We start from the raw sequence: 52,255 nt of genomic DNA, 5'->3' as shown, positions 1-52,255 counted from the left end.
CCGTCCACTGGCCGGAGCGCGTCTGATGATCCTTGCCCCCCGTGAGTATCCGCTCAGCCTGGACGCCGCGCTGCTTGACCTGCGCGACGCGCTGGGTGACAACTACGGGGCGGCCACCGACGACGCCACGCTGACGCGGGCGCTGTCGCGGGACGCCGTGCAGGTGGCGGGGCAGGTCCATCCGCGTCCGTGGGCCACCGCAGCCCGGCTCATCCGCATGAACACTGAGTACGAGGTGACGGACGGCTTGCAAGCCAAGATTGACCGCAAGCTGGCCGCCCTCGACGCCGAGCAATGCCAGGCAGACGCGGCGGCAGGTATTGCCGCTGCCGTGGCGGCGCTGGAAGGTGAAGACGATGCCGAGCGCTGGCTACAGGAACGGGTCAGCTATAGCGTGCGCAGTGAGGCGACCTACTGATGGACACCCGGCCTTTTTTGACCCTCACCACGCCGAGCGGCGCGCGGCTGAAATGCAAGCAGCCCCGCGTGCTGCCGCTCAGCATGGGCGTCAGCGACGGCGCCGGCACAGTCGCCGCCGACAACGCCACTCACACCATCGGCGTCTACATGCTGGGCAAAGCCGACACCTCAGAACTGGTGGACGGCGGCCTGATTTGGGTGGACGTGGAGAAGAGGCAGCGGCCACAGCCCTTCCGCATCATGCGTAACGGCATCAGCCGCGGCGCGGGCCTGTGGAAGCTGTACGTGCGGGCGGACGACGGCGCGGGGCTTCAGCCACCGGCCGCGCCAGGCGCCCCAGTCGTCCCTATGCCAGATGACGGGTACGAGCCATGACGCGGCCCCGCGCCGAACTCCGCCTGCCGCGCTGGGTGCAACGCCTGGACACCCTGCCGGAAGAAATCGTGCGGGAAGCGCTGGAGGAAAGCCGCGACTTCCTGCGCGACAAGGCCCGCGAGAACGCCAGTAAGGGCGGCAACCGTGGGCTGCACGTCCGAAGTGGCCGCCTGATCGCCTCGCTGCGGACCTACCTGCGGCCCACGTCCAATGGCGGCGAGTTGGGCCTTGGGGTGGTGTCTTACGGCTGGGTGAACGACCGGGGGGCCGTCATCCGCGCCAAAAATGCCCCTTACCTGCGCTTCCGAGGTGCGGACGGGCGCTGGTACAGCAGGAAGCAGGTGACCATCCCTGAGCGGCCCTGGGCACGCGACGCCTTGGAGGCGACCCGCAAAGAGTTCCCCCGCTATGTCTACCGCGCTCTAGAAAGGGCCACTCGACCATGAGCAATGCACCACAGCAATTCATCGACAATCTGAAGGCCCGCCTGACGGAGCGACTGGGCGGCAACGGCTACCGCGTCGAGGCCCGCGAACCTCTGGATGGTGAGCTGAAAGCTACCAAAGAGGCCAAGCAAATCTTTATCACCACCGAAGGGATGCGGGTACCCGACGCCCTTGCGGATGGCGGCAGCGCTACGCAAATCATCATGCCGGTTGCCACTGCCTGCGTCATGCGGCGCCCCGGCGAGGAAGTGCTGTCCGCGAAGGTGCTGCGTCGCCGGCAGACCGTCATGCAGGCCATTCAATCGGTGGTGGAGGAATTTTCTGACCAGCGCCCCGACGTACTGGCGAATATCCAAAACGAAGACCTGCTGCTGATTGAAGGCCACCACGTTTCCATCATCACCGTAGACCTGAGCTACGACCTGGACAGTGAGGAAGACTTATGACCAAGTATATGCTTAAAGACGACGCCCTAGACGGCATTTACGACCAGATTGGCGAAGTGCGCCATGGGCAGGTCATTACCCCCGCCTACCCAGAGCAGGAGGAAGTCCTCAAGGCTGACTCTCGCTTCAAACAGTACCGGGGACCGGCACCTGAAGCGGCGAACCCCGGCGAACCTGTCACCACGTCGGCCACAGTGGAAGATGCTGAGGCAGACGCCCCGGCCAAGCCTGCCAAGAAGGCGAAGGAGTAAACCATGCAGGGAAAAGGAAAAATTGGGCTGGCGCTCCAGCAGACGCCGAACCAGGCTGCGGCCGCCCCCACCGTGACGCTGCGGGTCCGGCAGTTTGCCGACCCCATGCCGAAGTACATCGAGAAGGAAGACGACATCGCGCTGGGCAACCGCTTCGGCTCCCAGTCGTTCGTTCAGGGCATCGAAACCGGCCAGCAGCAGCTGCGGGCCACGGCCACTGAGCGGGAACTGCTGCCGCTGCTGACCGCTATCCTGGCCGCACCGAACGAAGCCGGCCTGATTGTGCCGCGCCCTGACGCGTTCGGTGCTGGAATGCCCGGCCAGCCGCTGACGGTCTGGCAGCAGCACCCGCTGATGAACTCGCTGTTCGTGGGTGCACAGCTGACCGGCATCACCCTGAACATGCCCACCCGCGACAATGTGGAAATCACCGTCAGCATCATGACGGCGGGCGGCGTAGACTTCGAGCCTACGGAAGTGGTGTTCCCGCCCGTACCCGCCGACGTGATTCAGTTCCTGCACTGGTATCTGAAGATTGGTGACCAGCTGGTGGCCCCAGAGTCGGGCAGCATCGAAATCAACCAGAAGATGAGCGTCAGCGACGGCGCCCAGGGCCTGCACCCGGACGAAGCCATGAACCCGCTGGGTATGGATCTCGACGGCCAGCTGGATGCCCGCTGCAAGTTCAAGCTGCACGAGGCCGGCGCCGTGAAGTACGGCGGCGACCTCAAGGCCATTGTGGCGCTGTCCAAGCCGGGCGCGGGCGGGCGCCGCAAGCAAATGCCGGTAGAAACCGGCTTCGAGATTGCCGGCAAGAAGTACGTCTTCACGCTTCCGAACGCCGAACTTCGCACCACCGACATCCCCAACGGCACCGGCAAGATCGTGGTGGGCCTGGAAGCTGTGGGCGTGGGCCTGGGCGTACCGCCCGTAACGGTCCAGTTGCCAAGCGGTGGCTGATTCTCACCGCACACTGCAGGCCGCTCCATGTTGAGCGGCCTGTTTTTATTGCCCTGGAAGCGGGTTCCCGGCTCAAGGCAGCCCATAACCTCTGCACAATATGAGGCGAAATCAGAAAAAATGAGTGATACCTTGCAAATATGAGTAGCCTCTTCAGCCTTCTGAGCGCCGTTGCCTTCATCGCCCTGCTCTATTTCTTTTTTACACGGAAGAAAAACTCTATGCACAAAAAGCGGGCGTGGCAGGCGCTGGCCGCCTGGCTCGGCTTGAGCATCCTAGCCGGTGCCACCATGAGTCCTGAGGAGCGAGCAGCCAGCCAGCAGGCCCAAAGCACTCAGCAGACAACAGAGAGGCAGCCGGCCGCAGATTCCACTCAGGCCGCAGCTGATACAGCTGCCCAAAAGGCTGAGGCGGAAAAAGAGAAGGCCGCGAAGGAAGCCGAAAAAAACAAGCTGCCCAACATGAACAAGTTCGAGGTCATAGTGGATTGCGAAGAGAGCCTGAAAAACAAGCTGAAGGCCCCCAGTACGGCGAAGTTCCAGACGGGCGACGACCCCGTATGGCTGGATGGCGAAAGTGCCTGGACCTATATGGCAACCGTGGATTCACAAAATTCGTTTGGGGCCATGCTGCGGTCCAAGTGGGGCTGCGTCATCAAGGGCACCACGAAGGACGATGCCACCATCAAGACGACAGTGATCGAGTAATAACCGGCTCGGCGTGCTGCACTGTCACCACGTGCCGCACCATAGGGGCATGACTGAGATTCAGAAGACTCCGCTCCAGCCCATTGAGAAGTTCCCTGGCATGAGCAAGCGCGTGACGCTGCCGGGCAGCAAGATTGAGGTGGTCATTCGTCAGGTAGACACCGAGGTCATTACATTGGATGGCGTAAGTGAAAGTGCCAACTCCGGTGAGCTGCTACAAGTGGCCGCCGCCTACGCGGAGTCGTCCGGAAAAACCATGAGCGACGGTTCGGTGGCCGACATGATGAAGCTGCCCACCATGACGCTCAGCGTGATGGAGATGATTCGGCGCAGCCGCAATGCCATGTTGCGGGAGGCGGTGGTCGCGCCGTCGCTGGACGACCTGCGGGAACTCTATGGGGGGCGCCGTGATTCCTCTGACCTGGGCATGGGGCGGGATTTTGGCTTTCTCTCCAAAGCCGTTGAGCACTTCAACAGCAAGAAGGGAGGGGATGCGGCGAAGGAAAAGGCGCAGGACTTTCCTGGTGCGCTGGGCAGCTCCGCTACACCAGATGGGGAAGGCGTACAGCAAGCAGCCGAGTGACCTGGTCATTCTGCGCCACGCACAGCCGATAGATGCGCTGCGGTTTGACATGGCAGTGATGCTCTGGGCTACGACCGAAGAGGCGCTGTGGCAATGGCAACAGCGGCAGGAACAGCAGCAGAAGTGAACTACCGCTGGCCCGACACCATCAGCTTGTCGCTGTCCCGCAGCATCACAAACACGTCTTCGGGCGTACCAAAATTGTAGAAGGCGATTTGATCGGTGCCGGCCATCGTTTCCCAGGGCGCACTCATCTTGTCGGCGTATTTCTTGTCAAGGGAGGCGCGGGCTTTGGCTGCACTGCCCTTCAGCGGGGCGCAGCTGAGGCTCCGATACCCCACCTGCTCAAAGGTGGCGACAGCCTGGGCGCTCAGCAGGCCCGCGCAGTCTTGCGTCTCACTGCCAAGTGTCCGCGCCAGCTCCTGAGCGGCCGCGGCGGGGTCGGACATATCCACGGCGACCGGGGCGCTACAGGCGGTGAGGGCGAGACAAAGCCAAGCATGTTTTTGCATGGGCGCACCATAGCAAAAGCCCCCTGGCAGGCCGGCCATCCTGTCACCCCCCCTGAAACCATAGAGTGGTGAATGACCGCACTTTGCTGACAATCCAAGCGGTAATTAAGGGAGAGGCGGAGGTACGCGGGCTAGCCGCTGGCGTGCGCGATCTGAACACTCGAACTGACCGTCTGGACAAGACTCTCCGGGGCGCAGATGGGCGTCTGCGGGACGTACGAGGCCGCTTTGTGGCAGCCGGCCAGGGAGCAGAGCAGTTGGGCCGAGGCGCACTGGCCGCCAACTCTAACCTGACCCGCCTTACCGCTGGGTTAGGCGGCGCACAGCGCAGCCTCATGGGCCTGGGGAGTGGACTGGTCAACGTTCAGGGCGGCCTGCGAGGATTCCAGGGCGGCCTGCTAGGTCTGAGCGCGGGGCTGGACATCGTAGATCGTCTGTCTGATGGTATGCGCGAACTCACCGGGCAAGCCGGAGAGTGGGCGGACGCGACCAACAAATCGGCCACGGCCGGTAAAGTGTTCGACCTGACTCTGGCGCGCTTCGGCGTTCGCATGGATGAGGCAAATGGGGCTGCGGAGCGGCTTGCCAGCAAGTTTGGCATGTCGGTAGACGAGGTCAAAGACTCCATGACCACCCTGATCCGGGCGGGCTTTACCGACATGGGCAAGCTGGAAGAGGTCATGACCGGGGCGGCAGCGTCAGCCATTGCCTTTGGCCGCGACGCTTCTGACGGCTTTGAGCGCGTGGGTGACGCGGCTGTCACAGGGCTATCGGCTGCGCTGAACTCCATTGGCATCTCGGAAAACCTCGGCCCCGCCTTTGACCAGTACGCCAAGAGCGTCAACAAGACGGCCGACGCCCTGACACAGCAGGAAAAGGCGCAGGTGTTGGCGAATCTGGTGATGACCGCCACTGGCACCGAAGTAGAAGCGCTGAGCAGCATTCAGAACGACTACGTCCGCAGCAAACAGGAAATGGCACTGGCAGAGAAGGATTTTAGCAAGGCCATGGGCGAGCTGACCATGCCTGCCGTACAGCAGTTTAACCAGCTGGCCGCCAGCGCCATTGGCACCGCCGCGCAGATGGCCCGCGCCTTCGCGGAGGGCAAAGACCCCCTGCAGGTGCTGGCACAGGCTTTCCCACAGCTGTCCGGGGTTGTGGAAAACCTCCGCAGCGTCTGGGGTGCCCTGGATCCGGTCATGCAGCAGGCAAAAAACACCTTCGGGCTAGTCGCTGGCGCCTTTGGCCGTTTCATGCAGGCACTGAAGGCAGGGGAGAACCCGGTTGAGGCTTTAGCGCAGGCGTTCCCGAACCTGGGCGGGGTTATTCGAACTGTTGCGCCGGTGCTGTCTACCGTAGGCCGGGTGCTGGAGACGGTACGCGAAGCCGTGCTGGGCACGCAGCGTCCATTGGATGTGCTGACTGAGAAGTTTCCGGCGCTGGCCGGCCCCATCCGCACAGTGGGGCGCATCTTCGAGCAGGTCACGGATGCCTTCAATCAGTTCAAGTCGTCGGTATCAAACGGCGGGGGGCCTTTGCAGGCGCTGATGCAGCGCTTCCCGCAGCTTGGTGCCTTCATCGAAAGAGTGAAGCCGCAGTTGGCAGAGCTGGGGCGCAACTTCCTGACCACCTTTGGGCAAGCCAGGGCCGCCTTTCAAGAGGTGGTGGTACCCGTATTTCAGCGCATGGCTCCTATTGTGCGGACAGCAATGGAGCAGGTCGTGCCCATTGTCAGCAGCGCCGTGGGCCTGATTGGAAACGCCTTCGAACTCATCACGGTGGCCTGGAAGCGGTACGGCCAGCCCATGTGGGACAACTGGGGGCCGGTGGTCCAGCAGGCTGTGGAAGTCGTGGGCAAGTACATGCGCTTTGCGCTGGACACCATTCGCGGCATCATCGGGGCAGTCAGCCGCGTCATGAAGGGCGACTGGAAGGGGGCCTGGGACTTTTTCTCGAAGACCTCCAAAGACAGCGGTGTGGCCGCCACGCAGTCCATGATCGACATGGCGAAGGCCATGGGCGAGCGCCTAGGCACCCTGGCAGAAAGTGTCAAGGAAAAGGCCGCGCTAATCGGCAGCAACCTGAAGAACAGCCTTATCGGTGCCCTGGCTGGGCTGGGAGAGGCGCTGGTCATCAAAATTCAGGCCGCTCTGGAAGCCATGCTGGGAAGCATCCCCGACTGGGCCAAAGACCTGCTGGGCATCACCCGGAACGCCATGAATAATGCGCAGACCAACGCCTACACCAATGGCGGCAACGACGTGGCGGGCCAGTACACCTGGCAAGGCTTCCTCAACGCCCTGGGCCTGGGCCGTGCCACCCCTTCGCAGGGGTTTGGCTCCAATCCCGGCCGGTATGGCTATGACAGCCGAGGGCACCTGGGCCGAGATTACTCCACGCGGGTCGGTACCGGCCTGGTCTCCCCGCTGCAGGGCAAAATCCAGTACGGCTATGAAGCTGGCGGCTGGGGCAACTTTGCCCGGATTGTGGACGCTCAGGGCCGGACTATCATCTTGGCGCACCTGTCGGAGATCAACAAAGACCTGCAAGCAGAAGCAAAGCGCAACGGCGGCTGGGCGCGTCTGGCGGCTGGAACCCTGATCGGCCGCTCTGGGAACACCGGCAACAGCACTGGCCCGCACGTCCACCTGGAAGTGCAGGTCAACGGCGAGCCTGTGGACCCCAAGACGCTGAACTGGCTGAGCGGCGCCAGCGAGTCTCGCTCGGGTGGCAGCGTAAGCGGTCAAACTATCGGCTTCAACGCCGACAAGGGCGCAGTAATTCAAGCTGTGGCCCAGCGCCTCGGTATCAGCCCGAACGACCTGGCAGCCGTTATCTCCTTTGAAACCGGGGGCAAATTCACCACCAACGCCCGCAACCACAACAGCTCTGGCACCGGCCTGATTCAGTTCATGCAGTACACTGACGGCACCGACCACGGAGGCAACCGTAGCCGCTGGGACTACTACGGCATGAGCCGCGACCAATTCGGCGCCCTGAGCTTTGACCAGCAGATGCAATACGTGGAACGCTACCTCCGTGAGCGCGGCATCGGCCAGCCGGGCAAGACCTCTCTGGGTGCCGTCTACGATGCCATCAGTGGCACAGGCTACCGTGCCGGCTCGCCTGCATATGACGCAAACCGCAACAGCCGGGGCATTAACCCCTGGGATACCAATCAAGACGGCTATATCGCGCCCGGCGAAGCAGTGCAGTCCAACTATTTCCGGGGCCACATCCGTGATTATTTCGGCACGGGTGGCGTCCCACGCCCCGCATTCCAGTCTCCCAGTGGAATGGGGCGCCCCCCCGCTCAGCCAAAGCCCCCCACCCGTCCTGCGCCTACGCCACCTCGGCCCACGGTGACCAGCACCGGCACGGCCGCGAATCAAGCCGCCGGGAAGGCGGTGAGTAACAAAGACCTGGAATCGGCCTATCGGCTGATTGCCGCGTTGGACAAGCTGGACAAGGCATACGCCACGCTGGACAAGAACTCTGCGGGCTACGCAGGCGCCACCAAGAAATACATCGGCCAGCTGAGTGGCGTGGAAAAGCAGGTTCAGACCCTCCTAAAAGATCCCAAGCTGAAGCCCCAGGTAAAGGCGTACTACGAGGGCATCCTGAAGCGTATCGGCACCTCCAAAGAAACCGCCCAGGCCGGTGTGCCAAAGGAAACCACGGCCGAGCAGGTCAGTCAGGCCCAGAAGCTGCTGAACGCGGTAGAGAAGGCGCAGGCAGCCGTCGATAAAAACAAGTCGCCCGTGAACCTGCAGGCCCTACAGCGAGCCAAGAACGCACTCGAAGCCTTCCGGAAGGAATCGGAAGAGAACGGCTTCGTGCTGGACCAGCTCAGCAAAAAGGGCGAGAAGACCAGTGGCACGTACATCGCCACGGCCGCCGACATCCGTAAATATGGCAACGACGCACTGAAGCAGTACAAGGCGCTGGAAGCCGCCCAGAATAGCGGCGACTCCGTAAAACTGGCGCAGGCGCAGCGGGCGGTCCAGACCTGGATTAACGGCGATAAGGCCAAGCAGGCCGTCTACGACGCCGAAGGAGCCGCCTACGAGGTCCGCAAGGCCCAGCGCGAAAAGGCAAAGCAGGAACAGGAGCAAGCTGACAAGGAAGCTGAACGCCGCGATCAGGAACGGGCACAGGCGCGAGCCAGGATTGCTGAAGCCCTGCGCCAGAACAACATCAAGCTGGCCGAGCAGGAAGTGACCCGCCTGGAGCAGCTGCGCGACGAAGAACTTCGCAAAGCTGGGGATAACGTAGCCAAAAAGCTGCAAATTGAGAAAGAGTACGCCAACGACGTATACAACGCACAGGTGGCCGTCATTGAAGCCACCTATGCCGCCGAGAAGCGCGCTGCCGAGAACGGCACGGACCAGGAAAAGGAATCGGCCCTAAGAATTGCCGAAAACAACCGCACCAATGCCCTGGCCGCCGCCGAGGCAGATCGGCAGCGCCGCTTGGATGAAGCGGCCGAAGCCAACGAGGAGCGCACCAGAGAGAGCGAGCAGGCCCGCACCGAAATCGAATCGGCCGCCACGCTGGAGCGAGCTGAAAACGCCCTGCAGGCCGAGCGTGATCTGCAGACCCAGATTGGCCTGGAACGCGAAAAGGCCGTAGCCGCTGCCGGCGATAACCTCGCAGCCCGTCAAGCTGCCATTGACGCCTTCGCTGACCGCGAAATCGACGCCGCACGGCGTGTGGCGCAGGCGGAACTGGTGGTCGGCAAGCGCCGCAACGAGCAGCAACTGGCAGAAGAGAAGGCTGGTATTAACGAAAAGCTACGGAAGGGCCTAATTACCCAGGCAGAGGCCACCCAATACCTCGCCAACGCAGAAACCCGCTTCCTGGAGCGCAACACTGGCCTGTACCGTGCCTATGGCCTGGTCGTAACCCAGACCGCTCAGCAGATCAAGCAGGGGCAGAAAGACGCTGGCAAGGCCACCACAGACGCTTCGGACGCGCTTTCTAAGCGGTTAAATGATCTCAAGGACGACATCACCAAAGCGGCCCAGGCCGGGCAATTCACAGGTGACGCCTTCAATAACGCAGCTGAGGCGCTGGCAGACTTGCGGAAGGAGGCGGAAAAGCAAGGTTTTGCCGACCTGGTCAAGCAGATTGACACGGTGGGGCAGGCTGCTTTGGGAGTGGCCGCCGCTCTTCAAGATCAGGGAGACAATTACAACGCGGTGGCCACCTACGATGTGAGCCGCGCCCAGGAAATGGCGCAGCGTGGCGACGGGGCCGGTGCTCTGGCGTACCTCGAATCGGTTCGGGTCGCGCTGGAGCAGGCTGCTGATCGAGGCGACAATGTAGCGGGTTCACTGGTGATCGTCACGGATGCCATTGATCAAATGAACCGCAGCTGGGAAGAGTTCATGCGCGGTATGGGGGCTGAAGAGGACCTGCGGGCCTTCGCCGAGGGCCTAAAGTTTCTGACCGATGAAGAGCTGCAAGCCGCCGCCCGGCTGGCGGAAGCCAGCAAGAACAGGGACCAGCTCAAGGCCGTGCAGAGCGAGTCTAACCGCCGAGACGAGCTGCGGAAAGACCGCCCCGACAAGCTGGCCGACATTGCGGAGCGGTCAGACATGGACGCCCTGGAAAGCCGCCATGCACGCGGGCTGGTCTCGGAGATGACCTACATCAACGAGCGCGAACGGCTGCAAATCGAGGCCGCCCGGCGTGCCCGCGACCTGGCAATCAAAGAGGGTGGCGACGCGGTAGTGCTGGAAGCCCAGTTCCAGGCAACCAAGACCAAAATTGAAGCGGACGGTATCGCTGCCCGCGAGAAGCTGCTGCGTGACCAGACTCAACGCCGCCGCGTGGCGGGCGAGAAGCTGGCAATAGCTGAGCTGGAAGGGGAGTGGGCCGCCGCGCAGCGCACTGGCAAGGGCATGGACGTGGTCGAATACACCCGGCGCCGGAATGAACTGGACCTGGCCGCCTTTAATGCCCACTGGAGCGACGTACTGGGCAGCCTGGACATGGGCAGCGAGGACTACCTGCTGGCCTACGGCGACTTCCTGGCAGCCCGCGCTGAACTGACCAACAAGCAGAATGCCGACGAAGTGAAGGCCGGGCAAGAGCTGTGGAACAGCAAAATTGAGCTGGTCCAAAAGTGGGGTGGGGCGCTGTCGAACGTCATGAACCTCTTCGGAGCAAACGAGCTGGCCGAGGGAATAGGGCAGGCCGCTACTGGCATTGGCAAAGGCATGGAGGCTTATGCGAAATTCAGCGCAGGCGACATCGCCGGGGGTATTTCGGCTGCCGTGGAAGGTGTGATGAACCTCGGCAACGCCATTGACAACTTTATTCCGGGCATTCAGGCCATGAAAAAGGAGATGGCTGAACTGGCCGCCGAACAGCGCAAGGCGGCGGGCAGCATGAATTATGGGGGCATAAAAAACCCCTTCTATGATGAGCTGCAAAAAGACGCGGAAGCCCGCGAGAAGAGGGCCAAGGGGAACTTCTTCCAGCGGATGATTTGGGACCTCTTTGGAGGAGGGCCACAGGTAATGGAGAAGGAGTCCGCCAAATTCAAATCCCAGGCTGCCACCATCTTTGGCGACCTGGCACAGACTGTCAGCGGCACATTGGAGTCCAGTCTGATGAATGCCTTCGAGTCCGGCGACTGGGCCGGCGCAGAAGAAGCGCTGGACAAGAGCCTGAGCACTTTCATGGCAAAAGCCGCGTTGCAGACCATCATTGAGCAAAGCCGCCTGTCCGAACTGATGAAGGGTTACGCCGACGCCCGCGCTGCCGGCCAGGACGGCCGTGCCGAGCTGGAAGCCATCCGAGCCGAGATGCGCGGCGTGCAGAACGAGTTTCGCGACATCTCTGCCGAGTTCAAAACCGCCCAGCACTGGGATTTCAAGAGCGGCATCGCGGCGGGCATCGGGGCAATCTTTGAAGGTGCCGACCCTCTCCAGGCGCTGAAGGACAATCTGTACGAGCGCATCAAGTCGACCATCGTCGAAGGCGTCATGGTGAAGCGGTACATGGCGCAGATTCAGCCCTACCTCGACCAATTGGGCGACGCGCTGGGCAAGGGGCTGGACCCGGCAGCCATCACTCAGCAGCTGGCCGCGCAGCTGCCCGGCCTCTCGGCCCAGCTCCAGCTGGGACTAGGGCCGATCGTAACCAGCTTACAGGCAGCCCTGGGCCAGAACACGGCGGCCATCATGGGGAACACCGCCGCCCTGAAAGAAGCTCAGTTCCAGCAGACCACCATCGTCAACTACGCCGACACCGGCCGGCGCCCCGATTTCCGCACCCGCCTGGGAGGTATGTAACGTGTCCGTCAGAGCTGCGTTTTATAAGCCCGGTGACGCCCTGCCCTACGCGCAGGTGTACCGCCCGATCACGCCCCCGCCCCCCGGCACGCCGGTCATTCTCGGCGGCACGCTGGACCTCGTGCGCCCTGGCTACAGCGACAGTGGCAGCCTGGAACTGTCTGCGCCACTGGCTTTCACGCCGGGGGACTGGGTACGCGTCTGGCTCTCGCCGGAGCTGGCCGACCCCGATTATCTAGGAGAAATCACCTGTGAGCCGTGGGAAGAAGGCCAGGGCACCGTGCAGCTGCGCGGACTGACCGAGGCGCTGAAGACCTGCCGCTGGGTAGGCCGCGCCGAGGGCGACTTCCCCACGTTCTTCCGTGCCGTGCTGGCGCAGGCCACGCTGCCCCAGGGCCTCAGCATGGGCATCCTGCCGGCCATCAGCGCCCGCTTCAAGGCCGACGTGCCGCACGAGCTGCTGGGCGACACCATCCAGGCCATCAGCCCGGCGCTGGGGGACCACACCATCGGTGTGAACAACCGCGCCGAAATCGTGTGCCTGTCGCCAGTTCCCGACGTGACCCACCGCTTCATTCGGGACCAGAGCGAGACGCCCCCCGGCGACATCACCAACTACGCCAACTGCGTGCGCTTTTCGTTCGAGCTGCCCAGCGGAGATACCGGCTGGTTTGAGGGCCGGGATATGCCGGAAGTGCAGCGCCGCCGCCGCGAAGCCTGGGCCGTCGAGCAGCTGACCGCACGCGAGCTGGGCTTGCCGGCTGAGCCGCTGAAAGGGACTGAGGTGGAGGTGCAGCAGGCGTGGCGGATTGGTGGTCAGCACATTGCCGAGCTGGTCAGCCGGGTGCCGCTGGAGAAGGTCAGCTCGCCCATCCGGGAGACCGGGTTTGACGGCAGCGGCAAATCCTGGTCCATCTATAAGGCCATGCCACAGCTGACGCGCCGGGAATGGCCGGCCAGCCCCTACCAGGACGAAGGCGGGTATCAGGAACCGGAACGGGGGGGCGGCCTGGTCCGGAATGACCCCACCGGGGCCATTTACTACGGCGACGCCACAGACGCTGTGAAACACAACGCCTGGCTGGATATGGACCTGGCGGCCCGCTTCGACGTGAGCAGCGACGTAGCCAACGCTACCCGCAAAATCCGGGAATGGGCGCTGGGCCAGGGTGTTGACCTGCCCGCTTCCGAGGTGCAGCGCAAGCTGGAAGTGCGGCTGTCGGTAAAGTACACCCGCCTGGGTGAAAACGACAGCCCGCTGGATGCGCTGCGGCTGGTGCAGCTGTCGGAAGGCTACAACGACCTGCACGAAGGCCCGGAATACATGGATGTGCTGGAATGGCAACCCAGCAGCCCTGCGGCTGGACTGGCCGTCAAGCTCAATCCGCTGGCCTTATACGCTGCACCAGTCACGCAGGTGGACCTGGGCGGCGGCACCGCACCCCCACCGCGTCCCGATTTTTACCGCCTCGCCATCGTCTATCGGGCCAATTACCGCCGTCGGCTGTTGGCTGCCGGCAAAACCCCAGAGCAGATCAGCCTGCTGAGTGGCGGTGACATCGGCGGCACCGTGGAGCTGAACGGTCAGCGCACCCCGCTGTTTTATCCGCCGGTCCGGCCGGGCCGGCAGTATCTGACCGTCTCGGCGTTGGACATCGGCGTGGAGGAATTGCGGCTGGACGTGCCCTTCCCGCTGCCCTTGCCAGGCAAGACGGCGCGGGAATACGCCCAGCTGCTGACCACGAAGGCCGGAGCCACCCTCATCACCCTGCCGGAGCCGGTCAGCTTGCCCAGCGGCAGCGCGGTGCTGGCGTCCATGCCAGCCGGGGCCACCCTCAGCGCGGTGCAGGTGCTGCCGGAGGCGCTGACCACTGTGCAACCGCAACCGGGGCTGAGTGTGGCCGAGGCAGCCTACATCCAGGCCACGGTTGGCAAGCTGGGTAAGGCGCTGCCAGCCACCGACAACCCGCCGGAGGGCACCGCCCGCTTTGCCGTGCGCGAGGACATCACGGCGCGGGTACTGCTGCTGAACGGAGTGAACAACCTCACCGGCCAGCCAGCAGACGGGGGGCATGAGGGGCTGCAGCTGCTGACGCCTCAGTTGGACGGCATCCAGACCTATGCCGCCGAGCTGCTGCGGTACAAATCGCGCCCGGTGCGTGACTGGCGCGGGGCCTATGGCGAGCTGATCCGGGTACCGGCGAACGGCACGGCCGCCTTTGAGCGCCTGCGCAGAGACGATGAACTGCTAGACGTGCAGCGCGTGAGCTATGACCTGGGCCGCTGGACCGCCGTGGTCCAGGCGGGAAGCCCCCTCCCCGCCACCGACGAAGACGCTGTGGCAGGCGTGATTGAGAGCGTGCGCCGTGTGCAGCGCCGCGCAGGAGAACAAAAATGATTGAACGGACCTTCCTTGACCGCGCTGGGCGTCCCCTGCTGGACCTGTACCGGCTCACCAACCCCCAGGCCCTGTTCGTGACCGGCGAGAGCCTGCCGGACCTGCAACCCATCGGCAGCACCGTGGAGGTGCCGGGCAGTGGCCTGAAAGTCTTCGTCGGCGACAGCCGCCCCCGCGCCGGGCAACTGGAAGTGACCCTGGCAACCTACGGCCAAAGCCACGGAGACAATTTTGCCTTGCAGCGAGAAATTATGTCTCTGGCCCCCCTCATCGGCGGCTACAGCCGCAGCCCCGGAGGCACACTCCACATCGCCGGCTATTCCAGTGTGAAACGGACTTTTCACGGCGGGGCGCAGCTGGGCGGCACCGTCACCCTGACCCTGGAGTGCGCCAGCCCCTATTTCTGGCAAAAAGAAGAAGAGCCGCTGACCATTCAGGCCGGGCCAAACACGGTGGAGGTGGGCGGCGTGGCACGGACTGGCCTCCGTCTGGAGCTGACCGCCGGTGCAGCACCTGTCACCCACCCTGAAATCATCACGGACGCCGGGGTCACACGCTGGCTGGGCGAGGTGCCTACCGGCGGCCGGCTGGTGCTGGACAGCCTGCACGGCTTGACCGCCACGCTGAACGGCCAGCCTGCACACCTACGGGTCAGCGGCCCGGTGCCGTGGCTGGAGCCGGGCCGGCGCACCGTGACCCTCAGTCCTGGCCTGAGTGGCCGCCTGACCTGGCAGGAAGGAGAGTTGTGAACGAAGTCAGATACAGGGAAGCGGGGCCGGATGGCCGGCTGGTGGAGGTCAGCGCCGACGGCCCGCACGGTGCCATTGGCCCGGACGGGGTTAGCCCGGCACAGCTGCCAAAGGCCCAGATGCTGGTCGGAGAGCTAAGGGCACAAAGCGGCGGCCCCTACCGACTGCAACCGCACACCGCACCCACGCCGGCCCCGCTCTACCGCCTGACCATCCGCGACGGCCACCGCACCCACAGCGTGCGCTTCCGGCCGCTACCCAATCACGAGGGCGTCATTGACGTGAACGCGCAGCAGGAGACTCCATGACTGCCACACTGATTTTTCGCCACGCCCGTGAAGGCTACGATGGCCCCCTGACCGCCCAGGTCAGCGCCGACGGCCCACACGGGGCCATCGGCCCGGACGGGGTCAGCCCCAGCACTGGCTTTCCGAAGGGCCTAATTGACGGCCAGGGCTGGCTGAAAGCTGAGGACGGCAGCCCCTACCGCCTCAACCCGGCCAATGTGGACGGGGGGCTAACTTACCGCCTGACGGTCAGCACCGGCCGCGTGGTGGTCAGCGCGATCACCTTCCAGCCGGTTGCCGTGAACGGGGAAATCAATATCAACGGGCAACTGACCGCTGGCAAGGCGGGAGTCAGCACGCCGGAGCAGATCGCACAACTGAACAGTGCCGTGCAGGCCCTGGCCGACTACGCCCTGACCGGCCAGCTGCAGCACGCTGTCGAGGTGCTGCCGGATGTGGCCGAAAAGCAGGCGCGGATTGATACCCTGATTGCGGACCTCAGCGGCAATGTAGACCAGATTCCGGGCATCCTGAGCCGCCAGGACCTCTTCGAGCAGACCTTTGGCACTCTGAAAGGCGCGGAAGATCTCTTCGCCGAGGTGCAGGCCGCCTACCAGGCCGCGCTGGACACCCAAAGCCAGGCCAGCGCGGCCGTGACTGCCGCTGCCCAGGCACGGGACGCCGCGCAGCAAAGCGCCCGCGAAGCGCTGGAGCAGGGCACCCTGGCCCGCGAGCAGGCACAGGCCAGCAGCAGCAGCGCGGCCGGCGCAGTGCAGGCGTCCCATGTCGCCAAAGGCCACGCCGACAGCGCCGGGAGTAGCGCCGCCACGGCCAGCGCCGAACGCCAGCAGGCGCAGACGGCCGCCGGGGAGGCCAGCAGCAGTGCCAATATTTCCCGCGAGCAGGCCACCGCCAGCGCCACCAGCGCTGGCGAGGCCAGCACTGCGGCCCAGGCGGCGGAGTCGGCCCGGCTGGAGGCCACCAGCGCCCGTGATGGGGCGGCCGAGAGCGCCAGCGCTGCCCTGACCAGTCAGCAGCAGGCCCGCAGCAGTGCGGACGCGGCGGGGCAGGCGGCCAGCGCGGCGCGGGGCAGCAGCCTGACGGCTGAAGCGGCGGCCAGCAGCGCCGCTGGCTCGGCGGCGGCGGCCTCCGATCATGCGGTGGTGGCCGATCAGCGTGCCACTGCGGCGCTGCATAGCATGGAAGCCGCGCAGAGCAGCGCCACTGCTGCCGGACAGAGTGCCAGCGCCGCCCAGGCGAGCAGCCTCAGCGCCGAGGCCAGCCGGGGTGCGGCCGTGCGGTTGGTCGGCAACCCCGACTTCGCCCAGGGGCTGGAAGGCTGGACTGCGCAAACGGGAGGGCTGGAAGCGTGGGCCCCTGCGCTCACTGCCGGGAGTGTGGCCCGTCTGATCAGCATCCCAGAGGCCCGTGGTGGACAGGTTCTGCACATCACCCAGGGCTACATCACCGTAGGTCCGCAGCGACCCGTCGCGGTGGACCCTGGCCGGACCTACCGGCTGACGGTGCGGGCACGGCGCACGGTGGACCAGGGGCGCGGCGCAGCGGGTATCGCCTGTCTGGATGCTGAGGGACGCGAGCTAGGCCGCCGTTATGGTTCCTATTTCCAGAATGTCGGGTGGAATACCCCAGCTGGAGAGTGGGCGAGTAAGGACACCCTCTACACTGGCACCGGAGACACGGACAATAGCTTTCTCCCTGGCACCGTCTATGTCCGTCCCTTCTTCTACGCCAACATTGATGGCGGCGAGAACGAGTTGGACTACCTGCTCTGGGAAGATGTGACTTCAGAGGCGGCAGCGGGCGGATACGCAGCGGCCAGCCAGCAGAGTGCCGCGAACGCAAAAGCCTCTTCGGACCTGGCCGGGGAGCGGGCGGAGGCAGCGCGGGGTTGGTCGGTCAAGGCGGAAACGGCGCAGACGGCAGCCAACACGGCCGCCGGGACAGCGGCAGATCAGGCCAAGGTGGCCCAGCAGCAGGCGGCGGCGGCCGTGAACAGCGCTGCGGCGGCCAAATCAAGTTCGGATGCGGCTGGCACCCAGGCCCAGGCCGCGCAGGCCAGCCGGGTGGCGGCCGAGACGGCACAGGGCAATGCTCAGGGCGCCGCCGCGGCGGCCCTAGAGAGCAAGCAGGCAGCGGCAGGAAGTGCAGCGGCAGCAGGGACCAGCGCGAGCAACGCGGCGAGCAGCAGCGAAGCCGCACGCCTCGCCAAAGTGGCGGCTGAAGAAGCCCGCACCCAATCCCAGGGCAGCGCAGCGGCGGCGGCGCAGTCGGCGTCTCAGGCCAGCAGCAGCCAGACGGCGGCGCAGCAGTCTGCTCAGGCCAGCGAGAGCAGCCGGGTGGCGGCGGTGGCTGCCCAGGGAGCCGCTGAACAGGCGAGCGGCCAGGCGGCCGGCAGCGCTGCAGCGGCCAGCACTCAGGCTCAGGCCGCGCAGGCCAGTGCCGGACAGGCAGGGCAGTCGGCTACAGCCGCCGAAACCAGCCGGCAGAGCGCAGCCACAGCACAGGGGGCGGCAGAAGCAGCGCGGAACTCGGCAGCGGCGGCATCGGACAAAGCGGCCACGGCTCAGCAGCAGGCCAGCACGTCAGCCAGTACCGCCAAGGCCCAGGCGGACGCGGCGCAGGGCAGCGCGGCAGCAGCAGCGGGGAGCGCAGCCACGGCCAAAACGTTTATGCAGGCCAGCGTGACGGCACAGGCATTCCAGCCGAAGTACACCGCGACAGCACGCGGCACCGTGAAACCCAGAGGCTATTTCATTGAGCGTTTTTGGGACACGGCATACAAGATTCAACCCGACGCACAGGGCCGAGCCGACCTGCCTTTCCTGGCGCTGGACCTGCCGACACCTGCGGTCTGCAATGCGGTGGCCGCCCGCTTTCGGCTGAACAAGCAGCCTACCAACGCAACGGCACTGGTCTGGGGTGCGAATGGCGGCATGGCCTACCTGAATGCCACCGAGATGGCAAAAAACTTGACGCTGGGCCAATGGCAGACCTTCGTGTGGGATTTGCGCGGCAAGGGGGCCTACTGGTCTGACGGCTTTGACCCCACCGCGCAGCCCATCGTGTCAGCCAACCTCTATCTCTACGGGATTGAGGACGCGGGCCTGCTGTTTGACCTAGACTGGCTGGCTGCTGGCACCATCAGCGCCGAGCCGCAAACCAGCCGTGCGGAGTTCACCCAGTACGTGGACAGCATGAAGGCCGAGACGGTGCTGAAAGTCCAGTCGGGCGGGGTGATTGCGGGTATCGGCCTGCGCTCGGAGGCGGGCAGCGGCAGTGCAGTGAACATCCTGGCCGACAGATTCGTGGTCAGCACGGCGGACGAGGCCAAGCAGCCATTCATGGTCACTAATGGGCAGGTGGCGATTGACGGCAACCTGATTGCCACCGGCACGGTCAGCGCCAGCAAAATCACCACGGGCATTCTGGATGCGTCCGTGGTGAAGGTGACCAACCTGAACGCGGGAGACATCACCACCGGCTATCTCAGCGCCAACCGGGTGCGGGCCGGGCGGTTGGACAGCACGAATAACACCAGTTACTTGGACCTTGATACGGGAGCGGTGCGGTTCGGAAGTGCGGAGGGGCCAAATCTGACCTATAGCCCGGCGGCGGGCTTTTCGCTCAAAGGCGGCGTCATTGGGCGCCTGAACCTGCAAGCATCCGCGCTGAGCCAGCTGGTATTTCCTGAGTCCCTGAACGGAGAGCCGGCCTCTGGAATGAACCGGACCCTCGGCGGGCGAAAAGCCGCAATGGCGCACGACGGCGCGTATTTCACGACCATCTCTACCAACTCGTGGGTTGACATAGGATTTTTCCCATACCTTCCGGGGGAAACGGCACCCTACCTTGACATCGCTGTACTGCTTAATTTCCAGGTGTCTACTGCGACGACGCTGCACTTTATGGACTCCGGGCGGTACAACTATGAGCAGATTATAAATGGCAATATGGCGTACTACGGCCTTACCACGACCCTTGATGCAAAGGTTGCCGGCGGAGGGGGAAGTGTATCCATGCCCGCACGGGCCTACCCCCGGCCGGATGGCAAGGGCTACCAAATCCTCATTGGCGTGCTGTCCGAAGGCGCGACAGACGCGCGCCTGTCACGCCTGACCATGACCATGTTCCCAGGGCGTGTCTAGTTCAGAGATGAGTCACCTGTCACCACGTCTGAAAACATGATCTCGAACTCACTCGCCTCGGCCCTGTGCCGGGGCGGAAAGGACTGATTATGGGACTGAATATTGAAGAAAAGACCGTGCAGGTCAAACGACGCTGGACTCGCCTGAATGTGGACAAACGCGGTGGGCCCGGCGAGGCGGTACTGACCGAGGAAACCGGCACCTGGACCGGCCAGGATGCCTGGGTCACCATGAGCAGCCGCCAGCACCGCATTGGCCGCACCGCGCTGGCGCAGTTGATGACGCTGCCGCTGAGCAAGCTGGGGCTGAGTGCGAAAAGCACCCTGGGCGATGTGATGGACGCCATGACCTACGGGGTGCTGACTGGGCAACTGCCGTATCAGGTCACGCTGCGGCCGGTCGTCACGGATGCTGATGGTCAGCCGGTGGAGGGGGCCGTAGTCCACGTGGAAAACCGCTACATCTTCGGCGAGTATCCGGCCGACGCGGTGCCGGTACTGGACCCGGACGAAAGCTACACGCTGACAGTGCGAGCACCGGGGTACCAGGAGCAGCACCTCGCCTGGCAACCGACACTGGGCGAGTGGAAACCGGAAGTGCAGCTCCAGCGCTTCGAGCCTGTGCCACCGCCAGAGCCGCCCGCCGCTGAAGTTGCTCCAGCAGCGGAAGACTGAAAGCCAAGAAGTAACCCCCACCCCCCTGCCACCTGTCACCACGGGCGGCAGGCTTTTCTTATGGAGGTTCTATGCGAAAAATTCTGATCGCCGGCCTCTTGCTGCTGGGGACCACTCACGCCCAGCAGCAGGGGCCGGCGCTGCCTGCCGAGGTCGCCGGTATCGCCGCGCAGCGGTACTGCGCCGTGCGAATGCTGCCCGACTATCACTTCGGCTTTTCCTACTTCGCCCGCTTGCGTCTCAGCCCAACCTGCCCAGCCGGCGCCGTGGGCCGGGTCCGCAAGACCAGCACGCTCAGCACGAAGGCCAAAGGTGCCCGCTACCAGCCGGTAAAGCCGGACGGCTCAGCCCAGTACGGCGGGTTGTTCAGCTGGACCCTTACCCGCAATGGAGACAACATCCCTAACGGCGAAGAGTGGACCTGGAACCGCTGGCGCTGGGAATACTGGGACGGCTCCAGCTGGAGGCCAGCACAATGATGGCTCAGCTGCTGTGCCACCTGCGGAGCCTGCCAGGCCGCTGCCGTGAGCGGCTGTCCGTCGGCCCCTTCCCCGGTGCCCGCGCCATCGTCTTCGCCGCAGTGCTGCTGGTCTCCATAGTGGCACTGCACCGCCCCTATCTGCCGCAGCTGCTGCCAGGCTACAGCCGTTTCGACGACCTGATGCCATTCGCCTGGTGGGGCTGGGCAGGACTGATTCTGGCGGCCTTCATGCTCGGCACGAAGCCGGGCAGCCCGCTGGGGCTGACAGTCAACTTTTGCCTGAGCGTCTACCTGTTTGCCATCGCCGGGGCCTTCATGGCCGGCGTGGGGCTGACGTTCGCGCCAGTCGCCTTCCTGGTGCTGGGGGTGGCCGCGCTGCTGCTGTTCGGTGCGGACTTCCAGGCGTGGTTCCCAAAAATCGCCTGGGTACAGCGCCTCGCCGAGCATCCGCCCAAGGCTGTCAGGAAGTGGTTTGATGGGCGACCTTAACCCCGCCGAGCTGCTGCCCGCGGTGCAAACGTCTGGCTTTGCCGGCATCCTGATCGCGCTGGGCGTGGCCGCCAGCTACCTCATCACAGCCTGGCGCGGCGGCAAGGTCAGCGTGCAAAAAGAGCATGACATGGAAAAGTGGTTGGCCTCGCTGGAACGGCGGCTGTCAAAGACCGAACGCACCGTGACAGCCCTCAAGGACCTGGTGCACAGCTACCGCTTTCAGCGTGACGACGCCCGCATCTATGCCCGCGAGTTGGAGTTGCGCTACAGCCACGCGCCACAGCGGGCCTGGGAGCCCGATCCCAAGTGGCCCGACGAAGAAGAGGACTCTGCATGACTCCGATATGTAACCCCGTGCTGGAAACAGCCACCATCAAATACAGCGTCCAGCCCGGCTGCCACTGGCTGGACGCCAAATACTACCCAGGCACCAAGCAGGCGCACACCGGCTGTGACCTGAACGCCACCACCGGAGGCGATACCGACTACGGCAACCGGGTGCGCTGCGTGGCGGACGGCATTGTGCAGGCTGCAGGCAATTACCCCACCTGGGGCGGCATCGTATTGATCAGTCACCCGGAGCTGGGCGTCTACACCCAGTACGCGCACCTGATCAACATTGCCGTCAAACCCGGAGACACCGTCAAGATGGGCGACCCGGTCGGGCAGATCGGCAAGGGGGCCAAGAATCAGTTCATGGCGCACCTGCACTTCGAGGTCCGCAAGAGTCGCCTGGCACCCGACTACTGGCCCTCTGCACACGTGGACACCCGCGCCGCTGCAGCCAAGTTCATCCGCGAACACTATCTGGACCCGGAAGCGTGGCTGGAGCAGCACGGGGCCATGCGCGGCTATGACGAGGTGATGCAGGCCAGAGGCGAAGGTAAACCGATCAAGAGCTACCCGGAAGTGCCGGCCCTGCCGCCCAAGCCTGCCCCGGCCACAGCACGGCCAGAACGCAAGCCGATTTATCTCTGGGTGCAGGTCCAGAACCCGGACGGCACCCTGCGGCCAAAGGAAGTGGTCAGCATCCCAGTGAATGAACAAGGGCTGCTGCTGGTGCAAGCCAACGGCAAACCGAAAGTCGTGCGTGTGCCGGAAGCCCGGCTGACGGAAGGAGAGTACTGATGGGCGTGAGCACGTTGATCTGGGCCATTATGGGCTTCGCTGGCCTGGTGTTTTTGATGGTGGAAGCGCTCAAAGAGCAATTGCAGCTGACCGGCAGAACGGTGTTTGTCCTGGGCCTCCTGCTGGGCGGCTTTCTCGGCGCCGCATTGGCCTGGGCCGGACTCGCCGGGATGGGCGTGGAGCTGCTGCCCAATCTGCCGGTGTGGGCCGCCGGCCTGCTGATCGGCCTGCTGAGTGGCATCGCCGCATCCGGCTTCAAGCAGTTCCAGAAATCTGTGCAGGAGCTCGGCGCGTTAGGGCGGATTCAGGCCGCGCAGGCAGCCCCGGTACCGGTGGTGGCCGTGCAGACTCAGGATTGCCCAGCGCCGGACCCGGAGCCGACCCCGGCCGCCGAACCCGGCCCTGAGCCGGAGCTAAGGCCAATCCGTCCGGACGAAGTGCCGATGCAGGACTACTGACCCCCAAACGAAAACGCTCTTGCAAACGTGCTGTACAGTTGGTTTATGCCTTCTAAGAAGCTGCTCCCCCGCCCACCCCAGTGGGTCAAACCACGGCCCCGCGAAACCCTCGGCGTCCGCACGCGGCGCGAATACAAGGAAGGGCTGGGCGGGCTGGTGGAGTGGTTGCAGGCCCGTGGCTGGACCGGCATCACCACTGGGCTGGTGCTGGAGCATCTGATGCAGGACGTGATCACGCAGGAGGGCTGGGAGCGCATAGAGGCCAGTCTCCGAAAAGACCCGCTTGGGTTTCGGCCACCCGTTAAAGATGTAGACCCCAGAGAGGGCTGACCCTACCTCTCCCCCTCAAACAGCAGCGAAGGCGCCTTCTCGTGGATTCTGCGTGGGCGCCCCTGCCCCGGCGATGGCCGCCGCTCATAGCTCGCCTGGATTCGGGCGGGGGTCAATGTTTATAGTCATCTTGCTACTGGATGACTGGTCGGTGGAGTGAGAAGCTCTGTCGACCTGTTTCAAAGGCCCCTCCCCGCCAGCGCCGAAGCGCTGGCGGGGAGGGGCCTTTTTTGTTGTCGCTACACTGCAGGCATGAAACCCCGCGTGACCCGTGTCGTTCGCCGCCGGCTGGCTCCTCCTGAGCATGTGCGCCTCGCCCCCCGGGTGACCATGGGCGTGCGGGTGCGGCGGGAGTACCGGCAGGCGGTACGCGACCTGCACGCCTGGATTTCAGGGCGCGGGATGCCAGAGGTGCAGATGGCGCACGTGGTGGAGGCGCTGCTGCAGGACGCCATGACCCAGGAGGGGTGGAACCGGGTGGAAGCGCAGCTGCGCGGCTACGTGCGGCGCTCTGACCATCTGATCGCGGCGCAGCTGGACGGCGGCCTGCTGGACGAAATCAACCGGCCCGAGGCGGCGAAAGAAGCGGAAGCGGATTCCTTGGCCTAACAGGATTTAGGCCAGTGAGGGCAAAGCAGAACCGTTGGCCCTTATTCTGTTCAGCCCAGGCGGTCCCTGACCCGCTGCTGCAGGTCGTCACTCTCAAGCCATTCCTGCAGCAAGGCAGTGATGATGCCCTCCTGAGTCGGCTCGTAGCCCAACAGGTCGCTTTCTTCCAGCATCTGCGCCCGCACCGCCCGCCGCACGCTGACCGGTACGCGGGCCTGCATGATGACCCGGCTCTCCTGCGGCTGCCGGGTCTGCCCCCGCTCTGCTGGTGCCTCAGCTACGGCGGACGGTTCCTCGATCTCGCCCCGCTGAATCCTGCCCAGGTCGGCAAACGGGCTTTTCTTGCCGGTCACGCCCGCACCGCCTGCAGCACCTCGCGGACATCACCCCAGCAGTTTTTTGCCAGACGGTTGCCGGTCACGTCCCGCACCAACACGCCGCCCGCGCTGGCATCCCGGAACGCCTCAGAGAAACGCACGGTGGGCTGCACCGGCATCAGGCCCAGGCCGCCCAGCGCCTCTCTTGCATCGTTCAGCTTGCGGCCCTTCTTGACCATCGTCATCACCACGCGCAGCTTCTCTAATTCCGGGTCCACTTGCCGCAGGATGTCGGCCGTCTGAATCAGGGTATCCAGCGCCATGTACTCGTTGCTGACCGGTACGACAATCCGGTCGGCACCCTCGTACAGCCCCTGCATGTCATCCGAGTTCATGCCGCCCCGGCTGTCCACCACGATGTGCTCATGCGCCCGCGCAGCCCGCGCCATACCGGCAGGGCCAACCACGGTAAACGGCAGCTCTCCCCTGGCGGCCCAGGTTGTTGCGTTGCGGGTGTCATCCTCATCCACCAGGACGGTGGTGTCCTCCTGCGCCAACAGCCCCGCGAGATGCACCGCCAGCGTGGTCTTGCCCACGCCACCTTTACGACTCAAGATGCCAATGATCATGCAGCCATCTTGCCAGATGCCCGGCTGTGCAGCTGTTCGTCCAGCCATCAAGCCAGCTTGATAGATGTGCAGCTTGATTTGCAGCTTGATGACTTGAGAGATGGATAGCTTTTCAGCTTGATAGCTTGATGGTTTTGCCATCCTGCCCGCGCTGGTGAGGCAATGCTGGCATTAATCAACTGAGCCAAACTGAACCCACGAACACCGGTGCGGCAGCATAAAAAAACCGCCCCGAAGGGCGGTGCGGGTGAGCATGGGCGTCAGGCCTGGGCCGCCCGCTTTCCGGTCAGAGTCTGGACAGGCTGGTTGAGGATAGGGAAGAGAGGGTCAGCGCTCATCAGAACAGTCCTTCCATTCGCGCCGGCTTGGGCGCGGGCAACTTGAAATCGGCGTAAAGGTCGGCAAGGTCGGTACGGCGCAGGGCATACACGGTGCCAGGGAAAAACATGCGAGTGCTGCCGCTGGCAACGTGCCGGGTAAGCAGGAGGTCATCCACCCCCACCACCTCATGGGCATCCGGATACAGCCCCGGCTCGCACACCAGGTCGCCGGGGCGCAGAGGGGCGAGGGGCAGAATGTGGGCGGGGGAGAGGCTGACGGCGTCCACGGCCACCGCCGACCCGTTGGGCACCAGGACACGCGCCTGGGCGGCGCCCAGTTCCAGCAGACCGCCGGTCACGCGCTCGCGGTATTCAGGGCAGTAGGCGCTGACGATGTCGCCGGTAGAGAAGGAGGCCATCAGTCCGCCGCTTCCTGCATCTGCGCACCCAGCTGGGCACGCGTCAACACCTCGGCCATCTGTGGGCAGACGCTGTTGCCGATGCCACGCACCTGTGCCGCCTTGCTGACCGGCTTGCCTTCAGCTGTCCGGTCAAGCACGTAGCTGTCGGGAAAGCCCTGGCAGCGGGCCAGCTCACGGGGCGTCAGCATCCGCAGGCCGATGTCGGCCAGAATGTACGGCTCACCCTGCACGTGCATGATCACCAGCCCGCCGTGGCTGTAGGGGGCCAGCACCTCGGCCCCCAGGTACTCGGCCAGGAAGCCGTGTACTTCCCGGGCGCGGGCCAGCTGCCCTGCAGGAAGTGGCGGGGTTGTCCAGCTCCCTTCAATCAGGCCAGTCTTGCCCTGCCCTTCGGCGGTAATGGTACCCACGGGGGCGTCTGCCGGCGCAGCGGTGCTCGTGCCAAACTGGCGCATCAGGGTGCCGGTGGTCAGAGCGAAGCGGTCACGGGTGGCGATGGTGCGGCAGCCTTCGGTCAGAGCCTGGCCGTCCTGCTCACTGCCGTAGTAGGCCACCAACGCACCGCTCACCAGACCCTGGGGGCCGCCCTGCGCCAGCACGGTGCGGGCAGGTTCATCTGCTGAGTAGCTGGCGTGCTCGGGCTTTAGGCCGCCGCCCATGTGGCGCACCAGATGGGCGGTGGCCAGACGACTCCCGTTCCCACTGGTAACAACTGTAGGGCTGGGCTGACCCACTTTGGTGGCGCGAGGTTTCTGGCCAGGGGCTTCGCTATAGCTGGGCACGAAATATCCCTGAACCAGGCCGTGGGCGTCATGGGCAGCCGTAATGGTCTTCTTCGGCTCGTGTAGGCTCTGCCCCCGGAAACCCGCCCCGCTGTGGTTGCAGGTGACAATGAACGGCTGCTCGGCTTCCAGTACGAACCGGCGCATGCCCTGGGCCACCCGGTTAAGGGTGTTCCTGACCAGCGGCTTCTTGCGCCTGAAGATGCTGGGGCAGGGCAGATCCCAGTCAATGCACTCGGCGGCCGTCCGGTATGGCTGAAGCAGCCCTGCCCGCACGCGGGGGTCGCTGGGATCGGCATGCGTCGGCTCCGGCCACACGATGGGCCGCCCATCACAGCGGGCCACCAGAAACAGCCGCTTGCGGATCGTCGGGGCGCCATAATCGCAGGCCCGCAGCTCGCGGTACTCCACCTCGTATCCCTGACGGCGCAGCGCATTCAAAAAGGCGTTCCACTCGCGGCCCTTCTGGGTCGGGTCGGGCCGGCCATCTTTCAACGGTCCCCAGGTCGTGATCTCCTCGACGTTCTCCAGGATGATCACCCGGGGACGTACCGTGGCAGCCCAGCGCACGGCAACCCAGGCCAGGCCGCGAATCTTCTTCTCGACCGGCTTGCCGCCTTTGGCCTTGCTGAAGTGCCGGCAATCAGGCGAAAACCACGCCAGCGCCACACGCTGCTTGCCAGCCACGTCGCGGGGGTCCACTTCCCAGATGTCCTCGATGGAGTGAACAGTGTGGGGGTGGTTGACACGGTGCAGGCTCAGTGCCGTGGCGCTGTGGTTAATAGCGTGATCAACCGGTCGACCCAGGGCCCACTCCATACCCGTGCTGGCGCCGCCAGCTCCAGCGAATGAATCGATCACCAGCTCGCCGGGGGCCGCCTGGCAGACAGCCATGCTCGGGAAAAGGGGCGGGTAGGTGGGTGCCTTCACGCTTCCGCCACCCCGCTCTGCTTAGCCCAGGTTGCGGCTGCGTGCATCAGGAAGAACCAAGTGCCCCCGGCATACAGCATGGGCAGTTTGATGAATGGCACCGTCACCTCTAGCTGCGGAACCAGTAGATGCAGTACGAAGGGTGCGTAAGCTGGCACTGCCAGCAAGCCAGCCAGCAGCAGCCAGTGGGCTGGCCGCAAGTGACCGTCCTCACGGGCACTAAAGGCCTGAGCCACAGCGGCGGCCAGGGTCAGCAGGGCAGCCAGCGTGGGCAGACGCAGGCGGGGAAGGGCAGGGGCGGTGCGGTCAACGGGGTGCAGCAGTCGGATGGTGCGGGTCATGCGGTGGCCTCCAGAAGGTGAGCGAGTGAGCGGCGAACGGCGGCGCAGTAGGCGGCGAACATCTCGGCCCGCTCGGCGGGGGTCGGGTCGGTCACGCGGACCTCGCTGATCTCCACCCGGCCCGGGTGCGCGGTGTAGCGGGCCAGCTCCAGCGCGGCCCCGTGGGGGCCAGCCGGGCGGCTGACGGTGTAGACGGCAGGGGCAGCGGTCATGACGCCACCGCCACAGCTGCAGCCTGGGGAGCGGGGCGCAGGAACCAGGTCTGGCCGTCCTGCATCAGCTCGGAACCGTCCCAGAGGGTCAGCCGGACCACGCCCAGCCGGTGCACGTTGTAGCGGGTGCCCATAGCCTCGTTGTGGGCTTCTAGCAGGTAGCCCAGCACCAGGCGATTGATGCGGTGCCCGGCTGGGCGCTGGGCAGTGTGGACGCGGCCGGTCATGCCCGCACCCCCTGAACCGGCACCAGCGGCGCAGCGGCCACCAGCAGATTCGCGGGGCTGACCTGAATCCACAGGCCGCGCTCCAGGCGGATGGTGTAGAGGTCGCGGTCCTGGTGGTACGCCTTCACCACGGCCCACTGATTGCAGTAGGCCCAGCTGCCGCTGGCGTCGGGGCCGCTCACCACGGCCCGCAGGCCGATCTGGCCCCAGTAGGAATCCTCAGCGGTGTAGGTCATGCGGCACGTCCTTTCTGGTGTTCGGAGATGGCGGCTTCATGCATCAGCCACAGGGCGACAGAGGCCTGGCGTTCGGTGCGGATGCGGCGGGCGTCGGTGCCCGGCTCGGCGCGGAACATGCTGGCGATGGCCAGGTCCAGCAGCCGCTCCAGGCGGGCGACGGTGGGCAGGGCGCGGCGGGCAGCGGGACTCACTTGGCACCCCCAGCCACAAACCGGCCACCCTGGCGGTCCTGGGCGCGGGCCTGCTCGGCGCGGTTGCGGCACTGGCCGGCGCTCAGGCCCAGGCGGGGGGTGGTGTCCAGCGCGGTCATGCGCAGGGCGCCGGGCTGGCGGTCGGCTTCAGCGGCCAGGTATTCATCCACCCGCAGGCGGGCATCCTGGGCGGCACGGCACCAGCGGCGCAGCTCGCGGACGTACCAGGGGCAGGCCATCCGGCGGGCCTGGGCAGCGGCGTCCAGCGTGATCTCGAAGCCGCGGTAGCTGAAGGTGGTCTGTGGTAGGGTGGTCATCGTTAATCCTTTCGCGCTCACCCTGCTTTCCAAGGCTTTAGGGTGGGCGCGAAGCCTTTTGGTTTGGGTTTCCCCTTGGCTTGACTAAATATTATTACCCATAAGTAATAATGTCAAGCAGAAAAAAGGGACCCGCAGGCCCCTTTAGTAGCGCCCCCCAGCGCTCTTTAGTTCAGCTTTTGTCGGCGTGGTTGCGCCGTAGCGACGAAGGACTGCACAACGCCGAGAATCCGAAGTGGCCGAACCACCAGTGGCAACAGCTTGCTGATCGGCTGGTCAAGTTCAACGCTGTCCGGGCCGTTGAAGTAGCCAACATGGATTTCAGTTTGTCCCTCGGGCAGAGCCACCTCAAACACAACGAGATCATCCGGCTGTGGCGGGCGGCTGATATATACCACGTCCACGCCGGCCGGTACGACATCTACAGTGGGGTACTCATAACGGTAGCCATGCGCTTCGCCCATTTCGGCAATCTTGCTGGGAAGGGTGATCGTGCGTTCTGTGCTAGGCAGTTGGGGAGCTCTGTTTTTCACCTTGATTACGACTGTAACATAGCCACTGTGACTAATTTCTGAAACTGGCGATATGGAACTTTGCCTTCCATCCAAGTTCCTGGCCACAGAGAACTCCACGCCTAGAGCGTTCATAAGCGCAAAGGCATCCATTTCAAGGGCAGCGCCCATGCGCTCATAGAACACCGCACTGGCATTTAGTAGGTTTTCCCAACCCCGCTCTATGCTGCTGATATATCCCTGGCTCGCTCCATATCGTTGGGCTAGTTCATTTTGGCTGAGGCCCAGCTCTAAGCGGCGGTCCTTAATGAACCGCCCAGCTTCGTAATAAGGCCCATTTTTTGCCTTACGTGGGGTTTTCTTCGTGTCAGACATAATCGTAGCGGTGTTCATTTCTTCCCTCCGGCTCTGGCTACGCGGCGGGGCTAATAGAAGTTCCGAGTAATACCGGAGCGCAGTCTATAACTGTTCTTAAGCATGTTCAACGCTGCTCCCTATAACAAAACCCTAAAGAGTTGCGCCTACTATTACCTTGTGGTTATAATACTTGGGATGAGACCAGGCACAGCCATTAAAAAGATTCGAGAGGCCCGCGGCCTGTCTCAGCAGGAACTCGCCGCCCGTTTGAAAATCTCCCAAAGCCGTATTTCGCAGGTGGAGAATCGGGACGATGAAGACCTGATGCTGGGCACTTTGCGTTCGTTCGCTGAGGCGCTTGGCGTATCTGTAGCTCTCTTGGTAGATGAATCCATGTTCCAAGCAGCCCTGCCAGAAGTGGCCACTAAAGAAGGGAAAGAGGGTGCGGCATGACCTCAATCGTTCATCTGTACATGGCCGGTCACACCTACGCCGTTGAAGCCGCTCAGGCTGAGGCGCGGGCTGACCGGCTGGCCCGCCGCTACCCTGGGGCGCTGGTGTTCGTGCTGACGGCCGAGCAGGCCCAGGAGCTGAACGCCTGTGACCCGGCCCGCCGTGATGCCTATCTGGCACGCCAGCGGGTGCCCAGCGTCAGTGCCCCGGCCCCGGAGCCCATCTGGGAGAACCAGGACATGCTGCAGGCGGTGATGGGCTGATGACGCGCACCCTCCGCCCGGTCTGCGCTATTGTGTCAGCTAACCCGCTGGCCAGCGATGAGATGACCGAGAGACAGGCCAAAGGGTTCACCCCCTGCAGGTCCTGGAAGACCGGCGCAGGGGGTGTAGTAAAAACCCTTCGTATTCAGAGTAAAAACGCTTACGGGATCGCCATCCCGGAGGCTCTCGCCTATTGCCTAGTGTACGCGACTGGGCAGGCTGGGTCAATCATTCCCAGCGGGGTCGCTGTACCCCTGGAACGCGTCAGGGAGTAACCCATGACTGCAGCCCATTTCACCTCACCGCAGACGATGCCCCCCCAGGGTCCCGCCGAGTTTGCCCCCATCAACCACCTGGGTATGCTCTGGCCCGTGTTCGTCCTGGCTGAGCGCCAGGGCGCAGGCACCGCCGAAGAGACCGCCCTGGATCTGGTTGTGCCGCAGGACCCCGAGCAGCTGCGCGCCCTTTATCTGGCTGTGCTGAACCGTGTGGATCCGGTGGCCGCCGCTGGCCTGCTGGTCACCTCCAGCGAAGAGCTGGCCGAGTGGAGCCGGGTCCTGCGTGAGCCGGTGCTGACCGGCGACGCCGAAGAGCTGCGCATGTTGCCCGCCGCATTCTTCCAGGACGGCCGGATGCGCCGTGGGCTGGTGGCCCTGCTGTGGCTGCCCCTGTGGGAACGACTGGACGTATTTCAGACCGCCATGCACATGGCCGCGGAGCGTGCCGCATGAAGCGCCGCCCTGGAACGTTCGGTACCCTGCCCAACTGGGTGCTGGCTGCCCTGCCTGCTCTGGACCCCACCAGCAGCCTGATCCTGATTCGGGTGGCCTACAGCGCCGGACTGAAGCGCCCTGCCGTGACCCTGGGTGCTCTGCTGGATTACACCGGCCGCAGCAGCCGCCAGCTGGACCGCTCACTGGCCAGGCTGACCGCTTCTGGCCTGCTGACCCTGAGCCCCGACGGCTATGTCCTGGGCGCCGGTGAAAGTGTCGCCACCCCTGACGACAAGAGTGACGACACCACTGGCGACACGGATGACGACAAGAGTGACGACAAAAATGTCCAAAACCGCAGCAAAAAAAGCTGTCCAGCACAACAAACGCCGCGCCCTGAAGAAGTAGAAGAAGAAAGAAAAGATATAAACCTACTTACTCACACTGTAAGTGAGAGCGATTCTGGTGAGCCGGAAAGCATGACGACGACTTCTCAGAAAACCCCCGCTGCGCCCCGGGTGCCGGTGCAAACCCGTCCCGACGATTTCGCTGCGGCGGCGCAGTTGTTCCACCGCCTGGTCAATGCCAATTTCGTCAACAACAACACCGCGCACATTCAGCGCTGGGCGGAGGAATATTCCGAAGCGTTCATCCGGCAGGCGTGGCAGATTGCCCGCACCGACTCGCGCCTGTCCCGGGTGCCGATGGCTGGCCTGGTCTGGCTGCTGGACGGCACCAAGCCCTGGCCCGAAGAACTGAAAAAGCAGTTCCAGCGCGACCAGAACGCAGCCCTTGAAGCCAACGTGCCCGCAGGTTCCGAGCAGCCCCGGCCCGGCGAAATCCGGGTGTGTGGCGCCCGTTCCGGCCCCGTGCTGGACGTGGACGTGGACAGCCAGATGCTGACCCTGCAGATCGGTGCTGACGCCTCGGAATCCATCTGGGTGCCCTGGAGCAGCACGCAGCCCGCCATGAAAGTTTCTCCCGCCCCGAGGAGTGCCTGATGTCTGACCTGATGAACTACCAGAACCCCCGTCACCTCGAACTCGGCATTATCGCCAGCGTGATGGTGGATCCCACGCTGCTGGGCCTGCCCGAACTGCGCGCCCTGCGCCCCGAGTACCTGCGCCACGCCGGCGGCCTGTGGAGCATCGTGCAGGAACTGGCCGCCGAGGGCCGTGAGCCCAGTCTGGCCGAGCTGGCCCAGATGACCGGGCACCCCCGCTGGCCCAGTGACCTGACCGTGCAGGGCCTGGTGGAGCTGGACGCTTACAGCCTGCGCCCCGAAGAGCTGCCCGGCGCTGTTTCTGGGGTGCTGGCCGCGTACCGCCGCGAGAAAGCGGGCCAGATCGTGGGCGACCTGCACCGCCAGCTGCAGGACGGCGTGGGGCGTGAGCTGATGCCGATGCTGACCGAGGCGGCAACCTCCCTGAACAACCTCGCCGGCCTGGCACCCCGGGACACCACCAGCAGCATCGCGGACGATCTGGACAGCGCCATTGACCGGATCCTGTACCCCCAGAACTACCGGGGCGTGACCAGTGGTCTGGCACCGCTGGACACCGTGACTGGCGGCTGGCAACCGGGCACCCTGAACATCCTGGCTGCGCGGCCCTCGATGGGTAAAAGCGCCCTGGCTGGGCAACTCTCGCAGGCGGCCGCTTTCGGCACCGGCAAGCAGCCGGGTGTGCGCTCGCTGATGTTCAGCCTCGAAGACGGCGCCCAGGTGACCCGGATGCGCGCCCTGGCCCGCATGAGCGGCGTGGCGATTGAACACGGCCGCACCCAACCGGCCAACCACGCCCCGGCCGCGCTGGAACAGGCCCGCCAGAAGCTGCACAGCCTGCGCGACCGCTGGCTGGTGGATGAGGAGTCCACCCTGGATGGCATTGTTTCGGCCTGCTACCGCCAGCACGCCCGGGGAGGCCTGGGCCTGGTGGTGATCGATCAGCTGAGCCATGTGGTGGCTCATGCCCCGCGCCAGCAGGCCGATAACCGCAGCCAGCTGTTCGGCTACATCACCAAGACCCTCAAGCGTGACGTGGCCCAGCGCCTGGGCGTGCCGGTGATCCTGTGCAGCCAGCTGAACCGCGAGGTGACCAAACGCGGCAACCCTGAACCCGACCTGCCTGACCTGCGGGACTCCGGCGAGCTGGAGCAGGACGCGGACACCGTGACCTTCATTCACCGCCCGGACTACTACGACCCCACCGACCGGCCTGGTGAGGCGGTGCTGCGGGTGCGCAAGAACCGCAACGGCCCGGTGAAGGATGTGGCCCTGGAAGCCAACATGCGGCTGTTCAAGTTCATGGCGCGGGGGGACCTGTAATGCGCATCCTGACCCCCGAGAACCGCGAGATGTGGCGCGCCGAGCTGGCAAGCCTGCAAGGCCCCTGCCGTGACCAGGTGCAGCGGCTGCTGCTCTGGCACTACGGCCCTGAGCAGGTGAGCGAGCTGCACGGCACGGGAGCAGTTTCTGCTGAAGATCGTAAACGTTTACGTTTGAAGCACCAGGACGCCCGTGCCGCCGGCCTGCAGGGAATGCAGACCCACAGTGATCTGCTGGAGTGCCCGGAGTGTGACTGCCAGTTCGCATACACGGCTCGCCCCGTGATCGTCTGGGCACTGGAAGTGAGCGCTCTTGCCCCAGCTCCGGCACCCTGTAACATTCCGCTTCCTCTCGGAGTCCAGCAGTGAGTGGCCGTACCCCTGCTTATGTGACAGCTGCCGTCAATGCAACGCTGGGCCTGGCCCATCAGCGCACCGGCCGCCACTTCCCCAACGTGGGCGCAGCCGCAGCCGCTGGGGCCGTGACCGACGCGGATTGGTGCCAATTGCTTGATCAGGCGCGGGCGGACGCGGATGTGGACGGTGACCGGCTCTATGCCCAGCGAACCGGGGTGGTGCTGGCCGCTGTGATTGCCTGCCCGGGCACGACAGCCAGGGACGTGGCAAGGCGGATTGGCCTGAGTGACACGGTGGTCCTGCCCATCGTGCGCGCCCTGCTCAGCAAAGGACTGCTGCATAGCGAAGATGACGAGCGGGGCTACCGCCGGATTTACCCCAAGGAGCAGAAATGAAAGCGCCTACCGGACCCTGCCAGGATTGCAGCCTCTGGCAGAAGCGGGCCGGCGTGCCCGAAGACCAGAGCGCCGACTTCATCCATCACCGCCCCTGCCGGATGCCTATGCGCCTGGAGCTACGCGGTTCGTACTTCGAGGACGGCCGGGGCCGGATATGGACTGCACCGGATGCCAGCTGCTTTTACTTTGCGCCAAAGCAGAAGGGGGGCCGCTGTGGGTAAGCCGAAACTGGGTGACCTGCTGCGCCACATGCTCCGCGAGGTCCGCCGCACCGGCACCGAGAAGCACCGGACGCTGGGCAGTGGCCTGGAAGTGGCCGTGCGAACCGGTCCCGACCGCCTGCGCCTGACCCGCGCCGGTCCCTGGGAGCCGGGCGAAGCCGCTGAGCGTGAGGGCCATACCTGCGCCCAGGCAATCGGCTGGAAGCTCTACCGCCTCGACTGGAAGACCGGCAAGAGTGGTCGGCATTACCTCATCGTGACCCACACGGGGCTGGATGAACTGCTGGAGATGGCCGGGTGAAACTTGCCCCCGAACTGGCACCGGCTACCGAGAAACAGGTGGTGCAGGTGTGCTGTGGCCGCTTCCTGCTGGCCGGCTGGCATCCTGTTCGCACGGAAGCCAACAACGTCGGCCGAGGACGCCTCAAAAACGGCAAGCCGCGGCCCGGCGCGCTGCCCAAAGGGTTCCCCGATTACCTGTTCACCAAGGGCCTGGGCAACGGCCTGGGCCTGGTGGCTTACGTGGAGTTCAAGAACGCAGCCGGCGGGAAGTTGAGCCTCGACCAGAAGCTAACCCACCAGAACCTGCGGCAGAACTACGGGCAGGAGGTCTATGTCGTGACCTGCATCGAGCAGGCAGAAGAGATCATCCGCTTGGGCCAGAAGATCGAGTCGCTGCTGAAGGCAGAAGAGGCGGCCCCATGATCTCCCCAGCGCGCCGCCGGGTCTGGTGCCTGGCCCATTGCCAGCAGCGGGCGGCCGAGCGCTACGGCTTGCACCTATCCGCCCGCGACTACGACGCGCTGTGCGCCCATCTGGCCGAGTACCCGCCGCGTCCCTATGCCTTCGACTCAGGTGGTGGGCCAATCTACCTCGTCCGGGTCCTGGGCAAGGACTGCAAGCTGGCGTTCGACCCTGATGCCCAGCTGGTGCGGACCTTTTTGCCGCCCTACGCCTATGAGCGCCACTTGCTCGACCCCCATGCCATCCACCGCGACCGCAAGAGAGACAAGGCCCGCCGAAACAGCGGCTGCCCCGGCTACGGCCGGTAGGAGAGGAGATGCCTATGCCCAGACCAAAGAAACCGTATGCCGAGAAAGCCAAGCACGCCTTCCTGCGCGGCACTGCCCATTCCAGCCCCCACGCTGCAATGATGGCCGGCTGCCGCACCGAAGAAGAGTGGGAGGCACGGCAGGAGGGCTTCCGTAACCGCTACTACATCGAGAATGGGCGAAAGGCCCGCCGCGCCGTCAAAAAGCGGCACCCCGTGGCCGAGGTACGGAATGTTTCAAACTGAAACAGAATCCGGTTCAGTGAACCACTGCCCTGCCCGCTCGGCTGAGGTACAGAATGTTTCAAACTGAAACAGACACCCGGAAGCGCAAGATTCAGCCGCAGGATATTGAAGCCCTGCAGAAACGGGCTGCCGAGATAGGGCAGATGGGGCACCCCGATTCCGAGGAGCGGGTACGCCAGCAGGCCAGGGCCACCTACGCCCTGGCACTGGACTTCTACCGTCTGGGCGTGCTGGGCCAGGACTTCCCGCGCTGGATGTCGGTCCACAGCGGCATGTCCCACAGCACCTGCTACCGCCGGCAGGACCAGGGCAGAGAAATGGCCCACCGGGAAGCGGCGGGCCAGAAAGTGAACCGGAACGGCAGCGGGCTGTTGGCTGAGTACCGGGAGCGCAAGCTGACGCCCCGGCCGGAGCTGGAAGCCTGGGATGACGACGAGGATTAGTAATCCATGTCGGCCGTGGCTTTCTTGACCAGCGCTCCTAACGCCTCGGACTCTGGGCCGTCGAACTCGGCCACGAACTTGTTGTAACGGCCTTCAGTTTCAGCGTCGGGGAACCGGATGGTTTTCCCCCGCACGGCCCGGCCTGGCTTCTTGGCCGCGTCGGGCCGCAGGTTCTTCTTGCTTGCTGGGTTACTTCCTCTTGCCATGACGGTCATGTTAAACTCCATTCAGCGCCCCCGTGTCTCTGTCCTCTTGCCGATTTCGGAGCCGGGCGCGAAAAGTACCCCGCCAAGTGAGGCGGGGCTTTTTTGTGGGTTCAGAACAGCAGGTTGTCTGTGCGAGCATCGTCACAGGCAACGCACCAATTCTCGTAGTCCTCAGCCGTGATGTTGTGGCCTTCGCAGTACTCGCAACGCTCGGTGGCCTCGGTGTGTGCCGCCTGGCAGGTCGTGCAGCGTTTCAGCTCAGCCTCAGCAGTCTCCCGGCGCTGCTCGGCCGGCGTGCCGTAGGTGTCGCAGGCGTAGCACTGGCCGAAGGGGTCGAGGGTGGTGCCGCAATGGGGGCAGTCTTCAAACATGGTCATGTTCCTTTCGGGAAAGGCCCCGACCGGAGCCGGAGCGCTGAGGGTTCAAGCGGCCGAGGTGGCCGGCACGGTGCGGAGTCCGAAGGCGAGTGCAACCTCGCTGCACAGCTCAGGCGGCACGGTGGCCGACCAGCCGCGCTCTAGCGCGACCAGCACGCCGCAGGTGTCTTCCTGCAGCAGCCAGACCACTTCAGCCGGTTGGAAGGTGGCAACGGTGTACACGTCACGGGTGCGGCCGCGCAGGCGAATGCTCACGGTGCCGTCAGCGTATGCGAAGGCGGAAGCGACGTGCAGGCGGGTCTTGGTCTTGATGTTCACGGGTGTCTCTCCTTTGGGTGATGTCCTCTTGCCGAGGTAGGGATAGCCTACAGGCTGTTCTCTGCTTTGTCAACATACCTGGAAAATATCGTCTATATCGGCTTAGATTTAGACTTCTGATTCAGTATTGACAACAAAACAGAATACAGGTAGACTCCCTTTGTCCAGGCAAGAGGACAGAAGGAGAGACACCCGTGAACAAGCAGACCGTGATTACCACCCGCGCCATTCGCAAAGCCTTTCGTGAGCTGATGAAAGGCAGCGCCACCCGTGGCAACGACCCGGCCGCGCTGGCGACCATCACCGTGACCGCTGACGGCCTGAGCATCTGCCGGCCTAACCTGAAGCGCTCTGAGCCGCTGCACATCCCCGGCGAGCCTGCCGCGTCCCAGGTCGGCTACAGCTTGACCCTGAACGGTTACCTGCTGCGCCAGGTGTTCGACAAGATGTTGAAGGCCGGCCTGCTGATGACCGTGACCATTGGTGACGATTCCACGCTGACCTTGAAGGCTGGCGGCTGCACGTTCGAGCTGTTTGGTCAGATGCTGGCGAAACCGGCCGCACTGCCGGCACCGGCCGCCGTGGCCGAACTGGTTGCCGCCGAACCCGCCGCACTGCCTGCACCGACACCCGCCAAGCGCCGCCAGGTTGCCAAGGCCAAACCGGCCGCCAAGAAAGCCGCCGAGCCAGCACCGGCGCCGGCCAAAGCACGCAAGCCGCGTAAACCCCGCCGGGACTGGTTCAACGACGCCGGCCAGCAGCTGGCCGCATTCAGCACCGCTACCACCGCCGCCGATCTGTTCCGCAAGGCCGGCTGACTCTCTCTCCACCCGCAGGCCGGGACTCGCCGCAGTCACCCGGCCGGCTGGCTACCCCGAAAGGACTGCACATGCCGAAAAAAGCCACCCTCAGTCGCAGCGCCGCCGCCATCAACCGAGCCATGCACCCGGCCGAGGTGGCCGCCTTGCTGGCCGCCTACGAGATGTATCCGCGCAGTTACTACTACGTCATCACCGACGAGCACACTGGCAAACCGCGCAACATCGAGCACGCCACCGCCGCACAAATCCTGGCCTGCCGTGGCCTGATACCGCCGCAGCTGGAGCAGAGCGCATGACCCTGCCAAGTCACCGCGCCTGAGAGCCTGAAGGCCGCCGCCTCACGTGGCGGCCACTTCCCCATTCAAGGAGTCCACATGCCTACCCTGACCTTCAAGAAAAAATACCTCAAAGCTGTCCAGAACGGCACCAAGACTCAGACCCAGCGCACCAGCCATACGCTGCACACCACCAAAGTTGGCGCGCCGGCGGTGCTGCAATTCGGCAAGCGGGACGCGCTCACGACCCTGCGGACCACCATCACCCGTGTTGAGGTGCTGGACTACCTGGCCTTCGCAGACCGCCTGGCAGAGACGGGCGACCCACGTGGCGACATGTCGCCGGAGGAGTTCCATACCGCCATTCGGGAGAGTGGCACCGCCGAGGAGCGCCGGATGCTGGAAGTGGCCGAGGCGAACGGTCAGACCGTCGAAGAGGTCTGCGCTCAGCTGGCTGACGAAACGCAGGAAGCGGTGGAAGCCTACGCGGAGAAGGAGCGCCTCTCGCCAGCCAGGATGAGTGATGCCGAAGTGGACGCGCTCTATGCCAAGTTCCACCGCCGCGTGGTCGTCCTGCACTTCGCCAAGCCGTAAAACCCCCAGCGCCACGCTGTTCTGCCGACTTGTCACGCCTACTGACAGACTCAGGTTCAAGGAGGTGAGACATGAACTCAATTGCAGAACGCCGAGCGCGTAAGAAAAGCACGTTCCGCAGTGCCTTCGCCGGCCAGTTCGGCAAGAGTGCGACCCGGAATGCAGCGCTGAACCGGCGTGGTGCCGTGCGGCGCGGCAGCATGAGCGGCGGCTAAGCCCCCAGTACTTGTCTGGCATCTCAAGGTCCGCCACCTGTCACTGGGTGGCGGATTTTGGGTTATGGACAAGTTTTTCGGGATCCTCGACCAACTGAAGGACATGAGCCAAGGCAAAGTTATTGTCGGCCTAAGCGGCGGTAAAGACAGCCTCGCCGTGCTGGACCTGCTGCTCTCACGAGGCTTCACGGTCTACCCTTACGCGCTCTACTCGTGCCCTGGCATCCGCTTCTGGGAAAAGCAGATTGACGCCATCGAGCGCCGCACTGGGCTGACCATCCCCCGGTTTCCACACCCAGACCTCTGCGCCTACGTTCAGGGTGGCCACTACCGGACCCCGCTTCCAGATTTTCCCAAGCTGACCCACACGGAGCTGCCAGACCTGATTCGTGCCTATTACGGCGACATGAACCCGTGGATTGCCAACGGCGAAAAGATGTGCGACGCCTTGCAGCGCCGGGGCATGATCTCGGCCTGCGGTGGCCTGGACGAAAAGCGCCGCGTGGCCTATCCGCTGGCGCACTGGAACGACGGCCAGGTCTTTTCCTACCTGCGCCACCGTCGCATCGCCCTGCCACCCGACTACAGCTCTGGCGTCGGCGGCAGCTGGGGAGGCAAGCTGAGTCCAGAGTGGCTGAAGTGGATTCACGCGACCTATCCAGAGGACTTTGCCCGTCTGGAACGCTTCTACCCGCACATTCGGGCCGCGCTGCTCAAGCCGTCCGCCATGAAGGGCCGCAGGCTCTGACCTGTCACCCGGCGGGGGAAACTGCGAGTATGACGCAGAAACCCCGCAAGGCGGGCACCCGGATCGCACAAGGTGCGCCGGTTGATGACCCCCGAATCATCCGCACCGAAGCCGACGCCGAAGCTTTAGAGCTGCCGGTGTTCAAGTGGACCCAGCTGCAGGCGCCCTACATCCGGCGCTCGGACATCACCCGCGCTCCGTACAACCCCCGCAGCATGGACGCCAGCGGCAAGAAGAAGCTGCGCGAGGGCCTGAAACGCTACGGCCTGGTGGAGCGGCCGGTCTTCAACGCCACCACCGGCCTGCTGGTGGGTGGCCACCAACGCCTGGAGCAGATGGACAAGCTGATGGGCCTGGGCAAAGAGTGCGAGGACTACCTCCTGCCGGTGAATGCCATCTCCATGACTGAGAAGGAAGAAGCCGAGCTGAACGTGCTGCTGAACAACCCCAGCGTGCAGGGCACATACGACACCGGGGCGCTGGAGCAGCTGTTCGGCGGCGACGTGAACCCCTTTGCCGCCGGCTTCGACAATATGGACCTGGGTCTGATGTTCGGCGGTGACTTCGCAGCGGAGCTGGCCGAGCGCTTTGGCGTAAGCGAAGGCGAGGAAGAGGACAGCGGCGAGGACGACGAGGACGGCCCGGCGCCCGATGCCCGCACGGACGGCCTGGGCGACACCGAGGCGCTGCAGGCCGAAGCCGACAAGATCGAAGCCCTCAAGGGCCGCAAACGTGAGCAGGTGGCCGAGGACCGGGAACGCAACGACGCGGACCATATCCTGCATCTGGTGTTCCGCAACCGCAAAGAGCTGCGGTCCTATCTGGAGTCCTACGGCATGGACCCTGAGCAGCGGTATGTGGATGCCCAGCGCTGGATGGAGAACGTTGAGCAGGCTGACGAGCCTGAAGACCTGCCCTTTGGTGAGGGCTGATGGCTCCCAGGAAGCGGGGGCCGAAGAAGAAGCCGGAGATTCCAGGCCCCCAGAAACCGGCCGCTCAGAGCAAGTTGACAGAGAAGAATATCGACCTGATTGCTGGGATGCTCAGGCGACTGGTGCCGCTGGAAGTGGCCGCCCGCGCCTGCGGCATTTCGCGGCAAACCCTCTACAATTGGCGAAAACGGGGAAAAGCTGACGCGGCGGCAGAGAAGGATACGCTGTATGCAAGGTTCTTTTACGTGGCAGAGGAGGCGGAAGCCCAGGGCGAAGTCCTCACGGTCCAGAAGGTCTACGATGCCGGCCCGCAGTTCCAGTTGGCCTTGCTCCGCTCGCGGTTTCCGGCACGCTGGAGCGAGACGCAGCGGCTGCAAGTCGAGATGGAAAGCATGCAAAACGAGATGCTGGACGCGCTGAAAGAGGGCCTGGAACCCGATGAATACCGCAAGGTGGTTGCGGTGCTGCGCTCGCACGGCGGTGAGTGATGGCCGTCTGGGAGGGCCGGGGGTTCAATTGGGACGCCCGGCTGGAAGAAGACGGGCTGACGCCGGAGGAGTTGGAAGCGGCCTACAGCCCGGAGCGCCACCGTCAGGCCAAAGCAGAAGCCGAAGCGGCCAGTGTCCTTGAGCGGTTCCGCCAGGTCACGGAGTACAGCCCGGCCCAGCGCACCATGTTCTTCGAGTCCGAAGGCAACAAGTTCCGTATCTTCCCCAAGGGCCGACGCCTGGGCGCCACCCGTGGGGCTGCGCACGCCTTCATCGAGTACATGCTGCAGGGGTACGCCTGCCTGTGGGGCGATACCGTCAACGGGAACATCGAGCGCTACCTGGAGCGGTACTTTCAGCCTGCACTGAAAAAGGCCAATGTGCCTTACCGCTGGGACCGGCAGAAGAAGACGCTGCACGTCGGCACGGGCTACACCGACTTCCGCAGCGCCGACATGAAGCTGGAAAACTGGGAAGGCTTCGGCTACCGCCGGGTGTTCCTGAACGAAGCGGGCATCATCCTGGCGGACTCGTATCTGTTCGACAACGCCGTGATGCCCATGATGATGGACTACGAGGATTCCGAGCTGATCGCGGCCGGCACGCCGAAAGGCAAGGTGGGCAAGAACGGCTCCAAGCACAAGTATTTCGAGCTGTACAGCCGCGCCCGCGCCGGCGAGAGCGGCTACTTCACCAAGACCTTCACCAGCTGGGATAATCCCTTCCTTCCAGACGGCGCCGTAGAAGAACTGCTGGGCGTGTACGGCGGTCCCGAAACGGCCCCGGCCCGGCAGGAGGTCTTCGGGGAGTTCCTTGATGGCGCAGACGATTCCTGGCAGGTGCTGCCCCGCTCCTGGGTGCAGCTGGCCATGGAACGCTGGAAGGCCGGCGTGGGCCGCCCAGGCATCGGCGATAGCCCGGATCAGATCGGCGTGGACCCGGCGCGCGGCGGCGCGGACAACATGGTGCTGGCCCTGCGGCACGACGCCTGGGTGCCGGAGCTGCAGGTGGTGCCCGGTGCCCAGGTGCCGACCGGCCGCCACATTGCCGCTCTGATTGTGCAGCGGGTGGCGGCGCACACGCTGGTGCAGATTGACCTGGGGGCCGTGGGGTCAAGTCCAGTGGACTACACCGAAGAGGTCCACTCCCGCACTCTCGGTATCAACTTCGGCACGCCCACCAAGATGACCGACGCCTCCGGCCGCCTGCGGATGCGGAACTACCGGGCCGCGATGTACTGGCACCTGCGCGAGCTGCTTGACCCGGCCTCAGAGCACGAGGTGGCCTTGCCACCGGATGACCTGCTGCTGGAAGAGCTGACGGCCGCCACCTTCGTGATCGGTGCCCAGGGCGTGCAGATTCAGGACAAGGCCGAAATCAAGAAGATCATCGGCCGCAGCCCTGACCGCGCCGACGCCGTGGTCCTGGCCTGCTGGCAAGCACCGGAACCTGAGTTCTACGTGCCTGGCTCTGAGAGCTTCGGCTTTGGCGAGGGCCACAGCGGGTACGAAGGGTAGAGTAGAGACATGGACCAGCACTTCATCGAACTGCAAGACGGCCGCCAGAAGGTGTTCCTCACCTTCCGCGAGGTGCCGGACAACATTCCGGCCAAAGTGCAGAGCACGGTGCAAAAGCTGATGCGGGTTCGCAATGGCGCCGAGGTGGTGGACGTGGCCTATCAGGTGGGCAGCCTGGCGGACCATTTGGGCGACAAAGAGCGGTATCACGTCTACCTGACCGTGACCACCCAGGCCAAAGCCTGAGCAGTGCCGCCCTCCGGGGCGGCTTTCTTTGCCTGCCACCTGTCACCCCGCCGCGCAGCATGGAGGGCATGACCGCACCTGCCCCAGCCCCAGCCGGGGCCGACCAACGCCGGCCCGCCTTCACTGCCGATGACCTGTTCCGCAAGGCCGAAAGCCAGCAGCAGCGCCGTGCAGGTGACGCTGGCTTGAAACTGACCCGCACCATGCTCGAAGGCGACCTCTGGGCCAACGAACGGGGTTGGAATGGCCCCCGCGTTCAGGCCGGCGACTATGCCGGCGAACAGGTAGCCCGCGTCATGCGCGAGATTCGTCGGAACTTCGTTCACCGCAACATGCCGCACGACGTGGTGAAACGCCACCGTGATGGTGTGGCTGGTAAAGAACCGCGCTGGAGCCTGACCCCTAAGCGCATTCGCAGCCGCACCGGGCAGCCGAACGAGGACGAGTCAGCCCGCGTCGCCGAGTTTACCGCTGCCCTGGTGGACTGGTGGGAAGAGTCGGGCGCCTGGCCCGCTGTCCAGAAAGCCGTGTACGAAGCCGTCGGCCTGGGCAAAAGCTGCCTGCGGCTCTATATCCACCAGAGCAAGCTGGACGGGCTGCTGCAGCCGAGCCTGGACCTGGGCACCAAAACCCTGACCTACGGGCTGCCGGTGCTAGACCTGCCGGACGCCCTGAAGCTGATTTCCGTGATGGCCGTCCCGGCTGAGCAGGCCGGCGTGGTCCGCGATGGCGAGAACCATGTGCAGGGCAGCTACTACAGTTACAGCGACGACAACAACCGCACCCGCTTCGAGCTGCAGGAGCGCGTACCCGGCGGCGTGCGAGTCTATCCCGACTTCCGCCGCGGCGCTGAGGCCGGGGCGCTGGAATCGGCTGTCTACCCGGTCAGTGATGGCCTGATCTGGGAACTGGACCTGCGGCCGCTGGTGTCCGAATCCCTGTTAAGCCTGGTCAAGGACCTGAACAAGAAACTGACGATGGGCAGCCGCAATATCGATCTCGGTGGCTTTGTGGAGCGCACCATCCTGAACGCGCAGCTTAAGGGAGAGTTCAAGGAAGACGCGGACGGCAAGAAGAAGTTCATCCCTGACCCCATGAATTACGGCCCTGGCACTACCAACGTGCTGAACGGCGTCGCTCTTATGACCAAAGACGAACGCGGGAAGATGGTGCCCACAGGCAACTTCGCCACGCCCAGCATCGTCTACAAAGACCCGGCCCCGTTCACCACCTTCCAGCAGGCGATCAACTCAGCCCGCGAGGAAATCTACGCTGAGGCCAAGCAGCTGCACGTCATGATCGCGGGCGACGCTGCCGCGTCTGGCATTAGCCGCCAGCAGGCGGTCAACGACTTCATGACCTCGCTGACCGACACAGCGCAGGCGCTGGAGCAGATGCTGCGCTGGTTGCTGGGTAGTGTGCTGCGCCTGGGGCTGCACGTTGCGGGCCGGGCCGAGGAGATGGACGACCTGCGTGTGTCGGCCACCTGCCGCCTCACCCTGGTGCAGCCGACGCCGGACGACCGGCGGCAGGCCCTGGCCGAACTGGAAGCCGGCGCCATCAGCGAGGAGGAGTATTTCGCCCGTACGGGCGTGGAAGACCCGGAAGCCATGCGCGAGCAGCGCCAGGCCGAGGGCATTACTCCAGCGCTGGCCTTCAAGATCGTGGCGGCGGCACCAACGTGGATCGGCGTTCGGGCGCTGCAGAAAGCCTTCCCGGCCCTGGGCATCACCGACGAGGATGTGCGGGCGCACCGGGAGCTGGAACTGGCGGCGCCGGTTGAGCCTGACCTGCTGACAGTAGACGGAGACGATGGGTCAGACCCAGCTGCAGCCGACTAAAGAAGTAAAGCTCCTTGGAGTGAACTTCATTGCACCTTTGCCCTGAAGGCTGGCTGTTGCAAATAGAAACATCTTGCCGGTCCTGGCATCTATGATGAAGAAGACCATTCCTGGCAGAACTCAATTTCAAGGAGCATGGTAGTGAAGAAACTGATTCTGGGCCTTTCTGTTCTGACTTTCCTGGCCGCCAATAGCGCCGAAGCAGGGCGTGTCCATGTGGACGGCTATTATCGCAGCGACGGAACCTATGTACGCCCGCATTATCGAAATACAGGGGGCGGCAGTCCTTCCTATAGCTCCCCTTCCTACAGCACCCCTGCTTACATGCCGCAGTATTCGCCTGCCAACTCTCCTAGACCAGCATTTAGTTTTAGCAGCTGTGATGAAGCGCGGAATCGGGGGCTTTCTAACATGGTGATTGGCACTGCTGCCTATGACGCCGATCTTGACCAGGACAAAGATGGTATTGCCTGTGAGGCCGGCGAGAGCGGAAGCACCAGCGCCCCCATTGTTGTACCGGCAGGAGTGAATCTTACTGGCATCCAGTTCAATCCTATACAGCCCAACTACCAGCCCAAGATTATGGGCGGAATAACTTATTTTTCTGTGGTGGCTCTCCGCGATGCCGGAGCCAGCTACGCCCTGATGGGTCAGGATAGTTACCTCATTAACGCGAAAGACAAGCAACTGGAACTCTCCCTTTCCAGCAAGGTCGCAAAAATAAATTACAAGTCTTATACGTTGAGTGCGCTGCCCTTCTTGCTCGATGAAGAGCTGTTTATCCCTGCTGATGTCTTGTCGCCGATGGGCTGCACCATCAAAACACTCAGGCCCCTGCTTGAAGCAAGCTGTCTGAACGGGATGCAGCTCTCTACTGGACGCATTCTGCCTCGCTAGAACTGGGCTACGTTTCTACCTGTCACCCGCTGCCCCAACATGCAGATATGAGAAGCAATCTGCGAAAAGTACACGGCTGGCACCGGCATCTGCTGCTCCTGTCCGACTGGGCCTGGGTGCGCCGGCTGATCGGCGGCAAGTGGGAGTGCTACATCCTGCCGAGTGGGCATGACGTGGCCTGGTATCCGGTGGGGTTCTTCGCAGGCGGCCAGGTGCGGCCCCACGCCGGCTGCATGGGTCGGGGCATCCGCGAGGACTACACCCCCAGGCCCTGCGCGGAGTGCGGCGCCCGGCCTGCGGCGGTGCCGGCTGAGCTGTGCTGGCAGTGCAGTGGGTGGGCGTGAGCCGACCGTGAAGCCCACGCCCGAACAGCGCCGCCTGCTGACCCTCGCCTCTGAAGAGGAAGAGGCTGCCATCAAGGGGGCACGGGGCGCCATCTTGCGCCAGTACCAGGCGGTAAGCCTCGACGCTTCCACCCGTGAGCTGGCGCGGGTGCTGGGGCTGCCTCTGGCCCAGCGGCGCCGGCAACTGCCCAAAGTGCTGGCCCTGATCGACCGGGCCACCGCCGCCACCCGCACCCCACCCGCGCAGGTGTGGCACGCCCTGGAGCGCGCCGTGGGCGGCCGCATCCTCAGCGTGGATGAGCTGGCCCGCCTCTCTGACCCCAGCCTGCAGTTCAATTCGCCCGGCGACCTGCAGGCCCGCGCTGTGGACCGCCAGCGCCGGCAGATGAACCGCTACTGGGACAAGGAGGGGCGGCGCTTCAGAAATGACGTGGCGAAGACCGTTCGGCAAGCCGCCCGTCAAGGGCTGGACCCCGAACGGGCTGCCGACCTGCTGCAAGAGCGCCTGGGCGTCAGCCGGGGCCGGGCGGTCCTGATTGCCACCGACCAGCTGAGAACTGCTGCCGCCTGGGCAGACGAGCAGCGGCAGAAGCAGCTGGGACTGAAGTCCTACATCTGGTGGACGCTGGGCGACAAGAAGGTGCGCGGCGAGCATCGGGCCAGACATGGGCGCATTTACCGCTGGGGCCAGGGTGAACGGCCAGGGCAGGCGGTCAACTGCCGCTGCCGAGCGCTGCCGGTGCCTCGCTCTCGGCAGGAGTAGCCGCCCGCAGCAGGGCCAGCAGGCCAGTCACATCATCCGGCGCCAAGCCCCGCGCCGCCTGCAGGTCACGCAGCGCAGCCAGCAGGTCGCCCCGGCCCTCAGCGCCCAGGCCGGCGGCCCAGGTGTGGACCTCGGCAGCGGCCAGCACGCGCACCGGCTTGCTGTCTCGGCCTTTTGGGTCGCGCAGTGCCTCGGCGGCGGCGGCTCTGGCCTTCGTGGTGTCGCGTGGCGTGCCAGCGCGGCCGGTCTTGGTGGTGGTCTTCCGGGTCGTCTTGGTCATGGTGTCAGGCTCCAGGGTGAGGCTAGCAGGTAGGAGAAAAGAGCGCGGCCGGGTAGCCTGCGCTCCTACTGCAGCGGGTCAGTCTGCGGCTTGTTCGTCTCTGTCGGGGTGTTCGCTGTAGAAGATCGGCTTATGCCGGCCGCTGCTCAGTTCGGCGTCTGACAGATAGCCTGCATACACAGTCAGGGATGAGGTGCGCTGGTGCTTGTATTGGTAGTGCCGAGGATTGCGGCAGCGCTGCGGAATAACGCTGAACTGAGCGCCGTCATCCGGCTTGTAAGCGGCGTGCATCTCCTCAACCTTGCCGCGTACAACCTGCCGGCCGCCGTCGTGGTAGGTGTGGTGCTGAATCACGAGCGTTACCGGCTGATCTTTGGGAACATGCGCCATGATGCCGGCAGCCACCGGCTGAGGCTTCCAGCGGTCCCGGTCAAAATAGCTGCGGGTGTCGTGGTGGATACTCTGCGCCAACCATACGGCGCCGTCGTCGTGATCGGCTTCAATCATCTGCACCAACTTGCAGATGTCGTGCATGAGCGCCTGGCGGTATTCTTCGCGGGTCTGAGCGTAGGTCATAGGTCAGCGTCCTTTCAGGAAAGACCCCGGCGCGGTGGCCGGGGTGTCAGGTTTAGGCGGAGCGTTTCAGGCTGCGGCGGCCACTGCTGATCTTCTCGCTGCCGTACTTCTGGCGCAGTTCCTCCATGCTGCAGCGGCTGCGGCCTTTGCTGACCTTGCCTTTGAAGGCCCACTTTTCGCGCTTGGCCAGCCAGCTGTAGCCAGCGGCCTTGAGTACGTCTTTGTGGGACCGGGTATCACCGCCAACCCAGACCCAGGCGCCGATAATTTCGATCTCCAGGCCGTCAAGGTGTGCGATGGCCTCGATGGCGGCGCGGACCTTTTCCTCCACGTCGGCTTCTTCCTGCCGGCTCTTGTACCATTTCCGCTCGCCATAGTCCTCATCAGGCTTGGCACCGATCAGGCGTGCGCTCAGGCGTTCATATTCGGCGTTGATGGCTTGCATCTGCTCAGTGGTGCCGCCTTTGTCCGGGTGGAACTGCTTGCACAGTTGGCGGTAGGTGTTCTTAAGATCTTCCAGAGTGGCAGGAACAGGGTTAAAGTAGTTCATGTGCTTGTCCTTTCGGGATAAGTGGCCGGGTGACTTTGGCGAGTCCCGGCCTTTTTTATGCCTCGGTTTTCCCTCAGCTGTCCTCACCTTATAGGAGCGTAACGCTTCTGTCAAGAAGGCTAGAAATACACCGATAGCGGCACTCTTTGCTTAGGCGTGTGTCTCGTGTGGCCAGCCGGCTGGCCGCTCTCCTGCCTTCCAGCTGGCCGGCTGTCTCGCGGTCTTCTGGGCCGGTTGGGGTGTCACCACCCTTGAAAAACTGGGGTCATGATTCGCAAGGCGAACAACTTATCCAGCCCTAACCCGCAAGGCGGGGCCGCATCTCGCGCTGCCGGCCTGTACCAGACCGGCCACGGCTTTCTGAGTGGCGCCCGCCCCCGCGTTCTGTGGGACGGCGGCGCCCAAAACGACCCGGACCCCGCCAGCACTGGCACTCAAGAAGGCCAGAGCCAGCAGCAGAGTTCGGGCGGTCAGAATAGCCAGAGCACCAGCACCGGCCAGCAGCAGAACACCCAGGCCCAGCAGCAGCAGGGACAGAGCGGCATGGAGCGCCTGGCCGATGCGCTGCGTGGTCTGGTCAATCAGCCCCGCCACGGCGGCGACCCCTTCGCGGCGGCTCTTACCCTGATGGGCGAGAACCACGGCTACCGGGACCGCATCCGGGAGCTGGAAGGCACCACCAACCAACAGGCTGAGCAACTGACGGCCTACCGCGCCCTGGGCGAAGACCCCGCCGCGCTGGCTGAGCGCCTGCGCCGTGGGGATGAAGCCGTGTACCTGCAGGAAGTCACTGACCTGGCAGGGCGCGTCAATGCCAACCCCCGCGTACTGGCCCGCGAGCTGCAAAGCCACGGCCTGACGGCCTACGTCCGCGACATGCCCGCCGGAGGCGGCCACCCTGCACGGCAGGAAGTGCATGTGCGGAACCAGACCGGCGAGGAACTTGGCGAGCTTCGGGCCTATGCCGAAGCGCACCTCGGCGACTACATGAGCGCCCTCTTCCCACAAGGTGGGCAGAGCAGCGCCACGACTCGCACGGTGCCGGTGGTCGCCCAACGTGGGGCCAGCAACACGACCGCGCCCGGCACGAACTTCGTGCAGGAGCGCCTTGAGCAGCGGCGCAAAGCCGCAGCAGGAGAAACCGCATGACCCAGCGTTATTTCGGCCTGGCGCCCTTCGTGGCGGACCGGGCCAGCATGGACACCGCAGGAACGGGCATCCAGATCGACTGGAGCAAGTTCACCGACCCCAAATACGGCGCTGTCGGCAAGCGCAGCATTCCTGCAGGCACCGCCGTTGAACCCACCGCCGAGGCCAAAGCAGGCACAGCGCCGGCCATGCTGTGCGGCCCTGCAGATACGGCCCGCACGGATCCGGCCTTTCTGCTGAAGACTCCGGCCATCGAAGAGAGCCGCGTAGAAGCGGCCAGCGGCTACGGCGCCTACACGGGCGGCGTGGTGTACGAAACCTATCTGCCGGACGCCAAAGGCCGCGCCCTCAGCACTGAGCTGAAGGCCAAGCTGACCCGGTTCACTTTCCTGAAGGCTGAGGACAAGCGATGAACGAATACAACTGGAACGACATCATTGCCACGCTGAGCGCGGGCGGCGCCCTGATCGAGGTGGCCAACACTCCGCCTGCAGCGAGCGAATACCTGTCGGGCCGCTTCCTGCCCCGGCAGCTCATGCCGGACTACGAAGTGTCGGGCGGCCAGATGGAAATCAACACCGTGATGGCCGGCCACGTCGGCATGGACAGCAAGTACCCTGAAGGCACTTCTATCCGCCTGAACGACTATGGGCACAAAACCGCCAAGTACGCCCAGGCGATTCCCCTGGAGGAAGAACCCGCACGCCAGCTGGGCAAGCTGCTGCTGCTGGCCGAAGCGAACCGGGCCAGCGGCCGCACGGTAGCCGACTTCATGACCGAAGCGGGCTACAACCTGTACGAAAAAGGCGTGGTGCAGGCGCTGGACGACACCGCCGAGTACGTCGCCATGTCGGCGCTGACCCAAGGCAAGATTGACTGGACCTTCAACGGCCGCCGCCTGCTCGTGGATTACAAGATCCCCGAACGCAACCGCATCAAGCTGACCGGCGAGCAGCGGCTGTCCGGCAGCCAGTCCGGCTTCTGGAAGGCGCTGGGCGACGCAGAAGACATCGTGCGCGGCAGCGTGGGCGTGGTGATGAGCCAGAACACGCTGCGGCAGGTGCTGGCGAACCAGGCCAACGAGATCGAGGTCATCAGCGACACCTACAGCCCCCAGCGGAACATCCGCACGGTGCAGGTGCGCCGGCTGCCCCGGTACGCCATCAGCGGCGGCACCAATCAGCTGGTCAGTACCGGCGACCGCGTAACCTCGGCCACCCTTATCGGCTACGGCCGCCAGGGGCAGATCATTGACCCCACCAACGTGGGCCAGACCATCGGCGTGCAGATGGTCAAGGACAACGTGATTGCCGTCATTGGGGCCAACACCGCGAATCAGCTGGTCAGCCTGACCGGCACGCCCGTGCCTGAGCAGGCGCTGGGCTACGTGCATGTGGCCCCCACGGTGGAAGGCACCTTCCGTGGCGTGTCGCTGGGCCGCTGGGGCCGCATCTGGACCCCCGAAAACGACCCCTACCAGCTGCGCGCCGAGGGCGTAGAAAACAGCCTGCCGGTCATCCGTAATGCCAGCCGCCTGGTGCTGATCGAAAGCGAGGCCGCCGAATGACCGAGACGGTGAAGATCACGAGCCTGGGACAGACCCTGCAGGCCAGCGATGGCAAGTCCTACGGCCCCTTCGAGGCGAGCAAGGCCAAGCCTTACCTGGAAGTGCCGCTGAGCATTGCCCTGGTCAGTGGTGCCCCCGTGTATGAAGAGGGCGCCGTGGCTGATGCCTCCAAGGACGTGGAAGACGGCGTGGAAGTGGAACGCATCATTAAAGCCAACCACGACCTGGCCGCCGACCTGAAGGCTGAGCAGGGTAAGGTGCAAGACCTCTCCATCCGGCTGAATGGTGAACGGGGCAAGGTGGCCCAGCTGACCGCCCAGCTGACCGAGGTGGGGGAGTTCAGGGAGCTGCTGGCAGGCGAGCGCCAGTACAGCCGGAAGCTGGAAGACGCCATTCAGGGGGGTGACATCGAGAAGGCTCGCGCCGCGCTGCGCGTAGAGCAGCCCGCGCCGGAGCCTGAGCAGGAAGGGGCGCCGGCCCCTGCCAGCAGCGAAGAGTCGGAAGGCACGCCCGTGCCTGACGGTTTCCCACTGGCAAGCAAGCTGGCAGAGAACGGCTTCGACACGCTGGAGAAGATTGAAGCTGGTCTGCGCGTGGCCGAAGGGCAGGAAGAAAGCCCCATCCGCCAGATTGACGGCCTGGGCGAGAAGTCCGAGAAGACCATCAAGGACGCGCTGATTAAGGCCAAGGTCAAGAACTTCATCGAGCCGAAAGAAGGCGGCCAGTGAAAGGGGCCGCTCTGATGCTGGTCCTGGCCCACATCGCCCACGAGGCGAACCGGGCTTACTGCCGCGCAACCGGCGACGACTCCCAGCCGGCCTGGGACGACGCGCCAGACTGGCAGCGTGCGAGCGCCTTGAAGGGGATCGAAGGTGCCCTAAGCGGCAACACGCCGCAGCAGTCCCACGAAAGCTGGCTGGCCGAGAAAGAAGCCACCGGCTGGGTGTACGGCGAGGTGAAAGACCCCGAAGCCAAGACTCACCCGTGCATGGTGCCCTACGACCAGTTGCCGCCTGAGCAACAGCTGAAAGACCACCTCTACCTGAGCGTGGTCAAGGCGGCTGCAGGCGCGCTGGACTCAGGGGCGGCCGAGCTGAAGGCCGCCACCTTCCAGCACACTGCTGTGGTCAACTTTGCCAGCCCTCAGCCCGAAGGCGCCCAGCTGACCGGCGGCGTGGTGCCCACCGTGGGCCGCGACGTGCATTACGTCAGCTACGGCACACCCGGCGGCGAGTACAAACCCGCGCACCGGGCCGCCAAGATCACCGACGTGCGCGAGTCTGACCAGTTCGGCTTCGAGGTCCGGGCCGTGGTATTCAACCCGGACGGCCTGTTTCTGACCGGCTGGACACACTTCGACGAGTCGGGCATCCAGGGCGGCACCGTCCACTGGCCGGAGCGCGTCTGATGATCCTTGCCCCCCGTGAGTATCCGCTCAGCCTGGACGCCGCGCTGCTTGACCTGCGCGACGCGCTGGGTGACAACTACGGGGCGGCCACCGACGACGCC

Annotated in this window: 70 protein-coding genes; 52 read left to right on the top strand and 18 right to left on the bottom strand. The window is 64.4% G+C overall.

Annotated features, from left to right (window positions below):
- The 8 genes from OCI36_RS12935 to OCI36_RS12900 all read left to right on the top strand — a co-directional run.
- Positions 1 to 418: hypothetical protein (locus tag OCI36_RS12935; protein ID WP_261665500.1), on the top strand; the 418-nt coding region annotated here is incomplete at its 5' end.
- Entirely contained in the window at positions 418 to 795 is a 378-nt protein-coding gene (locus OCI36_RS12930; protein ID WP_261665499.1) for a hypothetical protein, read from the top strand. The genes OCI36_RS12935 and OCI36_RS12930, both read left to right, overlap by 1 nt.
- Positions 792 to 1,241, top strand: coding sequence for a hypothetical protein (locus OCI36_RS12925; RefSeq protein WP_261665498.1), 450 nt, complete (start codon positions 792 to 794; stop codon positions 1,239 to 1,241). Before OCI36_RS12930 ends, OCI36_RS12925 begins: the two co-directional genes overlap by 4 nt.
- Positions 1,238 to 1,687: a hypothetical protein gene (locus tag OCI36_RS12920; protein ID WP_261665497.1), complete on the top strand. Its 450-nt coding sequence runs from the start codon at positions 1,238 to 1,240 to the stop codon at positions 1,685 to 1,687. Before OCI36_RS12925 ends, OCI36_RS12920 begins: the two co-directional genes overlap by 4 nt.
- Positions 1,684 to 1,938, top strand: coding sequence for a hypothetical protein (locus OCI36_RS12915; RefSeq protein ID WP_261665496.1), 255 nt, complete (start codon positions 1,684 to 1,686; stop codon positions 1,936 to 1,938). Before OCI36_RS12920 ends, OCI36_RS12915 begins: the two co-directional genes overlap by 4 nt.
- A gap of 3 nt (positions 1,939 to 1,941) precedes the next feature.
- Complete coding sequence (locus tag OCI36_RS12910) at positions 1,942 to 2,898, top strand: hypothetical protein (RefSeq protein WP_261665495.1); 957 nt, start codon at positions 1,942 to 1,944, stop codon at positions 2,896 to 2,898.
- Between the two features lie 140 nt (positions 2,899 to 3,038).
- Positions 3,039 to 3,605 carry a hypothetical protein gene (locus OCI36_RS12905; protein WP_261665494.1) on the top strand — a complete coding sequence of 189 codons (567 nt, stop codon included), beginning with the start codon at positions 3,039 to 3,041 and terminating at the stop codon, positions 3,603 to 3,605.
- Positions 3,606 to 3,654: 49 nt separating this feature from the next.
- Positions 3,655 to 4,188, top strand: coding sequence for a hypothetical protein (locus OCI36_RS12900; protein ID WP_261665493.1), 534 nt, complete (start codon positions 3,655 to 3,657; stop codon positions 4,186 to 4,188).
- A 128-nt stretch (positions 4,189 to 4,316) separates the two neighbouring features.
- On the opposite strand, the gene OCI36_RS12895 is transcribed toward OCI36_RS12900, so the two are convergent.
- Positions 4,317 to 4,700: a hypothetical protein gene (locus OCI36_RS12895; RefSeq protein ID WP_261665492.1), complete on the bottom strand. Its 384-nt coding sequence runs from the start codon at positions 4,698 to 4,700 to the stop codon at positions 4,317 to 4,319.
- A gap of 143 nt (positions 4,701 to 4,843) precedes the next feature.
- On the opposite strand from OCI36_RS12895, the gene OCI36_RS12890 reads away from it, so the two are divergent.
- From OCI36_RS12890 to OCI36_RS12830, 13 genes are all read left to right on the top strand, one after another.
- Positions 4,844 to 12,004 (top strand): peptidoglycan DD-metalloendopeptidase family protein, encoded by a 7,161-nt coding sequence (locus OCI36_RS12890; RefSeq protein WP_261665491.1) that lies wholly within the window; start codon positions 4,844 to 4,846, stop codon positions 12,002 to 12,004.
- A 1-nt stretch (position 12,005) separates the two neighbouring features.
- Positions 12,006 to 14,402 carry a hypothetical protein gene (locus OCI36_RS12885; protein ID WP_261665490.1) on the top strand — a complete coding sequence of 799 codons (2,397 nt, stop codon included), beginning with the start codon at positions 12,006 to 12,008 and terminating at the stop codon, positions 14,400 to 14,402.
- Entirely contained in the window at positions 14,399 to 15,151 is a 753-nt protein-coding gene (locus OCI36_RS12880; RefSeq protein ID WP_261665489.1) for a hypothetical protein, read from the top strand. Before OCI36_RS12885 ends, OCI36_RS12880 begins: the two co-directional genes overlap by 4 nt.
- Positions 15,148 to 15,459: a hypothetical protein gene (locus OCI36_RS12875; protein ID WP_261665488.1), complete on the top strand. Its 312-nt coding sequence runs from the start codon at positions 15,148 to 15,150 to the stop codon at positions 15,457 to 15,459. The genes OCI36_RS12880 and OCI36_RS12875 overlap by 4 nt, the downstream gene beginning before the upstream one ends.
- A complete protein-coding gene (locus OCI36_RS12870) occupies positions 15,456 to 19,604 on the top strand; it encodes a hypothetical protein (protein WP_261665487.1) in 4,149 nt (1,382 codons plus the stop codon). The genes OCI36_RS12875 and OCI36_RS12870 overlap by 4 nt, the downstream gene beginning before the upstream one ends.
- Before the next feature lie 89 nt (positions 19,605 to 19,693).
- A complete protein-coding gene (locus tag OCI36_RS12865) occupies positions 19,694 to 20,278 on the top strand; it encodes a hypothetical protein (RefSeq protein ID WP_261665486.1) in 585 nt (194 codons plus the stop codon).
- A gap of 71 nt (positions 20,279 to 20,349) precedes the next feature.
- The gene (locus OCI36_RS12860) at positions 20,350 to 20,757 is read left to right on the top strand and encodes a hypothetical protein (protein ID WP_261665485.1); all 408 of its coding nucleotides are present in this window, start codon (positions 20,350 to 20,352) and stop codon (positions 20,755 to 20,757) included.
- Positions 20,757 to 21,248 (top strand): hypothetical protein, encoded by a 492-nt coding sequence (locus OCI36_RS12855; RefSeq protein WP_261665484.1) that lies wholly within the window; start codon positions 20,757 to 20,759, stop codon positions 21,246 to 21,248. Before OCI36_RS12860 ends, OCI36_RS12855 begins: the two co-directional genes overlap by 1 nt.
- A complete protein-coding gene (locus OCI36_RS12850; RefSeq protein WP_261665483.1) occupies positions 21,235 to 21,588 on the top strand; it encodes a hypothetical protein in 354 nt (117 codons plus the stop codon). The genes OCI36_RS12855 and OCI36_RS12850 overlap by 14 nt, the downstream gene beginning before the upstream one ends.
- Positions 21,585 to 22,379: a M23 family metallopeptidase gene (locus OCI36_RS12845; RefSeq protein WP_261665482.1), complete on the top strand. Its 795-nt coding sequence runs from the start codon at positions 21,585 to 21,587 to the stop codon at positions 22,377 to 22,379. Before OCI36_RS12850 ends, OCI36_RS12845 begins: the two co-directional genes overlap by 4 nt.
- The gene (locus OCI36_RS12840; protein ID WP_261665481.1) at positions 22,379 to 22,837 is read left to right on the top strand and encodes a hypothetical protein; all 459 of its coding nucleotides are present in this window, start codon (positions 22,379 to 22,381) and stop codon (positions 22,835 to 22,837) included. The genes OCI36_RS12845 and OCI36_RS12840 overlap by 1 nt, the downstream gene beginning before the upstream one ends.
- A gap of 45 nt (positions 22,838 to 22,882) precedes the next feature.
- Positions 22,883 to 23,167: a hypothetical protein gene (locus OCI36_RS12835; protein WP_261665480.1), complete on the top strand. Its 285-nt coding sequence runs from the start codon at positions 22,883 to 22,885 to the stop codon at positions 23,165 to 23,167.
- A 252-nt stretch (positions 23,168 to 23,419) separates the two neighbouring features.
- Positions 23,420 to 23,776, top strand: a complete 357-nt coding sequence (locus OCI36_RS12830) for a hypothetical protein (protein WP_261665479.1) — start codon at positions 23,420 to 23,422, stop codon at positions 23,774 to 23,776.
- Positions 23,777 to 23,826: 50 nt separating this feature from the next.
- Here the strand turns inward: OCI36_RS12830 and OCI36_RS12825 are convergent, their stop codons facing one another.
- The 11 genes from OCI36_RS12825 to OCI36_RS12775 form a co-directional block, all read right to left on the bottom strand.
- Positions 23,827 to 24,129 carry a hypothetical protein gene (locus OCI36_RS12825; RefSeq protein WP_261665478.1) on the bottom strand — a complete coding sequence of 101 codons (303 nt, stop codon included), beginning with the start codon at positions 24,127 to 24,129 and terminating at the stop codon, positions 23,827 to 23,829.
- Positions 24,126 to 24,722, bottom strand: coding sequence for a ParA family protein (locus tag OCI36_RS12820; RefSeq protein ID WP_261665477.1), 597 nt, complete (start codon positions 24,720 to 24,722; stop codon positions 24,126 to 24,128). The genes OCI36_RS12825 and OCI36_RS12820 overlap by 4 nt, the downstream gene beginning before the upstream one ends.
- Positions 24,723 to 25,059: 337 nt before the next feature.
- The gene (locus OCI36_RS12815) at positions 25,060 to 25,461 is read right to left on the bottom strand and encodes a hypothetical protein (RefSeq protein WP_261665476.1); all 402 of its coding nucleotides are present in this window, start codon (positions 25,459 to 25,461) and stop codon (positions 25,060 to 25,062) included.
- Positions 25,461 to 27,176, bottom strand: a complete 1,716-nt coding sequence (locus tag OCI36_RS12810; RefSeq protein ID WP_261665475.1) for a DNA cytosine methyltransferase — start codon at positions 27,174 to 27,176, stop codon at positions 25,461 to 25,463. The genes OCI36_RS12815 and OCI36_RS12810 overlap by 1 nt, the downstream gene beginning before the upstream one ends.
- Positions 27,173 to 27,517 (bottom strand): hypothetical protein, encoded by a 345-nt coding sequence (locus OCI36_RS12805; protein ID WP_261665474.1) that lies wholly within the window; start codon positions 27,515 to 27,517, stop codon positions 27,173 to 27,175. The genes OCI36_RS12810 and OCI36_RS12805 overlap by 4 nt, the downstream gene beginning before the upstream one ends.
- Entirely contained in the window at positions 27,514 to 27,729 is a 216-nt protein-coding gene (locus OCI36_RS12800; RefSeq protein ID WP_261665473.1) for a hypothetical protein, read from the bottom strand. Before OCI36_RS12800 ends, OCI36_RS12805 begins: the two co-directional genes overlap by 4 nt.
- On the bottom strand, positions 27,726 to 27,956 hold the full coding sequence (locus OCI36_RS12795; protein WP_261665472.1) for a hypothetical protein: 231 nt from the start codon (positions 27,954 to 27,956) through the stop codon (positions 27,726 to 27,728). The genes OCI36_RS12800 and OCI36_RS12795 overlap by 4 nt, the downstream gene beginning before the upstream one ends.
- Positions 27,953 to 28,192 carry a hypothetical protein gene (locus OCI36_RS12790; RefSeq protein WP_261665471.1) on the bottom strand — a complete coding sequence of 80 codons (240 nt, stop codon included), beginning with the start codon at positions 28,190 to 28,192 and terminating at the stop codon, positions 27,953 to 27,955. Before OCI36_RS12790 ends, OCI36_RS12795 begins: the two co-directional genes overlap by 4 nt.
- A complete protein-coding gene (locus OCI36_RS12785; protein ID WP_261665470.1) occupies positions 28,189 to 28,386 on the bottom strand; it encodes a hypothetical protein in 198 nt (65 codons plus the stop codon). The genes OCI36_RS12790 and OCI36_RS12785 overlap by 4 nt, the downstream gene beginning before the upstream one ends.
- On the bottom strand, positions 28,383 to 28,703 hold the full coding sequence (locus OCI36_RS12780; RefSeq protein WP_261665469.1) for a hypothetical protein: 321 nt from the start codon (positions 28,701 to 28,703) through the stop codon (positions 28,383 to 28,385). Before OCI36_RS12780 ends, OCI36_RS12785 begins: the two co-directional genes overlap by 4 nt.
- 167 nt (positions 28,704 to 28,870) lie before the next feature.
- Positions 28,871 to 29,608: a helix-turn-helix domain-containing protein gene (locus OCI36_RS12775; protein ID WP_261665468.1), complete on the bottom strand. Its 738-nt coding sequence runs from the start codon at positions 29,606 to 29,608 to the stop codon at positions 28,871 to 28,873.
- Between the two features lie 84 nt (positions 29,609 to 29,692).
- Between OCI36_RS12775 and OCI36_RS12770 the strand changes: the two genes are divergently transcribed.
- From OCI36_RS12770 to OCI36_RS12710, 13 genes are all read left to right on the top strand, one after another.
- Positions 29,693 to 30,025, top strand: a complete 333-nt coding sequence (locus OCI36_RS12770; RefSeq protein ID WP_261665467.1) for a helix-turn-helix domain-containing protein — start codon at positions 29,693 to 29,695, stop codon at positions 30,023 to 30,025.
- On the top strand, positions 30,022 to 30,288 hold the full coding sequence (locus OCI36_RS12765; RefSeq protein ID WP_261665466.1) for a hypothetical protein: 267 nt from the start codon (positions 30,022 to 30,024) through the stop codon (positions 30,286 to 30,288). Before OCI36_RS12770 ends, OCI36_RS12765 begins: the two co-directional genes overlap by 4 nt.
- Before the next feature lie 278 nt (positions 30,289 to 30,566).
- The gene (locus OCI36_RS12760) at positions 30,567 to 31,019 is read left to right on the top strand and encodes a hypothetical protein (RefSeq protein ID WP_261665465.1); all 453 of its coding nucleotides are present in this window, start codon (positions 30,567 to 30,569) and stop codon (positions 31,017 to 31,019) included.
- Positions 31,016 to 32,002 carry a hypothetical protein gene (locus OCI36_RS12755; RefSeq protein ID WP_261665464.1) on the top strand — a complete coding sequence of 329 codons (987 nt, stop codon included), beginning with the start codon at positions 31,016 to 31,018 and terminating at the stop codon, positions 32,000 to 32,002. Before OCI36_RS12760 ends, OCI36_RS12755 begins: the two co-directional genes overlap by 4 nt.
- Positions 32,002 to 33,327: a replicative DNA helicase gene (locus OCI36_RS12750; protein WP_261665463.1), complete on the top strand. Its 1,326-nt coding sequence runs from the start codon at positions 32,002 to 32,004 to the stop codon at positions 33,325 to 33,327. The genes OCI36_RS12755 and OCI36_RS12750 overlap by 1 nt, the downstream gene beginning before the upstream one ends.
- Positions 33,327 to 33,695 carry a hypothetical protein gene (locus OCI36_RS12745; protein WP_261665462.1) on the top strand — a complete coding sequence of 123 codons (369 nt, stop codon included), beginning with the start codon at positions 33,327 to 33,329 and terminating at the stop codon, positions 33,693 to 33,695. The genes OCI36_RS12750 and OCI36_RS12745 overlap by 1 nt, the downstream gene beginning before the upstream one ends.
- 20 nt (positions 33,696 to 33,715) lie before the next feature.
- Positions 33,716 to 34,078 carry a winged helix-turn-helix domain-containing protein gene (locus OCI36_RS12740; protein ID WP_261665461.1) on the top strand — a complete coding sequence of 121 codons (363 nt, stop codon included), beginning with the start codon at positions 33,716 to 33,718 and terminating at the stop codon, positions 34,076 to 34,078.
- Entirely contained in the window at positions 34,075 to 34,302 is a 228-nt protein-coding gene (locus OCI36_RS12735) for a hypothetical protein (protein WP_261665460.1), read from the top strand. Before OCI36_RS12740 ends, OCI36_RS12735 begins: the two co-directional genes overlap by 4 nt.
- A complete protein-coding gene (locus OCI36_RS12730) occupies positions 34,295 to 34,603 on the top strand; it encodes a hypothetical protein (RefSeq protein WP_261665459.1) in 309 nt (102 codons plus the stop codon). Before OCI36_RS12735 ends, OCI36_RS12730 begins: the two co-directional genes overlap by 8 nt.
- Positions 34,600 to 35,007 carry a hypothetical protein gene (locus tag OCI36_RS12725; RefSeq protein ID WP_261665458.1) on the top strand — a complete coding sequence of 136 codons (408 nt, stop codon included), beginning with the start codon at positions 34,600 to 34,602 and terminating at the stop codon, positions 35,005 to 35,007. Before OCI36_RS12730 ends, OCI36_RS12725 begins: the two co-directional genes overlap by 4 nt.
- Positions 35,004 to 35,354, top strand: coding sequence for a hypothetical protein (locus OCI36_RS12720; RefSeq protein WP_261665457.1), 351 nt, complete (start codon positions 35,004 to 35,006; stop codon positions 35,352 to 35,354). The genes OCI36_RS12725 and OCI36_RS12720 overlap by 4 nt, the downstream gene beginning before the upstream one ends.
- Positions 35,355 to 35,368: 14 nt before the next feature.
- Positions 35,369 to 35,599, top strand: coding sequence for a hypothetical protein (locus OCI36_RS12715; RefSeq protein WP_261665456.1), 231 nt, complete (start codon positions 35,369 to 35,371; stop codon positions 35,597 to 35,599).
- Positions 35,600 to 35,652: 53 nt separating this feature from the next.
- Positions 35,653 to 36,042 carry a hypothetical protein gene (locus OCI36_RS12710; RefSeq protein ID WP_261665455.1) on the top strand — a complete coding sequence of 130 codons (390 nt, stop codon included), beginning with the start codon at positions 35,653 to 35,655 and terminating at the stop codon, positions 36,040 to 36,042.
- Here the strand turns inward: OCI36_RS12710 and OCI36_RS12705 are convergent.
- From OCI36_RS12705 to OCI36_RS12695, 3 genes are all read right to left on the bottom strand, one after another.
- Complete coding sequence (locus OCI36_RS12705; RefSeq protein WP_261665454.1) at positions 36,039 to 36,248, bottom strand: hypothetical protein; 210 nt, start codon at positions 36,246 to 36,248, stop codon at positions 36,039 to 36,041. The genes OCI36_RS12710 and OCI36_RS12705 overlap by 4 nt on opposite strands.
- A 110-nt stretch (positions 36,249 to 36,358) precedes the next feature.
- Positions 36,359 to 36,625 carry a hypothetical protein gene (locus tag OCI36_RS12700; protein WP_261665453.1) on the bottom strand — a complete coding sequence of 89 codons (267 nt, stop codon included), beginning with the start codon at positions 36,623 to 36,625 and terminating at the stop codon, positions 36,359 to 36,361.
- Between the two features lie 45 nt (positions 36,626 to 36,670).
- Positions 36,671 to 36,943, bottom strand: coding sequence for a hypothetical protein (locus tag OCI36_RS12695; RefSeq protein WP_261665452.1), 273 nt, complete (start codon positions 36,941 to 36,943; stop codon positions 36,671 to 36,673).
- A gap of 194 nt (positions 36,944 to 37,137) precedes the next feature.
- On the opposite strand from OCI36_RS12695, the gene OCI36_RS12690 reads away from it, so the two are divergent.
- The 13 genes from OCI36_RS12690 (at position 37,138) to OCI36_RS12630 (ending at position 46,624) form a co-directional block, all read left to right on the top strand.
- Positions 37,138 to 37,761 carry a hypothetical protein gene (locus tag OCI36_RS12690; RefSeq protein WP_261665451.1) on the top strand — a complete coding sequence of 208 codons (624 nt, stop codon included), beginning with the start codon at positions 37,138 to 37,140 and terminating at the stop codon, positions 37,759 to 37,761.
- Positions 37,762 to 37,832: 71 nt separating this feature from the next.
- Positions 37,833 to 38,060 (top strand): hypothetical protein, encoded by a 228-nt coding sequence (locus tag OCI36_RS12685; protein ID WP_261665450.1) that lies wholly within the window; start codon positions 37,833 to 37,835, stop codon positions 38,058 to 38,060.
- 78 nt (positions 38,061 to 38,138) lie between these two features.
- Entirely contained in the window at positions 38,139 to 38,633 is a 495-nt protein-coding gene (locus OCI36_RS12680; RefSeq protein ID WP_261665449.1) for a hypothetical protein, read from the top strand.
- A 71-nt stretch (positions 38,634 to 38,704) separates the two neighbouring features.
- Positions 38,705 to 38,848, top strand: coding sequence for a hypothetical protein (locus OCI36_RS12675; RefSeq protein WP_261665448.1), 144 nt, complete (start codon positions 38,705 to 38,707; stop codon positions 38,846 to 38,848).
- A 103-nt stretch (positions 38,849 to 38,951) separates the two neighbouring features.
- Positions 38,952 to 39,596 (top strand): hypothetical protein, encoded by a 645-nt coding sequence (locus OCI36_RS12670; RefSeq protein WP_261665447.1) that lies wholly within the window; start codon positions 38,952 to 38,954, stop codon positions 39,594 to 39,596.
- Between the two features lie 29 nt (positions 39,597 to 39,625).
- Entirely contained in the window at positions 39,626 to 40,528 is a 903-nt protein-coding gene (locus OCI36_RS12665; RefSeq protein ID WP_261665446.1) for a hypothetical protein, read from the top strand.
- Between the two features lie 74 nt (positions 40,529 to 40,602).
- Positions 40,603 to 41,016, top strand: a complete 414-nt coding sequence (locus OCI36_RS12660; RefSeq protein WP_261665445.1) for a helix-turn-helix domain-containing protein — start codon at positions 40,603 to 40,605, stop codon at positions 41,014 to 41,016.
- Positions 41,013 to 42,533, top strand: coding sequence for a hypothetical protein (locus tag OCI36_RS12655; protein WP_261665444.1), 1,521 nt, complete (start codon positions 41,013 to 41,015; stop codon positions 42,531 to 42,533). Before OCI36_RS12660 ends, OCI36_RS12655 begins: the two co-directional genes overlap by 4 nt.
- A gap of 9 nt (positions 42,534 to 42,542) precedes the next feature.
- A complete protein-coding gene (locus OCI36_RS12650; RefSeq protein WP_261665443.1) occupies positions 42,543 to 42,779 on the top strand; it encodes a hypothetical protein in 237 nt (78 codons plus the stop codon).
- Between the two features lie 68 nt (positions 42,780 to 42,847).
- Positions 42,848 to 44,620, top strand: coding sequence for a hypothetical protein (locus OCI36_RS12645; protein ID WP_261665442.1), 1,773 nt, complete (start codon positions 42,848 to 42,850; stop codon positions 44,618 to 44,620).
- A gap of 141 nt (positions 44,621 to 44,761) precedes the next feature.
- A complete protein-coding gene (locus tag OCI36_RS12640) occupies positions 44,762 to 45,517 on the top strand; it encodes an excalibur calcium-binding domain-containing protein (protein WP_261665441.1) in 756 nt (251 codons plus the stop codon).
- Between the two features lie 47 nt (positions 45,518 to 45,564).
- Positions 45,565 to 45,861: a hypothetical protein gene (locus OCI36_RS12635; RefSeq protein ID WP_261665440.1), complete on the top strand. Its 297-nt coding sequence runs from the start codon at positions 45,565 to 45,567 to the stop codon at positions 45,859 to 45,861.
- Positions 45,862 to 45,868: 7 nt separating this feature from the next.
- Positions 45,869 to 46,624, top strand: coding sequence for a minor capsid protein (locus OCI36_RS12630; protein WP_261665439.1), 756 nt, complete (start codon positions 45,869 to 45,871; stop codon positions 46,622 to 46,624).
- On the opposite strand, the gene OCI36_RS12625 is transcribed toward OCI36_RS12630, so the two are convergent.
- The 3 genes from OCI36_RS12625 to OCI36_RS12615 all read right to left on the bottom strand — a co-directional run bounded on the left by OCI36_RS12625 (position 46,575) and on the right by OCI36_RS12615 (position 48,030).
- Positions 46,575 to 46,904 (bottom strand): hypothetical protein, encoded by a 330-nt coding sequence (locus OCI36_RS12625; RefSeq protein WP_261665438.1) that lies wholly within the window; start codon positions 46,902 to 46,904, stop codon positions 46,575 to 46,577. The genes OCI36_RS12630 and OCI36_RS12625 overlap by 50 nt on opposite strands.
- 78 nt (positions 46,905 to 46,982) lie before the next feature.
- Positions 46,983 to 47,480 (bottom strand): hypothetical protein, encoded by a 498-nt coding sequence (locus OCI36_RS12620; RefSeq protein WP_261665437.1) that lies wholly within the window; start codon positions 47,478 to 47,480, stop codon positions 46,983 to 46,985.
- Between the two features lie 52 nt (positions 47,481 to 47,532).
- Positions 47,533 to 48,030 (bottom strand): molecular chaperone DnaJ, encoded by a 498-nt coding sequence (locus tag OCI36_RS12615; protein WP_261665436.1) that lies wholly within the window; start codon positions 48,028 to 48,030, stop codon positions 47,533 to 47,535.
- Between the two features lie 267 nt (positions 48,031 to 48,297).
- Here OCI36_RS12615 and OCI36_RS12610 point away from each other — a divergent pair, with 267 nt between their 5' ends.
- From OCI36_RS12610 to OCI36_RS12590, 5 genes are read left to right on the top strand one after another with little or no spacing between them, the layout of a single operon-like run.
- Complete coding sequence (locus OCI36_RS12610) at positions 48,298 to 49,179, top strand: hypothetical protein (protein WP_261665435.1); 882 nt, start codon at positions 48,298 to 48,300, stop codon at positions 49,177 to 49,179.
- Positions 49,176 to 49,592, top strand: coding sequence for a hypothetical protein (locus OCI36_RS12605; RefSeq protein ID WP_261665434.1), 417 nt, complete (start codon positions 49,176 to 49,178; stop codon positions 49,590 to 49,592). The genes OCI36_RS12610 and OCI36_RS12605 overlap by 4 nt, the downstream gene beginning before the upstream one ends.
- Entirely contained in the window at positions 49,589 to 50,746 is a 1,158-nt protein-coding gene (locus OCI36_RS12600; RefSeq protein ID WP_261665433.1) for a hypothetical protein, read from the top strand. The genes OCI36_RS12605 and OCI36_RS12600 overlap by 4 nt, the downstream gene beginning before the upstream one ends.
- Positions 50,743 to 51,474 carry a hypothetical protein gene (locus OCI36_RS12595; RefSeq protein WP_261665432.1) on the top strand — a complete coding sequence of 244 codons (732 nt, stop codon included), beginning with the start codon at positions 50,743 to 50,745 and terminating at the stop codon, positions 51,472 to 51,474. The genes OCI36_RS12600 and OCI36_RS12595 overlap by 4 nt, the downstream gene beginning before the upstream one ends.
- Complete coding sequence (locus OCI36_RS12590) at positions 51,471 to 52,154, top strand: RyR domain-containing protein (RefSeq protein ID WP_261665431.1); 684 nt, start codon at positions 51,471 to 51,473, stop codon at positions 52,152 to 52,154. Before OCI36_RS12595 ends, OCI36_RS12590 begins: the two co-directional genes overlap by 4 nt.
- The last annotated feature ends 101 nt before the right edge of the window (positions 52,155 to 52,255 follow it).

Source organism: Deinococcus sp. Marseille-Q6407, assembly GCF_946848805.1.
GTDB lineage: Bacteria > Deinococcota > Deinococci > Deinococcales > Deinococcaceae > Deinococcus.
Note: the sequence above shows the minus strand (reverse complement) of the source record. Positions and strands in the feature narration are given on the sequence as shown.

Excerpts from the sequence above, each read along its gene's own strand:
- OCI36_RS12930 (WP_261665499.1), top strand. The coding sequence starts at position 418 with ATGGACACCCGGCCTTTTTTGACCCTCACCACGCCGAGCGGCGCGCGG.
- OCI36_RS12925 (WP_261665498.1), top strand. The coding sequence starts at position 792 with ATGACGCGGCCCCGCGCCGAACTCCGCCTGCCGCGCTGGGTGCAACGC.
- OCI36_RS12920 (WP_261665497.1), top strand. The coding sequence starts at position 1,238 with ATGAGCAATGCACCACAGCAATTCATCGACAATCTGAAGGCCCGCCTG.
- OCI36_RS12915 (WP_261665496.1), top strand. The coding sequence starts at position 1,684 with ATGACCAAGTATATGCTTAAAGACGACGCCCTAGACGGCATTTACGAC.
- OCI36_RS12910 (WP_261665495.1), top strand. The coding sequence starts at position 1,942 with ATGCAGGGAAAAGGAAAAATTGGGCTGGCGCTCCAGCAGACGCCGAAC.
- OCI36_RS12905 (WP_261665494.1), top strand. The coding sequence starts at position 3,039 with ATGAGTAGCCTCTTCAGCCTTCTGAGCGCCGTTGCCTTCATCGCCCTG.
- OCI36_RS12900 (WP_261665493.1), top strand. The coding sequence starts at position 3,655 with ATGACTGAGATTCAGAAGACTCCGCTCCAGCCCATTGAGAAGTTCCCT.
- OCI36_RS12895 (WP_261665492.1), bottom strand. The coding sequence starts at position 4,700 with ATGCAAAAACATGCTTGGCTTTGTCTCGCCCTCACCGCCTGTAGCGCC.
- OCI36_RS12880 (WP_261665489.1), top strand. The coding sequence starts at position 14,399 with ATGATTGAACGGACCTTCCTTGACCGCGCTGGGCGTCCCCTGCTGGAC.
- OCI36_RS12870 (WP_261665487.1), top strand. The coding sequence starts at position 15,456 with ATGACTGCCACACTGATTTTTCGCCACGCCCGTGAAGGCTACGATGGC.
- OCI36_RS12865 (WP_261665486.1), top strand. The coding sequence starts at position 19,694 with ATGGGACTGAATATTGAAGAAAAGACCGTGCAGGTCAAACGACGCTGG.
- OCI36_RS12860 (WP_261665485.1), top strand. The coding sequence starts at position 20,350 with ATGCGAAAAATTCTGATCGCCGGCCTCTTGCTGCTGGGGACCACTCAC.
- OCI36_RS12855 (WP_261665484.1), top strand. The coding sequence starts at position 20,757 with ATGGCTCAGCTGCTGTGCCACCTGCGGAGCCTGCCAGGCCGCTGCCGT.
- OCI36_RS12850 (WP_261665483.1), top strand. The coding sequence starts at position 21,235 with ATGGGCGACCTTAACCCCGCCGAGCTGCTGCCCGCGGTGCAAACGTCT.
- OCI36_RS12845 (WP_261665482.1), top strand. The coding sequence starts at position 21,585 with ATGACTCCGATATGTAACCCCGTGCTGGAAACAGCCACCATCAAATAC.
- OCI36_RS12840 (WP_261665481.1), top strand. The coding sequence starts at position 22,379 with ATGGGCGTGAGCACGTTGATCTGGGCCATTATGGGCTTCGCTGGCCTG.
- OCI36_RS12835 (WP_261665480.1), top strand. The coding sequence starts at position 22,883 with ATGCCTTCTAAGAAGCTGCTCCCCCGCCCACCCCAGTGGGTCAAACCA.
- OCI36_RS12830 (WP_261665479.1), top strand. The coding sequence starts at position 23,420 with ATGAAACCCCGCGTGACCCGTGTCGTTCGCCGCCGGCTGGCTCCTCCT.
- OCI36_RS12820 (WP_261665477.1), bottom strand. The coding sequence starts at position 24,722 with ATGATCATTGGCATCTTGAGTCGTAAAGGTGGCGTGGGCAAGACCACG.
- OCI36_RS12815 (WP_261665476.1), bottom strand. The coding sequence starts at position 25,461 with ATGGCCTCCTTCTCTACCGGCGACATCGTCAGCGCCTACTGCCCTGAA.
- OCI36_RS12805 (WP_261665474.1), bottom strand. The coding sequence starts at position 27,517 with ATGACCCGCACCATCCGACTGCTGCACCCCGTTGACCGCACCGCCCCT.
- OCI36_RS12800 (WP_261665473.1), bottom strand. The coding sequence starts at position 27,729 with ATGACCGCTGCCCCTGCCGTCTACACCGTCAGCCGCCCGGCTGGCCCC.
- OCI36_RS12795 (WP_261665472.1), bottom strand. The coding sequence starts at position 27,956 with ATGACCGGCCGCGTCCACACTGCCCAGCGCCCAGCCGGGCACCGCATC.
- OCI36_RS12790 (WP_261665471.1), bottom strand. The coding sequence starts at position 28,192 with ATGACCTACACCGCTGAGGATTCCTACTGGGGCCAGATCGGCCTGCGG.
- OCI36_RS12780 (WP_261665469.1), bottom strand. The coding sequence starts at position 28,703 with ATGACCACCCTACCACAGACCACCTTCAGCTACCGCGGCTTCGAGATC.
- OCI36_RS12775 (WP_261665468.1), bottom strand. The coding sequence starts at position 29,608 with ATGAACACCGCTACGATTATGTCTGACACGAAGAAAACCCCACGTAAG.
- OCI36_RS12770 (WP_261665467.1), top strand. The coding sequence starts at position 29,693 with ATGTTCAACGCTGCTCCCTATAACAAAACCCTAAAGAGTTGCGCCTAC.
- OCI36_RS12765 (WP_261665466.1), top strand. The coding sequence starts at position 30,022 with ATGACCTCAATCGTTCATCTGTACATGGCCGGTCACACCTACGCCGTT.
- OCI36_RS12760 (WP_261665465.1), top strand. The coding sequence starts at position 30,567 with ATGACTGCAGCCCATTTCACCTCACCGCAGACGATGCCCCCCCAGGGT.
- OCI36_RS12755 (WP_261665464.1), top strand. The coding sequence starts at position 31,016 with ATGAAGCGCCGCCCTGGAACGTTCGGTACCCTGCCCAACTGGGTGCTG.
- OCI36_RS12750 (WP_261665463.1), top strand. The coding sequence starts at position 32,002 with ATGTCTGACCTGATGAACTACCAGAACCCCCGTCACCTCGAACTCGGC.
- OCI36_RS12745 (WP_261665462.1), top strand. The coding sequence starts at position 33,327 with ATGCGCATCCTGACCCCCGAGAACCGCGAGATGTGGCGCGCCGAGCTG.
- OCI36_RS12735 (WP_261665460.1), top strand. The coding sequence starts at position 34,075 with ATGAAAGCGCCTACCGGACCCTGCCAGGATTGCAGCCTCTGGCAGAAG.
- OCI36_RS12720 (WP_261665457.1), top strand. The coding sequence starts at position 35,004 with ATGATCTCCCCAGCGCGCCGCCGGGTCTGGTGCCTGGCCCATTGCCAG.
- OCI36_RS12715 (WP_261665456.1), top strand. The coding sequence starts at position 35,369 with ATGCCCAGACCAAAGAAACCGTATGCCGAGAAAGCCAAGCACGCCTTC.
- OCI36_RS12710 (WP_261665455.1), top strand. The coding sequence starts at position 35,653 with ATGTTTCAAACTGAAACAGACACCCGGAAGCGCAAGATTCAGCCGCAG.
- OCI36_RS12705 (WP_261665454.1), bottom strand. The coding sequence starts at position 36,248 with ATGGCAAGAGGAAGTAACCCAGCAAGCAAGAAGAACCTGCGGCCCGAC.
- OCI36_RS12700 (WP_261665453.1), bottom strand. The coding sequence starts at position 36,625 with ATGACCATGTTTGAAGACTGCCCCCATTGCGGCACCACCCTCGACCCC.
- OCI36_RS12685 (WP_261665450.1), top strand. The coding sequence starts at position 37,833 with ATGCCGAAAAAAGCCACCCTCAGTCGCAGCGCCGCCGCCATCAACCGA.
- OCI36_RS12680 (WP_261665449.1), top strand. The coding sequence starts at position 38,139 with ATGCCTACCCTGACCTTCAAGAAAAAATACCTCAAAGCTGTCCAGAAC.
- OCI36_RS12675 (WP_261665448.1), top strand. The coding sequence starts at position 38,705 with ATGAACTCAATTGCAGAACGCCGAGCGCGTAAGAAAAGCACGTTCCGC.
- OCI36_RS12670 (WP_261665447.1), top strand. The coding sequence starts at position 38,952 with ATGAGCCAAGGCAAAGTTATTGTCGGCCTAAGCGGCGGTAAAGACAGC.
- OCI36_RS12665 (WP_261665446.1), top strand. The coding sequence starts at position 39,626 with ATGACGCAGAAACCCCGCAAGGCGGGCACCCGGATCGCACAAGGTGCG.
- OCI36_RS12650 (WP_261665443.1), top strand. The coding sequence starts at position 42,543 with ATGGACCAGCACTTCATCGAACTGCAAGACGGCCGCCAGAAGGTGTTC.
- OCI36_RS12645 (WP_261665442.1), top strand. The coding sequence starts at position 42,848 with ATGACCGCACCTGCCCCAGCCCCAGCCGGGGCCGACCAACGCCGGCCC.
- OCI36_RS12635 (WP_261665440.1), top strand. The coding sequence starts at position 45,565 with ATGAGAAGCAATCTGCGAAAAGTACACGGCTGGCACCGGCATCTGCTG.
- OCI36_RS12625 (WP_261665438.1), bottom strand. The coding sequence starts at position 46,904 with ATGACCAAGACGACCCGGAAGACCACCACCAAGACCGGCCGCGCTGGC.
- OCI36_RS12620 (WP_261665437.1), bottom strand. The coding sequence starts at position 47,480 with ATGACCTACGCTCAGACCCGCGAAGAATACCGCCAGGCGCTCATGCAC.
- OCI36_RS12615 (WP_261665436.1), bottom strand. The coding sequence starts at position 48,030 with ATGAACTACTTTAACCCTGTTCCTGCCACTCTGGAAGATCTTAAGAAC.
- OCI36_RS12610 (WP_261665435.1), top strand. The coding sequence starts at position 48,298 with ATGATTCGCAAGGCGAACAACTTATCCAGCCCTAACCCGCAAGGCGGG.
- OCI36_RS12605 (WP_261665434.1), top strand. The coding sequence starts at position 49,176 with ATGACCCAGCGTTATTTCGGCCTGGCGCCCTTCGTGGCGGACCGGGCC.
- OCI36_RS12600 (WP_261665433.1), top strand. The coding sequence starts at position 49,589 with ATGAACGAATACAACTGGAACGACATCATTGCCACGCTGAGCGCGGGC.
- OCI36_RS12595 (WP_261665432.1), top strand. The coding sequence starts at position 50,743 with ATGACCGAGACGGTGAAGATCACGAGCCTGGGACAGACCCTGCAGGCC.